49 protein-coding genes, 1 tRNA gene and 1 pseudogene (1 of these 51 cut by a window edge) are annotated in these 56083 nt (G+C 71.7%); 14 read left to right on the forward strand and 37 right to left on the reverse strand.

From position 1 onward, the window contains the following. Positions 1-39 precede the first annotated feature (39 nt). Entirely contained in the window at positions 40-882 is an 843-nt protein-coding gene (locus tag ACWXWW_RS14415) for an alpha/beta fold hydrolase (RefSeq protein WP_282979027.1), read from the reverse strand. Between the two features lie 92 nt (positions 883-974). Between ACWXWW_RS14415 and ACWXWW_RS14420 the strand changes: the two genes are divergently transcribed. Further along, positions 975-1538 (forward strand): TetR/AcrR family transcriptional regulator, encoded by a 564-nt coding sequence (locus ACWXWW_RS14420; RefSeq protein ID WP_271173172.1) that lies wholly within the window; start codon positions 975-977, stop codon positions 1536-1538. A 6-nt stretch (positions 1539-1544) separates the two neighbouring features. On the opposite strand, the gene ACWXWW_RS14425 is transcribed toward ACWXWW_RS14420, so the two are convergent. The 8 genes from ACWXWW_RS14425 to ACWXWW_RS14460 all read right to left on the reverse strand — a co-directional run bounded on the left by ACWXWW_RS14425 (position 1545) and on the right by ACWXWW_RS14460 (position 10228). Then, a complete protein-coding gene (locus tag ACWXWW_RS14425; RefSeq protein ID WP_271173173.1) occupies positions 1545-2690 on the reverse strand; it encodes an AI-2E family transporter in 1146 nt (381 codons plus the stop codon). Between the two features lie 82 nt (positions 2691-2772). Beyond that, positions 2773-3867, reverse strand: a complete 1095-nt coding sequence (locus tag ACWXWW_RS14430) for a Gfo/Idh/MocA family protein (RefSeq protein WP_455970513.1) — start codon at positions 3865-3867, stop codon at positions 2773-2775. Further along, positions 3846-4541, reverse strand: coding sequence for a ThuA domain-containing protein (locus tag ACWXWW_RS14435; RefSeq protein ID WP_455970515.1), 696 nt, complete (start codon positions 4539-4541; stop codon positions 3846-3848). Before ACWXWW_RS14435 ends, ACWXWW_RS14430 begins: the two co-directional genes overlap by 22 nt. Further along, positions 4538-5716, reverse strand: a complete 1179-nt coding sequence (locus ACWXWW_RS14440) for a Gfo/Idh/MocA family protein (protein WP_455970517.1) — start codon at positions 5714-5716, stop codon at positions 4538-4540. The genes ACWXWW_RS14435 and ACWXWW_RS14440 overlap by 4 nt, the downstream gene beginning before the upstream one ends. A gap of 47 nt (positions 5717-5763) precedes the next feature. Next, on the reverse strand, positions 5764-6897 hold the full coding sequence (locus ACWXWW_RS14445; protein WP_455970519.1) for a Gfo/Idh/MocA family protein: 1134 nt from the start codon (positions 6895-6897) through the stop codon (positions 5764-5766). Next, the gene (locus ACWXWW_RS14450) at positions 6894-7706 is read right to left on the reverse strand and encodes a DUF6807 domain-containing protein (RefSeq protein WP_455970521.1); all 813 of its coding nucleotides are present in this window, start codon (positions 7704-7706) and stop codon (positions 6894-6896) included. The genes ACWXWW_RS14445 and ACWXWW_RS14450 overlap by 4 nt, the downstream gene beginning before the upstream one ends. Continuing rightward, positions 7703-8719, reverse strand: a complete 1017-nt coding sequence (locus tag ACWXWW_RS14455; RefSeq protein ID WP_455970523.1) for a LacI family DNA-binding transcriptional regulator — start codon at positions 8717-8719, stop codon at positions 7703-7705. The genes ACWXWW_RS14450 and ACWXWW_RS14455 overlap by 4 nt, the downstream gene beginning before the upstream one ends. Before the next feature lie 3 nt (positions 8720-8722). Then, positions 8723-10228: a family 43 glycosylhydrolase gene (locus tag ACWXWW_RS14460; protein WP_455970525.1), complete on the reverse strand. Its 1506-nt coding sequence runs from the start codon at positions 10226-10228 to the stop codon at positions 8723-8725. A 73-nt stretch (positions 10229-10301) separates the two neighbouring features. Between ACWXWW_RS14460 and ACWXWW_RS14465 the strand changes: the two genes are divergently transcribed. Both ACWXWW_RS14465 and ACWXWW_RS14470 read left to right on the forward strand, forming a co-directional pair. Further along, complete coding sequence (locus ACWXWW_RS14465) at positions 10302-11423, forward strand: alpha/beta hydrolase family protein (RefSeq protein ID WP_455970527.1); 1122 nt, start codon at positions 10302-10304, stop codon at positions 11421-11423. 76 nt (positions 11424-11499) lie between these two features. Further along, positions 11500-12969: an alanine/glycine:cation symporter family protein gene (locus tag ACWXWW_RS14470; RefSeq protein ID WP_455970529.1), complete on the forward strand. Its 1470-nt coding sequence runs from the start codon at positions 11500-11502 to the stop codon at positions 12967-12969. Between the two features lie 14 nt (positions 12970-12983). On the opposite strand, the gene ACWXWW_RS14475 is transcribed toward ACWXWW_RS14470, so the two are convergent. The 5 genes from ACWXWW_RS14475 to ACWXWW_RS14495 form a co-directional block, all read right to left on the reverse strand. Then, entirely contained in the window at positions 12984-13772 is a 789-nt protein-coding gene (locus tag ACWXWW_RS14475) for an ABC transporter ATP-binding protein (RefSeq protein WP_455970530.1), read from the reverse strand. Beyond that, positions 13769-14845, reverse strand: a complete 1077-nt coding sequence (locus tag ACWXWW_RS14480) for a FecCD family ABC transporter permease (protein WP_455970532.1) — start codon at positions 14843-14845, stop codon at positions 13769-13771. The genes ACWXWW_RS14475 and ACWXWW_RS14480 overlap by 4 nt, the downstream gene beginning before the upstream one ends. After that, positions 14842-15888: an ABC transporter substrate-binding protein gene (locus ACWXWW_RS14485; protein ID WP_455970534.1), complete on the reverse strand. Its 1047-nt coding sequence runs from the start codon at positions 15886-15888 to the stop codon at positions 14842-14844. The genes ACWXWW_RS14480 and ACWXWW_RS14485 overlap by 4 nt, the downstream gene beginning before the upstream one ends. A 120-nt stretch (positions 15889-16008) precedes the next feature. Beyond that, a complete protein-coding gene (locus ACWXWW_RS14490; protein ID WP_455970536.1) occupies positions 16009-17139 on the reverse strand; it encodes a serine hydrolase domain-containing protein in 1131 nt (376 codons plus the stop codon). Beyond that, positions 17136-18563: a purine-cytosine permease family protein gene (locus ACWXWW_RS14495; protein WP_455970538.1), complete on the reverse strand. Its 1428-nt coding sequence runs from the start codon at positions 18561-18563 to the stop codon at positions 17136-17138. Before ACWXWW_RS14495 ends, ACWXWW_RS14490 begins: the two co-directional genes overlap by 4 nt. An 80-nt stretch (positions 18564-18643) precedes the next feature. Here ACWXWW_RS14495 and ACWXWW_RS14500 point away from each other — a divergent pair, with 80 nt between their 5' ends. Continuing rightward, a complete protein-coding gene (locus ACWXWW_RS14500) occupies positions 18644-19306 on the forward strand; it encodes a TetR family transcriptional regulator (protein WP_455970540.1) in 663 nt (220 codons plus the stop codon). Here the strand turns inward: ACWXWW_RS14500 and ACWXWW_RS14505 are convergent. From ACWXWW_RS14505 to ACWXWW_RS14540, 8 genes are all read right to left on the reverse strand, one after another. After that, positions 19269-20069 (reverse strand): NAD-dependent epimerase/dehydratase family protein, encoded by an 801-nt coding sequence (locus tag ACWXWW_RS14505; protein ID WP_455970542.1) that lies wholly within the window; start codon positions 20067-20069, stop codon positions 19269-19271. The two genes, ACWXWW_RS14500 and ACWXWW_RS14505, sit on opposite strands and share 38 nt — an antisense overlap. A 105-nt stretch (positions 20070-20174) precedes the next feature. After that, positions 20175-20250 (reverse strand) — tRNA-Arg (locus ACWXWW_RS14510). An 86-nt stretch (positions 20251-20336) separates the two neighbouring features. Beyond that, entirely contained in the window at positions 20337-20906 is a 570-nt protein-coding gene (locus tag ACWXWW_RS14515; protein WP_271173185.1) for an asparagine synthase, read from the reverse strand. 51 nt (positions 20907-20957) lie between these two features. After that, positions 20958-21353 (reverse strand): tautomerase family protein, encoded by a 396-nt coding sequence (locus ACWXWW_RS14520; RefSeq protein ID WP_271173186.1) that lies wholly within the window; start codon positions 21351-21353, stop codon positions 20958-20960. A gap of 84 nt (positions 21354-21437) precedes the next feature. Then, positions 21438-23618 carry an alpha-galactosidase gene (locus tag ACWXWW_RS14525; protein WP_455970544.1) on the reverse strand — a complete coding sequence of 727 codons (2181 nt, stop codon included), beginning with the start codon at positions 23616-23618 and terminating at the stop codon, positions 21438-21440. 79 nt (positions 23619-23697) lie between these two features. After that, positions 23698-25026, reverse strand: coding sequence for an ABC transporter substrate-binding protein (locus ACWXWW_RS14530; protein ID WP_455970546.1), 1329 nt, complete (start codon positions 25024-25026; stop codon positions 23698-23700). A gap of 29 nt (positions 25027-25055) precedes the next feature. Then, positions 25056-25976 carry a carbohydrate ABC transporter permease gene (locus tag ACWXWW_RS14535; RefSeq protein WP_271173189.1) on the reverse strand — a complete coding sequence of 307 codons (921 nt, stop codon included), beginning with the start codon at positions 25974-25976 and terminating at the stop codon, positions 25056-25058. Positions 25977-25986: 10 nt separating this feature from the next. After that, the gene (locus tag ACWXWW_RS14540; protein ID WP_271173231.1) at positions 25987-26862 is read right to left on the reverse strand and encodes a carbohydrate ABC transporter permease; all 876 of its coding nucleotides are present in this window, start codon (positions 26860-26862) and stop codon (positions 25987-25989) included. A gap of 212 nt (positions 26863-27074) precedes the next feature. On the opposite strand from ACWXWW_RS14540, the gene ACWXWW_RS14545 reads away from it, so the two are divergent. Together ACWXWW_RS14545 and ACWXWW_RS14550 are read left to right on the forward strand one after the other, a co-directional pair. After that, positions 27075-28316, forward strand: coding sequence for a Gfo/Idh/MocA family protein (locus ACWXWW_RS14545; protein ID WP_324012560.1), 1242 nt, complete (start codon positions 27075-27077; stop codon positions 28314-28316). A gap of 1 nt (position 28317) precedes the next feature. Next, positions 28318-29331, forward strand: a complete 1014-nt coding sequence (locus tag ACWXWW_RS14550; RefSeq protein WP_282979049.1) for a LacI family DNA-binding transcriptional regulator — start codon at positions 28318-28320, stop codon at positions 29329-29331. A gap of 60 nt (positions 29332-29391) precedes the next feature. On the opposite strand, the gene ACWXWW_RS14555 is transcribed toward ACWXWW_RS14550, so the two are convergent. Continuing rightward, positions 29392-30849 (reverse strand): sugar porter family MFS transporter, encoded by a 1458-nt coding sequence (locus tag ACWXWW_RS14555; RefSeq protein WP_455970548.1) that lies wholly within the window; start codon positions 30847-30849, stop codon positions 29392-29394. A gap of 310 nt (positions 30850-31159) precedes the next feature. On the opposite strand from ACWXWW_RS14555, the gene ACWXWW_RS14560 reads away from it, so the two are divergent. Genes ACWXWW_RS14560 through ACWXWW_RS14570 form a run of 3 tightly spaced genes read left to right on the forward strand, consistent with a single transcriptional unit; the run spans position 31160 to position 34119 of the window. After that, positions 31160-32152, forward strand: coding sequence for a substrate-binding domain-containing protein (locus tag ACWXWW_RS14560; RefSeq protein WP_455970550.1), 993 nt, complete (start codon positions 31160-31162; stop codon positions 32150-32152). A 54-nt stretch (positions 32153-32206) separates the two neighbouring features. After that, complete coding sequence (locus ACWXWW_RS14565) at positions 32207-33262, forward strand: ABC transporter permease (protein WP_282979051.1); 1056 nt, start codon at positions 32207-32209, stop codon at positions 33260-33262. Between the two features lie 5 nt (positions 33263-33267). Beyond that, positions 33268-34119, forward strand: coding sequence for an ATP-binding cassette domain-containing protein (locus ACWXWW_RS14570; protein ID WP_324012566.1), 852 nt, complete (start codon positions 33268-33270; stop codon positions 34117-34119). A 64-nt stretch (positions 34120-34183) separates the two neighbouring features. On the opposite strand, the gene ACWXWW_RS14575 is transcribed toward ACWXWW_RS14570, so the two are convergent. The 10 genes from ACWXWW_RS14575 to iolC form a co-directional block, all read right to left on the reverse strand. Next, positions 34184-35185 (reverse strand): Gfo/Idh/MocA family protein, encoded by a 1002-nt coding sequence (locus ACWXWW_RS14575; protein WP_455970552.1) that lies wholly within the window; start codon positions 35183-35185, stop codon positions 34184-34186. Positions 35186-35196: 11 nt separating this feature from the next. Continuing rightward, positions 35197-36081 (reverse strand): sugar phosphate isomerase/epimerase family protein, encoded by an 885-nt coding sequence (locus ACWXWW_RS14580; protein WP_455970554.1) that lies wholly within the window; start codon positions 36079-36081, stop codon positions 35197-35199. Between the two features lie 3 nt (positions 36082-36084). Further along, positions 36085-36954, reverse strand: a complete 870-nt coding sequence (locus tag ACWXWW_RS14585) for a sugar phosphate isomerase/epimerase family protein (RefSeq protein ID WP_455970555.1) — start codon at positions 36952-36954, stop codon at positions 36085-36087. 18 nt (positions 36955-36972) lie between these two features. After that, the gene (locus ACWXWW_RS14590; RefSeq protein WP_455970557.1) at positions 36973-37986 is read right to left on the reverse strand and encodes a Gfo/Idh/MocA family protein; all 1014 of its coding nucleotides are present in this window, start codon (positions 37984-37986) and stop codon (positions 36973-36975) included. Positions 37987-38007: 21 nt separating this feature from the next. Further along, complete coding sequence (locus tag ACWXWW_RS14595) at positions 38008-38958, reverse strand: sugar phosphate isomerase/epimerase family protein (RefSeq protein WP_271173200.1); 951 nt, start codon at positions 38956-38958, stop codon at positions 38008-38010. 26 nt (positions 38959-38984) lie between these two features. Next, positions 38985-40898 carry a 3D-(3,5/4)-trihydroxycyclohexane-1,2-dione acylhydrolase (decyclizing) gene (gene iolD, locus ACWXWW_RS14600; RefSeq protein ID WP_282979059.1) on the reverse strand — a complete coding sequence of 638 codons (1914 nt, stop codon included), beginning with the start codon at positions 40896-40898 and terminating at the stop codon, positions 38985-38987. 4 nt (positions 40899-40902) lie between these two features. Continuing rightward, on the reverse strand, positions 40903-41793 hold the full coding sequence (gene iolB / locus ACWXWW_RS14605) for a 5-deoxy-glucuronate isomerase (protein WP_282979061.1): 891 nt from the start codon (positions 41791-41793) through the stop codon (positions 40903-40905). A 102-nt stretch (positions 41794-41895) separates the two neighbouring features. Beyond that, positions 41896-43419, reverse strand: a complete 1524-nt coding sequence (locus ACWXWW_RS14610; protein WP_455970560.1) for a CoA-acylating methylmalonate-semialdehyde dehydrogenase — start codon at positions 43417-43419, stop codon at positions 41896-41898. 24 nt (positions 43420-43443) lie between these two features. Next, entirely contained in the window at positions 43444-44349 is a 906-nt protein-coding gene (locus ACWXWW_RS14615; protein WP_271173204.1) for a class I fructose-bisphosphate aldolase, read from the reverse strand. A gap of 1 nt (position 44350) precedes the next feature. Then, on the reverse strand, positions 44351-45295 hold the full coding sequence (gene iolC, locus ACWXWW_RS14620) for a 5-dehydro-2-deoxygluconokinase (protein ID WP_455970562.1): 945 nt from the start codon (positions 45293-45295) through the stop codon (positions 44351-44353). Between the two features lie 166 nt (positions 45296-45461). Here iolC and ACWXWW_RS14625 point away from each other — a divergent pair, with 166 nt between their 5' ends. Continuing rightward, on the forward strand, positions 45462-46223 hold the full coding sequence (locus tag ACWXWW_RS14625; protein WP_271173206.1) for a GntR family transcriptional regulator: 762 nt from the start codon (positions 45462-45464) through the stop codon (positions 46221-46223). A gap of 24 nt (positions 46224-46247) precedes the next feature. On the opposite strand, the gene ACWXWW_RS14630 is transcribed toward ACWXWW_RS14625, so the two are convergent. Further along, entirely contained in the window at positions 46248-47750 is a 1503-nt protein-coding gene (locus ACWXWW_RS14630; RefSeq protein WP_455970564.1) for a glyceraldehyde-3-phosphate dehydrogenase, read from the reverse strand. 62 nt (positions 47751-47812) lie between these two features. Continuing rightward, positions 47813-48943, reverse strand: a pseudogene (locus tag ACWXWW_RS14635) (Bcr/CflA family efflux MFS transporter); the annotation flags it as partial. A 54-nt stretch (positions 48944-48997) separates the two neighbouring features. On the opposite strand from ACWXWW_RS14635, the gene ACWXWW_RS14640 reads away from it, so the two are divergent. Together ACWXWW_RS14640 and ACWXWW_RS14645 are read left to right on the forward strand one after the other, a co-directional pair. After that, on the forward strand, positions 48998-49456 hold the full coding sequence (locus ACWXWW_RS14640) for a MarR family transcriptional regulator (protein ID WP_455970566.1): 459 nt from the start codon (positions 48998-49000) through the stop codon (positions 49454-49456). A gap of 112 nt (positions 49457-49568) precedes the next feature. Next, entirely contained in the window at positions 49569-51005 is a 1437-nt protein-coding gene (locus ACWXWW_RS14645) for a MinD/ParA family ATP-binding protein (protein ID WP_455970568.1), read from the forward strand. A 7-nt stretch (positions 51006-51012) separates the two neighbouring features. Here ACWXWW_RS14645 and ACWXWW_RS14650 read toward each other — a convergent pair whose 3' ends face one another. Beyond that, the gene (locus ACWXWW_RS14650; RefSeq protein ID WP_455970570.1) at positions 51013-53517 is read right to left on the reverse strand and encodes a DEAD/DEAH box helicase; all 2505 of its coding nucleotides are present in this window, start codon (positions 53515-53517) and stop codon (positions 51013-51015) included. Positions 53518-53593: 76 nt separating this feature from the next. On the opposite strand from ACWXWW_RS14650, the gene ACWXWW_RS14655 reads away from it, so the two are divergent. Both ACWXWW_RS14655 and ACWXWW_RS14660 read left to right on the forward strand, forming a co-directional pair. After that, positions 53594-54145, forward strand: coding sequence for a TetR/AcrR family transcriptional regulator (locus ACWXWW_RS14655; protein ID WP_455970572.1), 552 nt, complete (start codon positions 53594-53596; stop codon positions 54143-54145). 65 nt (positions 54146-54210) lie between these two features. Then, positions 54211-55065, forward strand: a complete 855-nt coding sequence (locus tag ACWXWW_RS14660) for an NmrA family NAD(P)-binding protein (RefSeq protein ID WP_455970574.1) — start codon at positions 54211-54213, stop codon at positions 55063-55065. 16 nt (positions 55066-55081) lie between these two features. Here the strand turns inward: ACWXWW_RS14660 and ACWXWW_RS14665 are convergent, their stop codons facing one another. Then, positions 55082-56083, reverse strand: the 3' portion of a protein-coding gene (locus ACWXWW_RS14665) for a threonine aldolase family protein (RefSeq protein WP_282979070.1). The gene runs 66 nt beyond the window's last position; only the last 1002 of its 1068 coding nucleotides appear in the window; the start codon falls outside the window, past its right edge — the gene reads right to left on this strand; its stop codon occupies positions 55082-55084.

Consider the following 56083-nt stretch of genomic DNA (forward strand, 5'->3'; position numbering starts at 1 on the left):
GGCCCGCCCCGATCGGGGCGGGCCGTCGTCGCGTGCGGGCTACTTCGCGAGGAAGTCCTTGAGCGCCGCGTTGACCTCGTCTGCGTGCGTCCAGAGCAGGCCGTGCGGAGCGCCCTCGACCTCGACGTAGTCCGCCTCGGGGACGGCCTCGTGGAACCGGCGGGCGGTCGCGTCGATCGGGAGGATCTGATCCTTCGTGCCGTGCAGGATGAGCGTCGGCTTGCCCGCGGCGCGGACGGCCTCGACGTCGCCGCGGAAGTCCTCGATCCACGCGGGCACGACCGCGTACGCCGCGACCGGAGCGCTGCCGATCGCGACGTTCCAGCTGGCGGTCACGGCCTCCTGGCTGATCCGGGATCCGAGGTTCTCGTCGAGGTTGTAGAAGTCGCGGTAGAACTGCGTGAACCACGCGAAGCGGTCGCCCTTCGCGGCGGCCGCGATCCCGTCGAACACGTCCTGCGGAACGCCCTCGGGGTTGTCGTCGCGGGCGACGAGGAACGGCTCGAGCGACGCGAGGAACGCGAGCTTCGCGACGCGCTCGTGCCCGTAGCGGGCCACGTAGCGCGCGAGCTCGCCCGTGCCCATCGAGAAGCCCACGAGCACGACGTCGCGCAGGTCGAGCGTCTCGAGCACCGTGTTCAGGTCGGCAGCGAAGGTGTCGTAGTCGTAGCCCGCCCCGACCTTCGACGACTGGCCGAACCCTCGGCGGTCGTAGGTGATGACGCGATAGCCCTGCGCGAGCAGCTCGCGCGTCTGGCGCTCCCAGCTGTGCCCGTTCAGGGGATAGCCGTGGATGAGCACGACCGGCTGCCCGGACCCGTGGTCCTCGTAGTACAGCTCGACCGGGGTGCTGTTCTCGTCGCCGACGGTGATGTAGCCCATGATCTCTTCCTCTCGATCCCCGAGAACGGTCGTTCTCGCTGGTGAGATCCACGCTAGAGAACGATCGTTCTCGTGTCAAGTAGACTGGGCACATGACCGAGGAAGAAGCACGCGAGCGCATCCTCGCCGCGGCCGAGGAGCTCTACTACCGCAAGGGATACGCGGCTGTCGGCATGGACGAGCTGCGCTCGGCGGCCGGCGTGTCGCTGCGGCGCCTGTACGCGCTCTTCCCCGCCAAGAACGACATCGTCGCGGCCGTGCTCGACCGTCGGCATCGCCAGTGGGAGTCGGCGCTCGACGGGGCGATCGCCGCCGCCGGCGACGATCCGCGCGAGCGCCTGCTCGCGGTCTACCGCTATCTCGAGGACTGGTTCTGCACGGGGGACTTCCGGGGCTGCGCGTTCATCAACGCCTTCGGCGAGCTCGGCGGAACGCATCCCGAGGTCGCCCGCATCGTCCGCGAGCACAAGGCGTCGTTCCAGGAGCACATGGCGGCGCTCGTGGCGGCGTCGGGCGCCCCCGCGGCCCTCGCGGCGCAGCTCTCGATCCTCGCGGAGGGCGCGCAGAGCACGGCCGCCATCTCGGGCGACCCGCAAGTCGCGGCTCAGGCGCGCGCTGCGGCCGAGGTGCTCATCGACGCCGCGACGGCGCGCTGAGCGCGCTCACGCCCGCGCGCCGACCGTCCGGTCCTTCCGCCGCGCCCAGCGCGCGGGCGTGGCCGGTCCGTCCCAGACCTGCACGATGCCCCACACGACCGCGGCGAACGGCGCGGCGAGGATCGCACCGAGGATGCCGCCCAGCACGGTTCCGATGGCCAGCGCGATCAGGACGACGAGCGAGTGCAGCTTGAGCGCCCGCCCCATGAGGATGGGCTGCAGCAGGTTGCCCTCGAGCTGGTTCACGACCACGACGATCGCGATGACGATGATCGCGACGATCGGGCCGTTCGCCACGAGCGCCACGAGCGAGGCGAGGATGCCCGCGACCGTCGCGCCGACGATGGGGATGAACGCGAGGAGGAACACGAGGATCGTCAGCGGGAAGGCGAGCGGCACGCCGAGCACGAAGAGCCCGATGCCGATGCCGATCGCGTCCACCGCGGCGACGGCCGCCGTTCCGCGCACGTAGGCGCCGAACGTGTCCACCGACTTGGCTCCCGCGCGCTGCACGCGCGCGTACCACTCGCCCTCGAACGGCCGCGTGAGGAAGGACCAGATCTGCGGGCCGTCCTTGAGGAAGAAGAACAGCACGACGACCATGAGCACGAAGCCCGTCACGAAGTTCGCGACGGCGCCGACCCCGGCGACCGCGCCAGAGCCGAACTGCGCGCTCGTGAAGAAGTCGGTCACCGACGCGATCCACTCGTCGATCTGCGCCTGGTCGGGCGCGAACGGCAGCGTGTTGACCCACGCGACCACCTGGAGGAAGCCCTCCTGCGCCTGCGCGTACAGCTCGCTCCACTGGCTGCGCACGGCCGAGACCATCGCCCATCCGAGTCCGCCGATGATGAGCACGATCGCGAGGAGCACGATCGCCGTCGAGAACGACGGCCCGAGCCGCGGCCGCAGCCACCCCATGAGGGGCTCGAACGCGCACGCGAAGATCAGCGCGAGGAGCACGGGGATGACGACGACCGACAGCGTCTGCGACGCGTAGACGAGCCCCGCGGCGAGGATGACCACCGCGATGATCTGCACCGCGCGCGTCGCGAGCGTGCCGAACCCGTCGGACCACAGCCGGCGCGGCGTGCGGCCATCGGTCACGACCGGCGCGGGCGCCGGCGCCTGAGGCGTGCGTCGTCTGAACATCGTGCTCCCCCTGTCGTCGCGAACGCGTCGTCACCATCCTGCCGGACGCCGCGCGCGAGTCCCGGGAGCTTGACCCTGCGGATCAGCTGTGCCAGTCCTCCCGCGCGGTGAAGGGAACGGCGTCGGGGCGCGCGGTGGTCGTGGTGAGCTCGATGCGCCCGCCCTGCTCGGCCGCGCGCAGGATGCCGGTCATGATGTCGAGCACGTGGAGCGCCATCGCGCCGCCCGCGCGCGGCTCGACCCCGGGCGCGGTCCGCACGAAGTCGACGAGGCCGACGCCGCGTCCTGCCCCGTCGTAGCCGCCCGAGACGGCGAGCGTCTCGGGCTCGGCGCCCGGCCGGTGCAGCACGACGTCGCCGTCGAACCGGTTGGGGTCGGGCACGAGGAGCGTGCCGTCGGTGCCGTGCACCTCGATCGGCGACGCGGTCGTCGTCGTGCCGTCGAAGCTCGTCACGATCGTCGAGATCGCGCCGTTCGCGTGCTCGAGGATGCCCGTCACGTGCGTGTCGACGTCGACCGGGATGGTCTCGCCCGCGCGCGGACCGGATCCGATCACGCGCTCGGAGCGGAGGCGCGATGCCGCACCGCTCACCGCGACGACCGGCCCCAGCAGCGTCACGAGCGCCGAGACGTAGTAGGGGCCCATGTCGAGCATCGGGCCGCCGCCCGGCTGGTAGTAGAAGTCGGGGTTCGGATGCCAGCGCTCGTGGCCGGCCGTGATCATCGTCGCCGACGCCGCGACGGGTCGCCCGATGAGGCCGTCGTCGACCGCGCGGCGGGCCGTCTGCACGCCCGTGCCGAGCACCGTGTCTGGTGCGGAGCCGACCGCGACGCCGGAGCGCGCGCCGGCCTCGACGATCCCCCGCCCCTCGTCGACCGAGACCGCGAGCGGCTTCTCGCCGTACACGGCCCGGCCGGCCTCGATCGCGGCGTGCGCGATCTCGGCGTGCGCGGCCGGGATCGTCAGGTTGAGCACCGTCTGCACCGCGGGGTGCCGCACGAGCTCGGCGGCCGGAACCGCCTCCGCGCCGGTCTCCGCGGCGACCGCGGCCGCGCGCTCCTCCGACAGGTCGGCGACGGCGACGATGCGGATCTCGGGATGACCCGCGAGCGCGTCGAGGTATTGCCGCGAGATGTTACCGAGTCCGACGATGCCTACGCCGTGCGCGTCGCCCACACCAGGCCCCTCTCGATGATCGTGCGGACGTTCTCGTCCTGCAGGACGTCCGGGCTGTGGCCGGGCGTGGCGACGAAGATCCGCCCCTCGCCCCACTGCCGCGTCCAGACCGCGGGCGACGTGATCGGCCGGTGCCACGGATGCCACGGGCGCACGGGGTGCGTCGTGGTCGCGAGCACGTCGTTCAGCTCGTCGTGCAGCACCCAGTACTGCTCGGTCTCGAGCGCGAAGTCGTCGATGCCGGCGGTGATCGGGTGCGTGCGGCCGAGCTCGGTGATCTCGACCGTGTACGGCAGGTAGTTGTCGCTCGCGTCGCCGACGAGCTCGCCGGGCTCCTTGCTCGGGTGGGTCGCGAACTGGCCGCCGACGAGCTGCAGGTAGTCCGAGCTGTTCCGGAACGAGTCCGCGATCCCGCCGTGCCATCCGGCGAGGCCCGTGCCCGCGCGCACCGCGGCGATGAGCCCCTTGAGCTCCTCGGGCTCGATCGTCGACATCGTGACGCTCTGCAGGATGAGGTCGGTCTGCGCCATCGCGTCGGCATCGGCGTAGACCGCGGTCGACTCCTCGACGCGGACGTCGTAGCCGCGCTCCTCGAGGAAGGGGAGGAAGAGGTCCGTCGACTCGACGGGCTTGTGCCCGTCCCATCCGCCGCGGACGACGAGTGCCCGGGTCACGCGCCTCCCCCGACCTGCGTGAGGACGGCGTCGGACGCTGCGCTGCGCTCGACCGCATCGAGGACGCGCTGCACGCTGAGCGCCTCGTCGAAGCTCGGCGACGGGTCGCGCTCCTCGGCGATGGCGGTGACGAGGTCGACGACCTGGTGCGTGAAGAGGTGCTCGTAGCCGAGGCCGTGGCCGGCGGGCCACCACGCGTCGACATACGGATGGGTCGGCTCGGTCACGAGGATGCGGCGGAAGCCCTGCTCGCCGTCGGCGTCGGCCGCGTCGTAGAACTCGAGCTCGTTCATCCGCTCGAAGTCGAAGGCGATCGATCCGCGGTCGCCGTTGATCTCGATGCGGTTCGCGTTGCGGTGCCCGAGCGCGAAGCGCGTGGCCTCGAACACGCCGAGGGCTCCGCTCGCGAACGACGCGGTGAACGCGACGGCGTCGTCGACCGTGACGGGGCCGCGCTCGGCGTCGGCCGCCGCGCGTCCGCCGAGACCGCGCTGCTCCGAGAGCACCGGGCGCTCGGCGACGAACGTGCGCAGCTGCGCGGAGACCGCCTCGAGCGGCTCGTCGAGGAGCCACTGCGCGGTGTCGATGATGTGCGCTCCGATGTCGCCCAGCGTTCCGGACCCGGCGATCTCCTTGTCGAGGCGCCACGTGAGGGGCGCGTCGGCGTCGGTCAGCCAGTCCTGGAGGTACTGCGCGCGCACGTGGCGGATGGTGCCGAGGCGGCCGTCCGCGACGAGGCGCTTCGCGTAGGCGAGCGCGGGCGTGCGGCGGTAGCTGAAGCCGCACATCGCGCGCGTGCCCGCGGGCGCGCTGCGCGCGGCCTCGGCCATCCGCTCGGCCTCCGGCAGCGTGCGGGCGAGCGGCTTCTCGCACAGCACGTGCTTGCCCGCGGCGAGCGCCGCGATCGACACCTCGGCGTGCACGTCGCCCGGCGCGCAGACGTCGACGATGTCGATGTCATCGCGCGCGATGACGGCGCGCCAGTCGTCCGACCACTCCGCGGCTCCGAGCTCGTGCGCGGCGCTCTCCGCGCGCTCGGCTGAGCGGCCGACGACGACGGCCAGCTCGGGTCGGGCCGGGAGGTCGAAGAACCGCGGTGCGGTCCTCCAGGCGTGAGCGTGTGCACGGCCCATGAAGGCGTGTCCGATGAGTGCCACCCGCAGCGTCGAGGTCATGGCGTCTCCTCTCCATTCAGGAGCCATCGTGCCATATAGCGGGGCTGTCAACAAATGAAGGGCGCGCCGAGCTCGGTGAACGTCCGCTGCGTGCGCAGGGCGTCGTGCAGCGCGGCCTCCACGCCCCGGACGACGCGGTGACGGCCGGCGTCGTCGACGGCCTCGGTCCAGTGCTCGGCGGGGATCGCGCGCGGCTCGGGAGCGGCCATCACGGCGTCGACGAGGCGCATGAACGCGCCGGTCTCCGCGAGGGGCACGGCGAGCGGCGCGCGGCCCGCGCGGGCGTCGAGCAGGTTCTCGAGGAGCGGCGCGCGGCCGAACGCGCGCGTGACGGGCGGATGCCCGTCGCCGCGCACAAGCTGCACGACGTCGAGCGTGTAGTACAGGCGCACCGTGCCCTGCGCTCCCACGACCTCCACCCAGGGCTCCTCGCGCTGCGCGGCGCACAGCGTGACGGCCGTCGTGAGCGTCCGCCCGTCGCGCAGGGCGAACCGCGCGACCGAGGTGTCGTCGGCCTCGATGTCGTTCGCGTGGAAGAGGTCGAGCGCGATGCCGTCGACGTCGTCGGCGCGCTGCATCCCGGCGAGCGCGAGCGCCGTCGCCGACGCGTGCGCGAGCGGGTTGGTGAGCGCTCCGTCGGCGACGACCACGCCGCCCATGCGGCGTCGCCCCGCCCACGCCGCCCGCGCGTAGTAGCGGTCGTCGCGCACCCACGCGCCGGTCGCGCCGTAGCGCAGCACCTCGCCGATCGCGCCGTCGGCGACCAGGCCGCGGACGTACGGCACGGCCTCCGACCCGAGGCTCTGGAACCCGACCTGCACCCGCGCGCCCCGCGCCGCGGCGTGGGCCTCGAGCGCGCGGAACTCGTCGAGGGTCGCGGTCGGCGGCTTCTCGAGCAGCACGTCGCACCCGGCATCGAGCGCGGCCGCCGCGATCGCGGCGTGGGTGTGGATGGGCGTCGAGATGATCGCGACGTCGACGATGCCCCGTGCGAGCATGCCCTCCGCCCCGTCGTCGTGGACCACGTGCGCGGGCAGCGCGCCCGGCGCGGGCGGCGTCGGGTCGGCGACCGCGACGAGGCGCGCGACGCCGCGCTCCTCGAGCGCGAGCGCGCGGCGGACGTGCGATGCCCCGTGGCCGTGGATTCCCACGATCCCGATGCGCGGCGTCTCGACGGTCATGCCCTCACCCCCGTGCGGATCCGCTCCGCGATGCGCGCCGCGTCCTCGGCGGCGACCGGCCCGTCGAGCACGACCGCGGAGAGGTCGAGCTCGAGCGTCTCGGATGGCGCGAGCACGCGCCGTCGCACGGTCGCGACGGCCGGCCCGAATCCGACGTACCCGCCGGTGCGGACGAACCACGGCAGCCCGCTGTCCGTCGCGGCGACGACGGTCGCGCGCTCGCCGACGATCGCGAGCCACGGCGAACGGGAGCCGTGTGCGATGTCCGTGCCCTCGCCGTCGGCGCACACGGCGAGCGCGCGGGCGAAGGGCGTGCGCCAGAAGATCCCGCCGTAGAACGCGCCGTCGCGTCCGTTCGTGTGCGGGCTGCCGAACTCGGCTCCGCCGGCGCCCGCGGTCAGGGTCGAGCGCCACGACATCCGCCATCCGTCGCGGTCGGGGGCGACGCGCAGCGCGCGCCGCTCGGAGAGCAGCACCGCGCCATCCGGGCCCGCCCACGCGAGCTCCTCCTCGACGCCGTCGCCGTCGGCGTCCCGCGCGAGCACGCGCTGGACGCCGTGGTTGTCGAGCATCGTCGAGCCCCGCCCGGCGACGAACGTGCGACCGCCCCAGAACGAGGCGCGCGAGACGTCGGGGATCGCGAGGCTCACCCCCAGGTGGTGGAGGTGATCGGCCGGCCCGACCGCGGTCACGGCCTCGCCGCCGAGCGTGACGGCCTCGAGATACGGGCGCGGCGACAGGCGCGGAGCGACGTCGAGCCCCTCCCGGTACCGCGCGACCGCCGCGTCGCCCGCGTGCAGGGCGATCATGGCCGGGGCCCCGTGCTCGCGCGCACGGTCAGAGCCGGCGTGAACACGACGGGGTCGCGGCGCAGGCCTCCGCCGATCTCGTCGTGCAGCTCGCGCCACACGGCCGCCCCCACCCCGGGCAGGTCGACCGTCATCGTCGTGAGCGGCGGCGCGGAGTACCGCGAGAAGGGGATGTCGTCGAAGCCCGTCACGGAGAGGTCGTCCGGCACGCGCACGCCCTCCTCGTCGAGACGGCCGAGGAGACCGAGGGCGACGATGTCGTTGAAGGCGAGCACGGCGGTCGCGCCGCTGCCGCGCACGTCGTCCCACGCGCGGTAGCCGTCCTCGAAGCCCGACCCGCACGCGAGCTCCCGGATCTCGATGTCGGGGTGCGCCTCGCGGAAGGCGATGAGCCCGCGCAGGCGCTCGTGGTTCGATCGCGACGCCTCGGGGCCGGAGAGGAACGCGATCCGCTCGTGCCCGAGGTCGACGAGGTGCTGCGCGAGGGTCTGGATCCCGGTCGCGTAGTCCACCTGCGCGACCGCCGCGTTGCGCCCCGTCGTGCGGTTGACGACCGCAACCGGCTGCACGCGCGGGAGCAGGTCGAGCAGCTCGGGTCGTGTCATGCGCGGCGCGATGAGGACGACGGCGTCGGTGCGGTTGCGGATGTCGATGGCCGATGCGGCCTCGCCGGCCTCGTCCTCGAGGGTGTCGGCGACGAGCACGCGGTACCCGTCGGCCGCGGCTGCCCGGTGCACCCCGTGGAGGACCTGGTGGAACATGGGGTTCGACAGGTCGGGCACGAGCACGCCGATCGTGCGGCTGACCCCGAGGGAGAGCGACCGCGCGGTCTGGCTGGGCGTGTATCCGAGCTCGTCGATCGCCGCGCGGACGCGCTCGGCGATGTCCTCGGCGACCGTGGGGACGCCGTTCATCACGCGGGACACGGTGGCCTTGGAGACTCCCGCGAGCTCCGCGATGTCGGAGATCGTCGTCTGCCGGACGGGGTGCCGTCGGGTGCGCTTCGTCGCCATGGCTCATCTTCTCCCGTCTCGCACGTCGATCTCGACGTCTGCGAAGCGCGCCGTGGCCTGCTGGGCCGCCCCGGTCGCCGCGAACAGCAGGTACTCGGCGCCGATCCACTGCCCCTCCGCCGCGCGGAAGCGCACGGGGAGCGCGCGGTCGCCGCCGGGCTCGCGCACCGCGACCGCGATCTCGCCGTCGGCGTCGCACGACAGCGCGAGCCGCACAGAGCCCGCGGGCGCCGCCTCGTCATGCCGCACGGTCTCCCCCGGCTCGTCGCGATGCCGCGTCGCGACGACGAGCCGATCGCCCTCGGCCGTGCGGCGGAGCCCGGCCCAGAGGTAGTCGAGGCCGAGCACGCCGGCGCCCGCGCGCGTGCCGGCCGGACCGTCGAGCGAGAGGGAGACCGCCATCGTGGACGGGATGCCCGGCAGTGGCTGCCCGATCACGCGCGGCAGCGTGCGCAGATTCCCCGCGTCGACCCCCGCGACGATCCGCAGGCATCCCGGTTCCGGGAGCAGCCATCCGTCGTCGGGATTCGCCTGCCACGCCCACTGCGCGCCAGGGAGCCCGTCGGGGAAGCCGTCGCCGCGCGCGAGCGTGCGCGGGCCCTGCGGCGCTCCGTGGGGCGACGCGTGCTCGAGGACCGGGCGGCCCTGGTCGCCGAGCGCGGGCCATCCGTCGTCGCCCCAGTGCATCGGCTGGAGATGCAGGACGCGGCCGAAGACCCCGCGGTCCTGGAAGTGGAGGAACCAGTGCGCGCCGTCGGCCGACGCGACCCACGCGCCCTGATGCGGCCCGTTCACGGGGGTGTCGCCCTGCGCGAGCACGACGCGCTCCTCGTAGGGCCCGTACGGGTCGCGCGCGCGGAAGGCGTACTGCCATCCGGTCGCGACGCCGCCCGCGGGGGCGAGGATCCAGTACCACCCGTCGCGCTTGTAGAGCTTCGGACCCTCAAGCGTGACGCATCCGTCGATCGCGTCGCCGTCGACGACGTCGCGCGACGGCCCGACGACGGCCGTGAGGGCCGCGTCGACCGGCACGATGCTGAGGACGTTCTTGCGGCCCGCGCGGCTGCGCGCCCACCCGTGCACGAGGTACGTCGCGCCGTCGTCGTCCCACAGGGGGCACGGGTCGATCACGCCGAGCCCGGGCAGGAGCAGCCGCGGCGCGCTCCAGGGCCCGCGCGCGTCGGCGGCGCTCACCACGAAGACGCCCTGATCCGGATCCGGGTAGACGATGTGGAAGAGGCCGTCGTGATGGCGGATGGATGGCGCCCAGACGCCCGCGCCGTGCCGCGGCTGCGCGAACCACGCCTGCGGGGTGTTCCCGGCGACCGCGTGCGAGATGATCTCCCAGTTGACGAGGTCGGTCGAGGCGAGCACGGGCAGCCCGGGCGCGCGGTTGAAGCTCGAGGCGACGAGGTAGTAGACGTCGCCGACGCGGATCGCATCGGGGTCAGGGACGTCGGCGTCGATGATCGGGTTGCGGTACCGCGCGGCGCTGGTCGGCTCTGTCATGGGATCCCGTCTGAGAAACCGGTTACTCTCAATCCATCGTAGGGTGCTGCACGACACCAGGGGAAGGACGAACATGACCCGCCGCGATCTCCGGGGGCTCGAGGGGCTCGATGCGCTCCTCGGCCGGCCCTTCACCGCGCGGCCCGAGGAGGTGGATCTCGGCGCCGTCCCCGCCCGCCTCGCGGCGGCGCTCGGCGTGCCGCCCGTGCCCGACACGACCCCCGTCGTCGAGGAGGGCACCTGGACGCGCGACGGCGTCGACGGCCTGGCCCTGCGCTGGAGCACGAGGTTCGGACCCGACACCCGCGCCTGGCTCCTGCGCCCGGCCGGCGAGCGCGCGCCGCTCCCGGGCATCGTGGCGCTGCACTGCCACGGCGGGATGAAGTTCCACGGGAAGGAGAAGATCGCCGACGGCCCCGTGGACGAGCCGCGGGTGGCGGCGTTCCGCGCCGAGGCGTACGACGGCGTCGCCGTGGCCAACGCGTTCGCCCGCGCCGGCTTCGCCGTGCTCGCGCACGACGCGTTCGGCTGGGGCAGCCGCCGGATGCGCCGGGAGGACATGCCCGAGCGCACCCTGCGGGCGGCCGCCGACGCGATCGCCGCACGGGGCGGCGCGCTCGACGATGCGGCGCGCTACGACCTGCACGCCGGCCCGAACGAGGACGCCGTCGCCAAGACGCTGGGCGTCCTCGGGACGTCGTGGGGCGGCCTCGTCGCGCGCGACGACCTCATCGCCGCGCGCGTGCTCGCGGCCCGGGCGGACGTGCGCCCCGGCGGCGTCGTCCTCGTGGGACTGTCGGGCGGCGGCGCCCGTGCGGCCCTGGCCGGCGCGCTCGACGAACGGGTCGTGCGCGCGACGGCGGTCGTCGCGATGATGTCGACCTTCGATGCGATGCTCGACGGGTACATCCAGCGCCACACGTGGATGCTCATGAACCCGGGGATGGCCCGGGTCGGGGAATGGCCCGACATCGCGGCCGCACGCGCACCGCGCCCGCTGTTCGTCGGCTTCGCCCGCCGCGACGCGCTCTTCCCCCTGCGCGGCATGCTCGACGCCGAGGCGCGTCTGCGCGCGCACTACCGCCGAGCGGGCGCCGAGCACACCCTGCACACGGCGTGGGCCGATCGCCCGCACTCCTTCGGCGCCGACACGCAGCAGGCGTTCCTCGCCTGGGCGGGAGCGCTCTCCTCCTAGAATCACGCGAAGGAGCGCCACCCGCGCCTCCGACGGAGAGCGCGCAACGAGGCGCGCATGGCAGGAAGGCACACGAATGCTCGACACGATCCAGGCGTTCCTCGATCAGCTCAGCGGCATCATCTGGGGCCCGTGGCTGCTCATCCCGCTCCTCCTCGGGACGGGGCTCTACCTCACCATCCGGCTCGGCGGCATCCAGTTCCTCCGCCTCGGCCCCGCGCTCCGCCTGGGACTGCTGCGCCGCAGGGACGCCGGTGCGGAGGGCGACATCTCGCAGTTCCAGGCGCTGACGACCGCGCTCGCCGCCACGGTCGGCACGGGCAACATCGTCGGCGTCGCGACGGCCATCGCGATCGGCGGCCCCGGCGCCCTGTTCTGGATGTGGATCACGGGCCTGCTGGGCATGGCGTCGAAGTACACCGAGGCGTTCCTCGGCGTGCGCTTCCGCACGACGGATGCGGCCGGCGAGCGCAACGGCGGCCCGCAGCAGTATCTCGAGCGCGGCATCCGCGGACCGTTCGGAAAGGTCCTCGCGCTCGCCTTCACGATCTTCACGATCTTCGCGTGCTTCGGCATCGGCAACATGACCCAGGGCAACTCGGTCGCGGCGAACCTCGAGAGCAGCTTCTCGATCCCCACGTGGGCGACGGGCCTCGTCCTCACGATCATCGCCTTCGCGGTGCTCGTGGGCGGCATCAAGTCGATCGGCCGCGTGACCGCGGGCTTCGTGCCGATCATGATCGTGTTCTACGTGCTCGGCGCGATCTACATCCTCATCGCCAACATCGGCGACGTGCCCGCCGCGTTCGCGACGATCTTCCGCGACGCGTTCACGGGCAGCGCGGCGGCAGGCGGATTCGCGGGGTCGGTCATCATCATCGCCATCCAGTTCGGCGTCGCTCGCGGCATCTTCTCGAACGAGTCCGGCATGGGGTCGGCCGCGATCGCCGCGGCCGCCGCCCAGACGAGCCACCCCGTGCGACAGGGCCTCGTGTCGATGACGCAGACGTTCATCGACACGATCATCGTGGTCACGATGACGGGCCTCGTGATCGTCACGACCGGGGCCTACACCTTCACCGACGACACCGGAGCGCAGATCTCCGCGTCGGTCATGACCGGCGAGGCGTTCACCCACGGCCTCCCCGGCGAGTGGGGGCACTGGGTCGTCACGCTCGCGCTCGTCATGTTCGCGTTCTCGACGGTGCTCGGCTGGTCGTACTACGGCGAGCGCTGCATCGAGAAGCTGCTCGGCCGACGTGCCGTGCTGCCGTTCCGCATCGTCTTCTCGCTCGTCGTCTTCGTCGGCTGCACGACCGAGCTCAGCGTCGTCTGGTCGTTCTCCGACGTGATGAACGGCCTCATGGCGCTGCCGAACCTCATCGGCCTGCTCGTGCTCTCGGGCCTCGTCGCCCGCGAGACGCGCGCGTACCTGAAGCACGACCCGAAGCTCGAGGCCTCCCAGGACGAGATCGAGCGCTTCATGGCCGGCGACGCCGGCTGGGAGGAGTGGCGCGCCGCCGAGGCGGTCCGCGAGACGCGCTGACGAGCCGGGAGCGCTCAGCCGACCGGCGCGGGCGCGGGCGCTCCCGGCCGGAACAGCACCGTCGCGCGGCCCGTCTCCGGGTCGCGCGACACGTCGGCGCGCACGCCGTAGACGTCGGCGATGAGCTCGGGCGTGAGCACCTCGGCAGGATCGCCCGCCGCCACGACGCGCCCCTCGCGCAGCACGAGCACGGCGTCGCAGAACATCGCGGCGAGGTTGAGGTCGTGCAGCGCGACGATCGCGGTGACCGGGAGCGCCGCGACGAGCGCGAGCAGCTCGAGCTGGTGGCGGATGTCGAGGTGGTTCGTCGGCTCGTCGAGCAGCAGCTCGCGGGGCTCCTGGGCGAGCGCCCGCGCGATGTGCGCACGCTGACGCTCGCCGCCCGAGAGCGCGTGCCACAGCCGATCGGCCTTGTCGGCGAGGCCCACCCGCTCGAGCGCGTCGGCGATCGCCCGCTCGTCGTGCGCGGTCTCGCCGCCGAGCAGCGGGCGGTGCGGCGTGCGGCCGAGCCGCACGACGTCGCGCACGACGATGTCGGCATCGGTCTCGGCGTGCTGCGTCACGGTCGCGATCGCGCGGGCGACCTCCCGGCGCCGCAGCTGCGAGAGGTCGGCGCCGTCGAGGGTGACGCGCCCCGCGTCGGGTCGGGAGAGCCCCTGCAGCAGACGCAGGAGCGACGACTTGCCCGAGCCGTTCGGGCCGAGCAGGCCGATCGTCTGACCGGGCTCCGGCCGCAGGCTGACGCCGTCGACGACGAGCGCGCCGCCGCGCCGCCAGGAGACCCGCTCCGCCTCGAGCGTCATGCGCGCCCCCTCCGTCGCAGCAGCAGGAGCACGAACACCGGGACGCCCACGATCGCCGTGCCGACGCCCACCGGCAGCGGGGTCGGCGCGAACGCGACGCGCGAGCCGGCGTCGACCCACACCATGAAGACCGCGCCGAGGATGGCTGTGGCCGGGATCACGCGCGAATGCCGCTGCCCGAACAGCAGGCGCGCCGCGTGCGGCAGCACGAGGCCCACGAATCCGATCGCGCCCGCGACGCTCACGAGGGTCGCGGTGAGCAGCGCGGTCATGACGAGCAGCAGCCCCCGCGTGCGGGCGACGTGCACGCCGAGCGAGGCGGCGACATCCTCGCCGAACGCGAACGCATCGAGGGCGCGCGCCGAGCCGAGGCAGATGACGAGCCCGACGAGCACCGCCGCGGCGCACAGGGCGACGTCGTCCCAGCGCATGCCCTCGAGCGACCCGAGGAGCCAGAACATGACCCCGCGCGTCTCATCGGAGTCCGCGAACGCGAAGACGATGAGGGAGGTGAGCGCCGAGAAGAGCTGGGTGCTCGCGACGCCCGCGAGGATCACGCCCGAGGTGCCGCCGCTCGAGAAGCGCGCGAGGAGCAGCACGAGGCCGAAGGCGAGGAGCGCGCCCGCGAACGCACCGCCCGACAGGCCGAGGGCCCCGCCGCCGACGCCGAGCACGCCGATCGCGACCGCCCCCGTCGACGCCCCCGACGAGACGCCGAGCACGAACGGGTCGGCCAGCGGATTGCGCAGGAGGGACTGGAGGATCGCGCCGCTCAGCCCGAGCCCCACGCCGCACGCGGCCGCGACGAGGGCGCGCGGCAGGCGCTCCTCCCACACGATGGCGTCCTCCGACGCGCGCACGGGGATCTCGGCGAGACCGAGATGGTTGAGGATGATGTCGCGCACGTTCACGAGCGAGACGTCGGCGGGGCCGAGCGTCACCGCGACGCCCACCGAGAGCGCGACGAGCCCGAGCCCCGCGAGCGCGAGAGCCGCGACGACGAGCCCGCGCGACCAGGTCCCGCGCGCGGGGCGCACGACGGTCGGCGCGTCGGCCGTCGCGGCCGCCGTCATCGGGCGTCCTGGTTCGCGGCCCACCACGCCCGGATCTTCTCGAGCCCGTCGACGAAGCGGATGGAAGGGTTCATCTCCGCGCCGTGCAGCGCGATGAACCGCTCGTCCTGGACGGCGCCGAGCGTCTGCGTGAGGGGGTCTCCCGTGAGGAAGGCGACCTTGTCGTCCAGGCGGTCGCCGGGGAAGCGGTCGCGCTGCAGGTCGCCGAGCACGAACAGGTCGGGGTCGGCGTCGACGACCGACTCCCAGCCGACCGCCGGCCAGTCGTCGACCTCGTCGGCGAACGCGTTCTCCATGCCGGTGAGGTCGGCCAGCATCGACGCGGAGCCGAGCCCGCCCGCGATGTAGGGCGTCTTCGTGTCGGCGAACCAGAACACGACGGTCTGGCCCTCGAAGTCGACGCCCTCGACCGCGGCCGCAGCCCGCTCCTGCAGGTCGGCCACGAGCGCCTCCCCGCGCTCGGCGACGTCGAAGATCTCGGCGAGCTCGCGGATCTCCTGGTACAGCGCGTCGACGGTGAGGGGCTGCGTGCGCGCTCCGCCGCCGTTCACGCTCTCACCCTCATCGCAGTCGGTGGGCGACAGGTACGAGGCGACGCCGGTCTCGTCGAGGCGGTCGCGGGTCACGACGCCGCCCTCGGTGTAGTGGCGTCCGAACGACGCGGTCACGAAGTCGGGGTCGGCGCCCAGGAGCACCTCGTAGGTGGGCGCGTTGTCGGCGAGCCGCGGCACGGTCTCGTTCGCGGCGGCGAGCGACTCCAGGACCGGATCCGTCCACGACGCCGTGCCGACCATGCGGTCCTCGAGGCCGAGCGAGAGGAGGATCTCGGTCGAGTTCTGGTCGAGCGACACGACGCGCTGCGGGGGCGCATCGATCTCGACCTCGTGGCCGCAGTTCTCGATGACGAGCGGGTAGGCGGTGCGGCCCTCGCCGGCCGCAGCGTTCTCCTCGGGCTCGACGGCCTCCGACGCGCCGCATCCGGCGAGCGCGAGCGCGGACACGAGGAGCGCGCCGGCGAGCGCGCGCGAACGGGTGACGACCATGAGGGGTCTCCTCCTGCTTCGAGGCCCCCGTGGTCACGGGGAAGGGTCCTCAGGCGCCGAGCGCCCAGGTAAGGATAGCCTGACCTGAGCGACATCCCTGAGGAGAACCCGAGCGCCCGGTCACGCGAGATCGTCGAGTGCCGCGCTCACGTCGACGAGGAGCCGGCTCTGCTCCTCATGTCGCGCCGCGCTGTCGGGCTCGGGCCACGACGAGAGCTTCACGATCACCGAGTCCGTCGTCGGATCGAGCCAGAGGCTCTGCCCGTGGATGCCGATGCCGCTGACGTTCCCGCGCGCGTTCCCCGTGCACCACCACTGCCAGGTGTACGAGCCGCCGGAGAACATCCGCGCGAACCCCTCCCCTGCCATCGCCTGTGGGTCGCCGCCCGCGAGGACGCGCCTCACCCACTCCTCCGACACGACACGGCCGCGCGGTGCACGACCGCCGTCGAGCAGCACGCGGCCCACGCGCGCGAGGTCGCGCGCAGTGCACGAGACGCCGCCGTTGGCGAATCCGAAGCCCGTGGGGTCGACCGTGATCGCGGCGTCCTGATCGGCGTCGAGCAGCGACCACAGCAGCTCGGAGAGCGCAGCGGGGTAGCGCAGCCCGGACACCCGCTCGACGAGCCATGCCAGCACGTCGGTGTTCGCCGAGCAGTACTGGAAGCGCCTCGCGCGTCCGCTGCCGCGCAGGCCCACGAGGAAGGCGCGGGTGTCGGCGGGGTCGCCGGCTCGGCGGGGCCGCCAGCCCGCCGCTCGGTCGTGCCGCTGCACCTGCGAGCGCGGGTCGGTGTAGTCCTCGTCGTACTCGACGTGCACCCGCATGTCGAGCACGTCCTGCACCGAGGCGCCGTCGTACGCCGACCCCGTCAGCTCGGGCAGGTACGAGGCGATCGGGCGGGCGGGATCGACGTCGCCGCGATCCGCGAGCGCACCCACGACCATCCCGCACAGCGATTTCGAGACGCTCATGAGCAGATGCCTGTCGTCTGCCGAGTGGCCCGCTCGGCGGTACTCCGCGACGACCTCGTCGCTGCGGAGGACGAGGAAGGCATCCGTGAACGTCTCCTCGAGCCTCGACCGGAGGTCGGGCAGACGCGCCATGAGCGCGTCGAGGCGCACGTCGGGCGCGCGCTCGACCGGTCGGTGCCGGGAGATCTCCGCGCTCGGGATGAGCTCGCCGAGGTGGGTGAACGCCCAGCGGTGATGCGGCGGATCCTGCCAGCTGTCGAGCGTCGGCCGACCGCTCACGCGCGCCCGCCCCGCGCGGCGCGCGACAGGCCGCCGTAGACGAGGGCGGCGACGAGCATCCCGGCGGGCACCGAGAGATCGATCCCGCCGAGCGCCGCCGAGACCGGGCCCATCCACACGTCGGTCGAGAGGCAGGCGGCCGTCGCCCCTCCCCCGAGCGCGAGCGCCGTGAGGCCGGGCACGCTCCATCCGCCCGTGTACCAGAACGGCGCGCCGCGCTCCTCGTCGAAGAGGTCTGCGCCGTCGTAGCGGTTGCGCCGCAGGACGATGTCGGCGACGAAGATCGCCATCGCCGGGCCCGTGACGATGACGAGGAACTGCAGCATGAGGTTGACGGCGCCGAGCAGGCTCGTCGACATGACGAGGTAGATCGTGAGCGCGGTGCCGATGGCGCCGACGATGATCGCGGCCGGGATCCGGCGGATGGGCACGCCCACCGCCTGCAGGGCCATGCTCGAGGTGTAGGTGGTCATGCCGTTGAGGGCGATCGTGTTGACGACGACGCCGATCACGAGGAGCGGCCCGAGCCACGCGGGGAGCAGGTCCATGAGCGCCGACTCGATGCCCGCGGCCATCGCGGCGTCGCTCACGCCGGTCGCGAGCAGCGCGCCGACCACGGTGAAGAGGATGCAGGGCAGCGCGCCGCCGAGCGCGGTCGCCGCGACGATGTGCGACGGCCGGGTGCTCCGCGGCAGGTACCGCGCCATGTCGGGGCTGTTCGCGTACGACAGGGGCGTCGAAGCGAGGATCGTGAAGCCGACCGTGATCGACGCCCACAGCGGCACGCCCTCGAGGGGCACGGCAGCCCGGTACCCCCAGTCCGCGTGGGGCAGGATGAAGCCCGAGACGACGAGGAAGATCGCCAGCAGCACGGCGGTCACCGCCGGGTATGTCCTCAGGATGAGGCCGTGCCCGTACACCGCGACGAGCACCGTGATCGCCGACACGACGAGCGTGACGGCCACCGGGCCGAGCACGGGATCGTCGACGCCCCACGCGCGCAGCAGATCGGCGCCCATGAACGAGGACGCGAGCCAGTTCAGCGCGAGGAACACCGCGGAGATGAGCCATCCTGTGAAGGCCACGACCACCTTGTTGCCCACGACCCCGTAGAGCGCGCGCGTTATGACAGACCCGGACGTCCCGGCAGCGGGTCCGGCGATCGCGATGATCCCGGGGAAGATCCACGGGAGGCTCCCCGCGACGATCACGAGGACGGCCTGCCACAGCTCGAGACCGAGCAGGATCATCGTCGCGCCGATCGTGAAGTTCAGGACGCTGACGTTCGGCGCGGCCCAGACGGCGAAGAGGTCGCGCGCGCGGCCGTGTCGCTCGGACGGGCGGATGAGCTCGATCCCCCGCGTCTCGGGGGTGGTGAGCGCGTCGACCGGCTCAGGCACGGTCGCCGGAAGGGGTGCGGACACGGGTGTTCCTCTCCGTCGAGGTGCGCTATTGGCCATGTGGCCAATGGCTTATTGGTCACACATCCAATAGCATGGCGCTCATGGTGTCAAGCGAGCGGCCGGTGCGCACGCGCAAGCGGCCGGAGGAGCGCCGCGAGGAGATCGTCCGCGAGGCGGCGCGGATCGCGCTCGAGGCCGGCCTCGAGCGCATCACCCTCCGGGCGGTCGCGGAGCGCCTCGGCGTGCGCCCGGGCCTGATCACCCACTACTTCCCCGCGGCGGACGAGCTCGTCGTCGCGGCCTTCGCGCGTGCGGTCTCAGACGAGCGCGAGGACCTCGTGCCCGTCGACGGGCGACCGCTCGAGCGCCTCGCGCACATGATGGCCTACACCGAGAGCGAGCAGGCGCGCGCCGTCGCGCGCCTGTGGCTCAACGCGCGCCATCTGTCCCGCTTCGACAGCGCACTCGAGGCCGCGCTCGAGGAGCAGGAGGCCCTCGACCGCGCGCGCCTCATCGCGCTCATCGAGGAGGGCGTCTCGTCGGGCGATCTGCCGGACGTCGACCCGCTGACGGCATGCATCCGGATCTTCGTCGCGGTGGACGGCCGCTGGGCGTACGCGAACAACGCCGGATCGTTCCCCCACGAGGCCTTCGCGCACTACGTGACGGATGTCGCCGAGTGGGCCCTCGGACTGCCCGCAGGCGCCCTGCGCGCGGGCGCGGCGATCACCATCGCGTCCCGATCGGGTGGTCGGGGCGCGTGAAGGGCCCTCCGATCGGATCGGTCGGATCGGGATCGGGAACCGACACGCCAAGCCGGTGCAGCTCAGCCATGGCGTCGTCCTGCGGGCGGTAGCCGATCTCGTCGCCCGCCCCGAGCGGGAACCATCCCGGCGCGTTGCGCGAGACTCCCCACACGATGTGATGCCGGCCATCCGCAAGCGCGATCGCGGCCTCGAAGAGGCGGGCGGCGTCACCCGGCGAGAGCCACGAGGCCGCGGCCCTGCCCGGGTCGGGCGTCTCGAGGAAGGTGCAGATGCGCGCGCTGACGATCGACATCCCGAAGCGGTCGCTGAAGAGGCTCCCGAGCGCCTCCATCGCCGCCTTCGTGACCCCGTAGTAGGTGTCGGGTCGCGGCAGGAGGGGCTCCGCCTCGCCGACGCGATCCGGAACGTGGAACCCGGCCGCATGCACGGAGCTCGCGAGGAGCACGGCGCCGACGCCTGCGTCTCGCGCGGCTTCGAGCAGGACGCGCGTGCCGTCGACGTTGACGCGGAGGAGGTCGCCCCAGGGCGCCTCCGACGCGATGCCGGCGAGGTGGATGACCGCTCGCGCACCCGACAGCGCGTCCCGCAGCCCGGTCGCGTCGTCGATCGAGAGGTCGCGCCACTCCCCGGGCTCGGCGGCCGACGGCTCGGCCGTGTCGACGAGACGGAGCTCGCGCCCCTCCCGACGCAGAAGCGGCACGACGGCCGACCCGATCCGCCCGGAGGCCCCGGTCACCACGACGATCTCGCGCTCGCGCATGCCTCCTGCCTAGCGCATGCGCGGCGAGCGCCGCGATCCCCTTGACGCACGGTCATCCCACCCGAACGCAGAACGGCCCCCGCCGAAGCGGGGGCCGTTCTCGTGTGGTGCGCCCCGAGGGACTCGAACCCCCAACCTTCTGATCCGTAGTCAGATGCTCTATCCATTGAGCTAGGGGCGCATTCACCGCTGCCGAAGCAACCGTATGAGCATACAACGCGTTCGCCGCACCGGACAAATCGGGGCGCGCCACCCGGGCGCGTCGCGTCAGTCGACCGCCGCGGAGGCGCCCTCCGACCGGCGCTCCTTGGTCTCGACAGCGAGCTTCTGCAGGTCGACGAGGCGCAGCGCCTGCATGCGCGCCTCGCGCATCGAGGCGTAGTCCGGGTCCTCGTCGGGGCGCATCGCCTCGACGCGCAGACGGTTGTCGAGCGTCGACGCGATGTCGCCCCATGCCGCCTCGCGGGACTGCTCGACGAGCGCGAGCAGCTGCGCCTCGTCTTCGAGCTCCGTGCGGAGAGCCTTCGCGACGCCGACGTACTGCTTGGCGCGGCGGCGGAGGTTGCGCACGTCGCGGTCGCGGTAGTCGTGCGTGCCGCGCGACTGCGAGTGCCGCCCCCACGCGGCCTTCCGCGCCTTCGAGATCTCCTGCGCCGCCTGCTCGGACTCGTCGGCGAGCGCCGCGATCGTCTCGCGGGCGACCGGCAGGAAATGGGACGCGTCGAACGCCTCGTCGAGCGAGATCGTGCTCACGAGGATCCTGTTCTTCACCGCAAGCCGCGCGGCGGCATGCGCGATCGCGAGACCCTCGGCGATCGCATCGGCGTTCCGTCCCACCGCACCTCCTCGTACCAGATTAGCCGCGAGGACCGGGCGGCGGGCGCGGGGTCACGCCTGCGGGACGGCGAGCTCTCCCGTGAGGTACTGGGCGCGGCCGAAGCCGAAGCTCCAGTCCTCCGGCCCGTTCTCGACGTACCCGATGAAGACGTCGGACGAGGCGACGCCGACCGGCTCGAGCGCCGCGGCGATCGCGGCGTACAGGCGCTGCTTCTGATCGACGGAGCGACCCCGCTGCGTGAAGATCTGGATGACGACGGGGTCGGTGCGCTCGAAGCCGAGCCCGGCATCCTCCGCGACGATTGTCGACGCGGGGCGCGAGGTGATCACCTGGAACCGGTCGCGCTCGGGGATCCCGTAGACGGAGACGATGGCGTCGTGGACGGCGCCGGCGATCTCGGCGGGATTCGTGCGGGCGTCGCTGTGGTCGATGCGGACGAGGGGCATGCGGACTCCTGAGAGAGGTCGAGGACTTTGTCCTGACATTCTCTCATATTCGCCTCCGGGAGGACAACCCCTCGTCCGCCCACCTCACTCCGCGGCGGCGTGCAGGAGCAGCGCCTGCTCGGGGCGCAGGATCGGCAGCGTCACGCCCACGGCGTCGAGGAAGCGCCCCGTCGCCGTGAGCCCCTCGTCGAACCATCCCGGTCCCCGGTGCTGCACGAAGGGGCTCGCGCTGTCGCCCTCGGTCGTGCGCGGGAAGTCCTCCGCCGTGGGCAGGAGCGGCACGACGCGGTAGACCCGGTCGGGGTCGAGCCCCGGAAGTCGCACCCGGCCGGGCATCTCGGCGACGGGGGTCCGGTGCATGACCGCCGTGAAGAGCGCCTCCCCCCGGTCCTGCGCGACGATGCCGTGGAGCGCGAGCGCCGGCTCGACGAGGTCGGCGTTGACGCGGACCCCCGAGTGGATCAGGCCGCGGAAGCGCTTGTACAGCTCGATGCCCTTCCGCAGGACCGCTCGCTCGTGCTCGGAGGCAGCGCGGATGTCCCACTCGATCCCGAAGTGCCCGAAGAGGGCCGTGAGCACGCGGAACCCGATGTCGTGGACGCGGCCTGTCGTGTGGGAGTGGGTGGGTCCGACGTGGGCGCCGACGAGCTCGGGCGGGAGCACCGCCTGGGTCCACCGCTGGATCGTCTGGCGCTCGAGCGCGTCGTTGCAGTCCGACGCCCAGACGCGGTCGGTGTGCGCGAGGACGCCCAGATCGATGCGCGCGCCGCCCGACGAGCACGACTCGATCTCGACACGGGGGTGGGCCTCCTTGAGCGCCGCGAACAGGCGGTAGACCGCGAGGGTCTGCGCGTGCACGGACGGGCGCCCATCGTGCCCGTGCTCGCGCAGGTCGCGATTCTGATCCCACTTGAGGTACGCGATCTCGTTCTCGCGGAGGAGGGCGTCGATGCGGTCGTAGACGTACTGCCACGCGTCGGGGTTCACGAGATCGATGACCTGCTGATGCCGCCATTCGACGGGCAGGCGCCCGCCCTCGTCGTGCGAGCGCGCGTCGGGTCCGACGATCCAGTCGGGATGCTCCCGCGCGACGTCGGAGTCGAGGTTCACCATCTCGGGCTCGACCCACAGCCCGAATTCCATGCCCCGCGACGTGACGGCCTCGATGAGCGGCGTGAGGCCATCCGGCCACAGCCCCTCGTCGACGTGCCAGTCGCCGAGCCCCGCACGGTCGTCGCGGCGCCCGCGGAACCATCCGTCGTCGAGCACGAAGCGCTCGACGCCGAGCTCGGCGGCCGCCGCGGCGAGCTCGACGAGCGGCTCGATGCGGTGGTCGAAGTAGACCGCCTCCCAGGTGTTGAGCACGACCGGCCGGGGGCGACCGCCGTCGACCTCGACGTGCTGCGGACGCGCACGGAACCACCGGTGGAACCGCTCCGTCACGCCGTCGAGGCCGCGATCCGACCATGCGGCGTACAGCGCGGGCGTCTCGTAGGCCTCTCCCGGCGCGAGCACGACCTCGCCCGATCCGAGCAGCTCCGCGGCGCCGATCATCTGGCGCCCGTCGGCGAGCGCGTCGAGGAACTGCTCGTGGTCGCCCGACCAGGCGAAGTGCGCTGCCCACACGGCGCCCGTGCGGTTGCCGAAGCCCGGCGTGCCCGCCGCGACGAGCAGCGAGGAGTCGTGCCCGGTGCGGCCGTGCCGCCCTGTGCGGACCCACGTGCCGCGGCGGATGGCCTGCCGCTGCGGGTGGTTCTCCCGGCACCAGCGCCCGGTGAGGTCGAGCAGCTCGCCCGCTTCGGCGGGCACCGGGAGCTGGATGGCGAGCTCATCGACCTGGTAGGGGGTCGCGCCGGTGTTCGTCACCGAGGACGCCGCCTCGAGCAGCCCGGACGGGTGCAGGCGGAGCCGCGTCGCGACCTCCAGCCCTGCGCTCGCATCTCGCTGCACGATCCGCGCGGTCCCGCCATCCGCGTCCGCCGCGACGACGCGCAGAGCCGGCGAGAAGTCCCGCCCCGGTCGCCCGTCCTCGTCGATGCGGCTCCCGCGCAGGCCCGGCCGTCCGAGCCATCCCGACGACGGCTGCGGCACGACGCCCGCGATCACGGGCACGTCGAGCGCCGAATGCGGCACGGGGTCGGTGAGCAGCTCGAGATCCGGCACGTGCGCGCCGAGGTCGGCGCCCCAGTGGACGATCTCGGCCTCGCCCGAGCGGAAGGAGAGCAGCACGCTGACGCCGTCGGCGCGCAGATGGATGGGGTTCATTCGATTCGCTTTCGTGTGTCTCGGGGTGCCGACGACGCGCGGGGCGCGGCCGTGCCGCGCCCCGCGGGTCATCGGGGGGCTACTGGAACAGGGCGTTGACCTGCTCGTTCGCGTCGGTGAACGAGCTCGCCGGCGCGTCTCCCGTGAGCACCGCGTCCGAGGCCGGCTTCATGATGCCGACGATCTTCGCGGCGTTCTCGCCGATCGGGAACAGGAACGTCGTGCCCTCCTCGACGTGGACGGTGAACGAGGAGACGTCGACACCCTTCGCCTCGAACGCCTCGGAGGCCTTGTCGCTCGACGTCGTGATCGCGGGGAAGACGACCGCGTGCTCGGCGACGACGTCCTGGCACGCGGCCGAGGCGAGGTACTCGACCCACTTCTTCGCGCCCTCCGGGTTCTCCGTGCCCGCCCAGATCGAGTCGGCGAGGCCGTTGAACATCGACGCGCGTTCGCCGCTCGGGCCGATCGGCGTCGGCGCGATGCCGACCTCGATGCCCTCGTAGCCCGTGTACTGTCCGATCATCCACGAGCCGTTCGAGTTGATCGCCGTCTTGCTCGCGCCGAAGTTGTCGGGCATGGACGCGCCGACCGTGGTCTCGAGCGGCGGCATGTAGCCCTTCTCGACCAGAGACGCCCACCAGGCGAAGGTGTCCTGGAACTCCGGTGCGTCGTAGTTGTACGACGTGCCCCACGGGTTCTCATCCGTGTGGGTCCATCCGAGCGTGGCCGTGAGGAAGGACCACTCCGTCTGCCCCATCCCCTCGCCCGAGCTGTTGAGCCCCAGCCCGTACACCTCGACGTTGTCCTTGTCGAAGCCGGGCTCGTCGCCGCGCACGCCGTTCTTGTCGATCGTCAGCTTCGCGATGACGTCCTCGTACGTGCCGCCGTCCTCCGGGTTCCACTCGAGGCTCGCCATCTCCTCCTCGCTGATGCCGGCCTCCTCGATCATGGCCTTGTTGTAGAACAGGGCGACCGTGTCCCAGTCCTTCGGGAAGCCGTAGCGCTTGTCGTCCTGACTGACCCAGAGGTCGGCGAGGCCCTCGATGTAGACCGAGGTGTCGACGTCGAGGTCGTCCAGCGGGAGCAGCTGGTCGGTCTTCACGAAGTCGGGGTACTTGCTGAGGTGATCCGTGAAGACGTCGGGCGCGGTGCCGGCGGCCATCCCGTTCGTGATCTTGCTCCAGTAGTCGTCCCAGCCGGTCTGGGTGACCTTCACCTGGACGTCGTCGTTCGCCGCGTTGAAGTCCTCCGCGCACTGCTGGTAGGCCGGCAGCTGATTCGCGTCCCACAGCCAGTAGTCGATGGTGCCGTCGCCGCCGCCTCCCCCCGCGCCACCGCCGCAACCTGTCAGGGCGAGGGTCGTGGTGCCCGCGAGCGCCATCGCTCCGAGTGCCTTCTTCTTCATCTTGTTCTCCTTACTCCGGGTGTGAAGGGTCATTTGGTGCCGTTGAAGCCGATGGAGTTCACGATCCGCTTGCCGAAGATCGCGAACAGGATGAGCACCGGCAGGGCCGAGATGAGGGTCGCGGCCATGAGGCCGGACCAGTCGGGCGCGCCCTGCGGGGACTGCGATTTGAAGACGCCGAGGCCGACGGTCAGGACGCGCGTGCTGTCGTCGGAGGCCACGAGGAGCGGCCAGAAGTACTCGTTCCACTGGGTCATGAAGGTCAGCAGTGCGAGGGTCGCCAGCGGAGCCGCTGCGTTGGGCAGGACGATCTGGAAGAAGATCCGCCAGTGCTTCGCGCCGTCGAGCATGGCGGCCTCCTCGACCTCACGCGACATGTTGAGGAAGAACTGCCGCATGAAGAAGATCGCGAACGGCGTCATGAAGAGGTACGGCAGCACGAGGCCCAGCATCGTGTTCAGCAGGCCCAGGTTGCGCACGAGAAGGAAGTTCGGCAGCGCCGTGAAGATCGGCGGCACGAGCACCGTGGCGAGGAACAGGCCGAACACCTTGTCGCGCCCCTTCCAGCGCAGTCGGGCGAAGGCGTACGCCGCCATCGCGCTGAAGAACACCGCGCACGCCGTCGTGACCGTCGCGAAGACGGCGGAGTTCATGAGGTAGGTCCAGAAGCTGATCGAGGCGCCCGATCCGCCCTGCGCGATGGCCTCGGCCGAGGATTGCAGGCCGAACACGCGGGCAAAGGCGCCGAGGTTGAAGCCGGCCGGAAGCAGGCTCGCCGACTGCGAGGCGAGCATGCTGTTCGTCGACAGCGCCGTGCGGAGCACCCAGTAGAAGGGCAGGACACTCACGGCGATCGCGAGCACGACGAAGAACCAGGGGACGACGGTGCGCCAGGTGATCCGCGGCGCACGCCGCCGCTGCACAGTGAGGAGAGCTCGGGTTTCAGACATCGCAGGCTCCTTAGGCCAGATCCGACTCGTTGCCGCGCAGCACCTTCATCTGGATGAAGGCGACGATGGCGAGGATGAGGAAGAGCACCACGGCGATGGCGGAGCCGTACCCGAACTCCTGTTCGCTGAACGCCTTCTGCCAGATGTAGAACTGCAGCACGCGGCTCGCGTTGACCGGACCGCCCTGCGTGGTCACCGCGACGGTGTCGAACACCTGGAACGAGCCGGTGACGGTGAGGATCAGGACGAGCGCGATCACAGGCCGCAGCAGAGGAAGCGTGATGCGGAAGAACTGCTGGAAGGGGTTCGCGCCGTCGAGGTTCGCGGCCTCGTAGACGGTCTCCGGGATGGCCTGCAGACCCGCGAAGATGAGCAGCGCGACGTAGCCCATGTGCCGCCAGGTGTTGATGAGGGCCTGGGTCGGGATCGCCCACTCCTGCGCGCCGAAGAACGCCACTCGCGGGAGTCCGAGCCACTCGATCATCTGGTTGACGATGCCGATGTTGTAGTCGAGCATCCAGAACCACAGCAGGGCCGCGATCACGTTCGCCATGAGGTAGGGCATCAGCAGCATCCCTCGCACGAGCGTCGATCGCGCGACGCGGTGCATGAGCAGAGCGAGCCCGAGGGCGACCGCAGTCTGCAGCACGATGTTGATGAGGACGTACTGGATGGTCACGACGAGCGCGTTCCAGAAGAGCGGATCGGCGAGGAGGCGCTCGTAGTTCGCGGTGCCGACCCAGTCCGGGTCGCCGAGGATGCTGTATTCCGTGAAGCTGAGGTACAGACCGCGCACGGTCGGCACGAGATAGAACGCGATCAGCCCGAACAGCGCCGGCGCGACGAAGACGAGCGCAATCTTCAGGTCGCTGCGCCCTTGCCGCATCCTGACGCCGCCGTCGCGCTGAGCGCGCCGCCGCCCGAGGACGATGGTCGTCGTGGTCATCTTCATACTCCGTTGTGATGAGGGATGTTGCCGGCGAGGTTACACGAGTCACCAAGATTGCCGCAAGCGCTGCAAGCGTCACGGAATTGCAACGACTGTGCCGAGCTAAGTGGCTGTTGACTCGTGTCACACGCCGTGGCAGACTCGCCCGCATGACCTCTCAGGCTTTCTCCCTCGGCATCGTCGGCGCAGGGCAGTTCTCCGGGCACTTCGCGAAGCTGTTCCAGGCGCACCCGCTCATCTCCGAGGTGTGGGTGACCGACACCATCCCCGAGCGCGCGGAGGCGCTCGTCGCGCGCGAGCACCTCGCCGGCACGCTCGTCGACTTCGACGCGATGCTCGCGAGCGACCTCGACGCGGTCGCGATCTTCACGCAGCGCTGGACGCACGGGCCGCTCGTCGTGCAGGCGCTGCGCGCGGGCAAGCACGTGTACTCCGCCGTGCCGATGGCGATCAGCGAGGACGAGATCGCCGCGATCATCGACGCCGTGCGCGAGACCGGGCTCACCTACATGATGGGCGAGACGAGCTACTACAACCCCGCGACCGTCTACGCCCGCAAGCGCGCGGCGGAGGGCGCCTTCGGCCGCATCTTCTACGCGGAGGGCGACTACGTCCACGACATGGACCTCGGCTTCTACGCCGCCTACCAGTTCAGCGGCGGCGCGGAATGGAAGCGCACCGCGAGTTACCCGCCCATGCTCTACCCGACGCACTCGGTCGGCGGCGTGCTCGGCGCGATCGGCGGCCGCGCCGTCAGCGTGAGCTGCATCGGCGTGCGCGACGACCGAGGGGACGGCGTCTTCGACCGCGAGGTCAGCATGTTCGACAACGACTTCTCGAACGCCACGGCGCTGTTCGAGCTCGCCGGCGGCGGCAGCATGCGCATCAACGAGTTCCGGCGGGTCGGGTACCCGTCGCACCTGCGCGAGTCGCGCTTCCGCTACTTCGGCACGGAGGCGAGCTTCGAGCAGCTCGTCGAGACGGCCGTGTGGCAGGACAAGCAGGGCTTCTCCGACGTCACGGAGCTCCTCGAGACGAAGCCCAGCATGTCGCCCGACGACCCGTCGCTCGCCGACGTGGATCCCGCCCTCCGGGACGCCTTCATCTCGGGGCTCGCGCGCGTCCACGATGCCGAGCGGCTTCCGGTCGAGCTGCGCGGCCAGCCGACCGGGCACGAGGGCAGCCACCACTTCCTCGTCGACGACTTCGCCGTCGCCGTCGCGAACCGCACACTGCCGCCGGTCAACGCATGGGAGGCCGCGCGGTACACGCTGCCCGGCATCGTCGCGCACCAGTCCGCGCTCCGCGGCGGGGAGCGCCTGGCCATCCGCGACTTCGGCGATGCCCCGGTCGCGGCCGACGCCCCGGATGGCCAGGTGCTCGCTCGTTAGGATGGCTGACGTGCCGCGCTCGACGTCCGCTTCTGCGAGCCGGGCGACGCGCAACGACGTCGCCCGGCTCGCGGGAGTGAGCCCCGCGGTCGTCAGCTACGTGGTGAACGGCACCAAGAAGGTGTCCCCCGACACCGAGGCGCGCGTGCGCGACGCGATCGAGAAGCTCGGCTACCGGCCCAACCCCTCGGCGCGTGCGCTCCGGCTCGGATCGACCGAGATGCTCGGGATGGTCGTGCCCACGTCGATCAATCCGTACTTCGCGCAGCTCGCGCACGAGGTCGAGCTCGCGGCGGCGCGGCGCGGCTACCTGCTTCTCACGTCGAGCTCCGACGGATCCATCGAGTCGGAGCGACGGCACCTCGAGCACCTCACGACGCGGCTCGTCGACGGCATCTTCCTGTGCAGCAACGTCTTCGAGCCCGACCTGCGCGGACTCGAGCACTCGAACATCCCCGTCGTCCTCCTCAACCACAGCGCTGGCGTGCCCGCCCGCAACTCGATCGGCGTGGACCTCGTGCAGGGCGCGCGCCTCGCGGTCGAGCACCTGGCGGGGCATGGCTACGAGGAGATCGGACTCGCGATCGGGCGCACGTCGGGCGACGAGGAGGACGGCCGCGAGATCGGCTGGCGCGAGACGCTCGAAGAGCTCGGGCTCGAGCCGGGCCCCATCGCGCGCGGCGCCTTCTCGCCCGACGGCGGGTACGAGGCGATGCGCCGCCTGCTGCAGCGCGGGCGCGTGCCGCGCGCGCTCTTCGTGAGCTCCGACCAGATGGGCCGCGGCGTGCTCAAGGCCGCGCACGAGGCGGGCGTGCGCGTGCCCGAGGATCTCGCGATCGTGTCGTTCGACGGGTCCGTCGACGCCGCCTACAGCTGGCCGACGCTCACCTCCGTCGCGCAGCCGCTCACGGAGATGGCCGCCGCCGCCGTCGAGGCCCTGCTCGACCACACCGGCGAGCCCGTGCATCGCATCATGCCTCCGCACCTCGTCGTCGGCGCCTCCTGCGGCTGCTGACACCGCGAACGCCGCAGGCCCGGCCCCGTTCGCGGGAACCGGGCCTGCGGGCGCGCGGAGTCAGCGGCGGCGTGCGGCCGACTTCGAGACGGTGTAGATGGCGCCGGTCGTGACGTCCTCCTCGAGCGCCTCGAGCGTGCGGCCTCGCGTCTCGGGCACCTGGGTGAGGACGAAGAGGAGTGCGAGCGCCCCGACCGCGGCGAAGAGGAAGAACGTGCCGGTGATGCCGACCGCCTCGACGAGCGAGAGGAAGTACAGCGACAGGAAGCCGTTCACGACCCACAGCATGAAGACAGAGATGCCCATGCCGACGCCGCGCATGTGCAGCGGGAAGATCTCGGACAGGTACACCCACACCGCGATGTTGAGGAACGTCTGCATCGAGCCGACGAAGGCGACAACGAGGAAGAGGATGACCCACGGGCGCAGGGGGTTGCCGACCTCGAGCACGGTCGACGCGACGCCGATGAGCAGGTGGCACGACGTCGTGAGGGTGAGGCCGATCGCGAACGTCTTCCGACGGTCGAGCCGGTCCATCATGGCGAGGGCGATGACGCCGCCGACCACCGCGATGACGCCCGGGGCGATGTTGGCGATGAGCGCCGCGCTCTCGTCGAAGCCCGACTCGATGAGCACCGTCTGGCCGAAGTACATGATCGAGTTGATGCCGGTCAGCTGCTGGGCGACGCCGAGGCCGATGCCCACGAGGAGGATGCGCGTGAGGTTGCGGTTGCCGAGGATCGCGCGCCATCCGAGCTGGCTCTCCTGCTTCTCCTCGTCGGCGACCTTCTCGAGCTCGGCGAGCTCTGCCAGGGCGCGGTCCTCCGAGCGGACGCTCTTGAGCACCGCGAGCGCGCCCGCACGGTCGCCCTTCTCGATGAGCCAGCGGGGCGACTCTGGCATCCGCAGCATGCCGAAGAACAGCGCGATCGCCGGCAGGGCGCAGATCGCGAACATGATGCGCCACACGCCGTCGAGGTGCCCGAGGGTGTTGCCGATGATCGCGTTGACCACGAAGGCGGCCAGCTGCCCGGTCACGATCATGAGCTCGTTGCGGCCCGCGAGCGATCCGCGGATCTCGTACGGGGCGAGCTCGGCGAGGAAGACCGGCACGACCGTCGAGGCGCCGCCCACGGCGAGCCCGAGGATGATGCGGCCGATGACGAGCACGGGCAGGTTGGGCGTGAAGACGACGAACAGCGTACCCGCGAAGAAGAGCACCGCGAGCAGGATGATCGTCTTGCGACGCCCCCAGCCGTCCGAGAGCCGCCCGCAGAACATCGCGCCGATCGCGGCGGCGAAGATGAGCGAGCTGGTCGCGACGCCCTCGGTGAACGCGTTCAGGCCGAGCTCCTCGGCCATGGGGCGCAGTGCGCCGTTGATCACGCCGGTGTCGTAGCCGAAGAGCAGCCCGCCGAAGGTCGCGATGAGCGCGACCAGGCCGAGCCGCTTCCGGTGCGGTCCTCCGACGAGCGGGGGAAGGGTCGTACTCGAGCCCTCCGCGTGTGCATGTGCCATGGTGACTCCTTCGTCCGGCGAGCGACGCCTTTGTCCTTACATAATAGCGCGTCACTTTGTCCTGTCAAACGGACAAGCGGCGTCACTGCCTTCCATAACGAAAATGACACTATGTCTTGACAATCTGTTGACAAGCGCGCGATCACGGGCCACAGTGATCGCAGTGCCGACGAGGACGCCGGCCACGCACCGCGGATGGGCAGAGCGGCCCGCCCGCGCACGGCATCCTCTGCCCGCCCGCGGACCGTCCGCGGGCATCCGCGCGCCGCCCTGGGCGCGCACGGGGTCGGCCCTCCCGAAAGGACCACTCATGGCGACGATCACTCCTCGGAAGCTCCTGGGGGCGGGAGCCCTCGCGACCGTCCTCGCACTGACCGCCTGCAGCGGCGGCGGCGCGCCGCAGCAGAACACGGCCGATGACGGGTCCGGAGGAGGCGGCGGCGACTCCGGCTACGTCATCTCGATGGTCACGCACGAGACCCCGGGAGACACGTTCTGGGACAAGATCCGCGCCGGCGCCGAGCAGGCCGCGAAGGACGTCGGAGCGACGCTGCAGTACTCGAACGACCCGGCGGCCGACAAGCAGGCCCAGCTCATCCAGACCGCCATCGACTCGGACGTCGACGGCATCGCGACCACGCTCGCGACCCCCGACGCGCTTGCGGCGTCAGTGCAGGCGGCGGCCGATGCGGGCATCCCGCTCGTCGGCTTCAACTCCGGCATCGACCAGTACCAGGAGGTGGGCGCGCTCATGTACTTCGGCTCGGACGAGACGCTCGCCGGGCAGACGGCGGGAGAGCGCATCGCCGAGGCCGGCGGCGCGCATCCGCTGTGCGTCATCCAGGCCGCCGGCTCGGTGGCCCTCGAGGCGCGCTGCGCGGGCGTGAAGAGCGCCGTGCCGGGCACGGAGAACATCCAGGTGAACGGCGCCGACGACTCCGCCGTGGTGGCGAGCCTGCAGGCGAAGCTCCAGCAGGACCCGTCGATCGACTACATCGTGACGCTCGGCGCTCCCATCGCGCTGGACGCGCTGAAGGCGATGGAGCAGTCCGGCAGCGAGGCGAAGCTCATCACGTTCGACCTCAACGCCGACGCCGCGCAGGCGATCAAGGACGGCCAGATCGAGTTCTCGATCGACCAGCAGCCGTACGTGCAGGGGTACATGGCCGTCACGTCGCTCTACCTCTACCTGAAGAACGGCAACGACATCGGCGGCGGGAAGCCCGTCCTGACGGGCCCGTCGTTCGTCGACGAGTCGAACATCGACACGATCCTCCCGTTCGCCGAGAACAACACCCGCTGACCACCGCGGAGGGCGGGCCGCAGGGCCCGCCCTCCCCCACCACCAGGAGTACCCATGTCACAGGGTTTCGCTTCCTCCGCTCCGTCGGAGGCGTCGAACCGGGTGAAGCTCGGCTGGTCGCACCGCCTGCTCGCCCGTCCGGAGGTCGGCGCGGCGGTCGCCGCGGCGCTCATCTTCGTGTTCTTCCTCGCCGTCGCGCCCGCGTTCCGCTCGGCCGACGCGCTCTTCACCGTGCTCTACCAGGCCTCCACGATCGGCATCGTCGCCGTCGCCGTCGGCCTGCTCATGATCGGCGGAGAGTTCGACCTCTCCGCCGGCGTCATCGTCACGAGTGCGGGGCTCTTCAACGCGCTCTTCTCGTACTACCTCGGCATCAACCTCATCGTCGGGGCCGTCCTCTCGCTCGTGTTCTGCCTCGGCGTCGGCTTCGTCAACGGCTACCTCGTGATGCGCACGGGCATCCCGAGCTTCCTCATCACGCTCGGCTCGTTCTTCATCCTCCAGGGTGCGAACCTCGGCATCACCAAGCTCGTCACCGGCGCCGTGGCGAGCCCGAACATCTCGCGGATGGACGGCTACGACATCCTCCGGACGATCTTCGCCGGGTCGTTCCAGATCGGCGGGATCACGATCTGGAACAGCGTCCTCTACTGGATCGCGTTCGTCGCCCTCGCCGCGTGGATCCTCCAGCGCACGCGCGTCGGCAACTGGATCTACGCGGTCGGCGGGAACGCGGCCTCCGCCCGCGCCGTGGGCGTGCCCGTGGTCGCCGTCAAGATCGGCCTGTTCATGACGGTGTCGTTCCTCGGCTGGTTCGTCGGCATGCACACGCTGTTCCGGTTCAACACGCTCCAGGCGGGCAACGGCGTCGGCAACGAGTTCCTCTACATCATCGCCGCGGTGGTCGGCGGGACGCTCCTCACGGGCGGCTTCGGCAACGCCATCGGCGTGGCCATCGGCGCCTTCATCTTCGGGATGACCTCGCTCGGCATCGTGTACGCCGGATGGGACCCGAACTGGTTCCGCTCCTTCCTCGGGGCGATGCTCGTCATCGCCGTCCTCGTGAACCTCTATGTCAAGAAGCTCTCCACCGCACGGAAGGTCGGGTGACGACGATGACCGAGAGCCCCCGCGGCGGCGCGCCGCTCATCCAGATGACCGAGGTCGGCAAGAGCTACGGCGCCATCCGAGCGCTCAAGGGCATCAACCTCACCGTCAACGCCGGGGAGGTCGCGTGCGTGCTCGGCGACAACGGCGCGGGCAAGTCCACGCTCATCAAGATCATGGCCGGACTCCACCCGCACACCGAGGGCACCCTCCTCGTCGAGGGCGCCGAGCGCCGCTACGACTCCCCCCGCCAGGCGCTCGAGGACGGCATCGCGACGGTCTACCAGGACCTCGCCGTCGTGGGCCTCATGGAGGTGTGGCGCAACTTCTTCCTCGGCTCCGAGCTCGTCCGCTCGCGCTTCCCGCTCGCGAGCATGAGCATCCGCGACATGAAGGCGATCGCCGATGCCGAGCTGCGCAAGATGGGGATCGTCGTGAAGGACCTCGACCAGCCCATCAGCGAGCTCTCCGGAGGCCAGCGCCAGTGCGTCGCGATCGCCCGCGCCGTCTACTTCGGGGCCAAGGTGCTCATCCTCGACGAGCCCACCGCAGCCCTCGGCGTCAAGCAGTCCGGCGTCGTGCTCAAGTACGTCGCCGCGGCCCGCGACGCGGGCCTCGGCGTCGTCTTCATCACGCACAACCCGCACCACGCGTACCTCGTGGGCGACCACTTCGTCATCCTCAAGCTCGGCCAGGCCGTCCTCGACCGCAAGCGCGACGAGGTCACCCTCGACGAGCTCACGCGTCAGATGGCCGGCGGCGACGAGCTCGCCGAGCTCAGCCACGAGCTCAAGGAGCTCGGCGGCCGCACCGAGGCCATCCGCACCGTCGAGGAGGACACACGGCGTCGCCGACGCTGACGCGGTGCACGAAGAAGGGGCCCGATCCGCAGGCGACGCGGATCGGGCCCCTTTCGTCGCGCCGTCAGACGAGGGCGTCGACGGGCTCGCTGCGCCCCGACGCGAGCGAGCGCGTCGCCGCCTCGGCGATCGCCTGCGCGCGGAGCCCGTCGCGCAGGCCGACGGGCACGGGAGCGCCCGTTTCGAGCGCCGACACGAACGCGCCGAGCGCGGCGGCGTAGGTCGGCTGCACGCGCTCGAACCATCCGGCGTGGAGGCCGTCGGACACCGCCTCCGTGCCGCGGAAGCGGGTGACCCCGCCGGCGCGCATGCGACCGGACTCGGCCATCCCCGTCGAGCCCAGCACCTCGATGCGCTCGTCGTAGCCGTAGCCCGTGTGCCGCACGCTGTCGATCTGGACGAGCGCGCCTCCGGCGAGCTTCAGCGTCGCCGCCGAGGTGTCGACGTCGCCGATCTCGGCCACGCGCGGGTCGGCGAGCGCCGACCCCGCGACGTGCACCTCGACGGGCTCGAGGCCCGTGATCCACCGCGCGAGGTCGAAGAAGTGCACCGTCTGGTCCCGCATCTGGCCGCCGGACACCCGCAGGTAGTCGAGCGGCGGCAGCGCCGGCCCGCGCGAGGTGAGCTGCACGAGCGCGACCTCGCCCACGGCGCCCTCGTCGACGAGCCGCTTGAGCTCGGCGTGGTCGCGGTCGAACCGGCGGTTGAAGTCGACCATGGCGGGGACGCCCGCTCGCTCGACGTGCGCGACGGTCTCGGCGGCCTGCACGAGATCGAGGTCGATGGGCTTCTCGACGAGCACCGCGAGACCGGCGTCGGCGGCGCGTCGCAGGTTCTCGGCGTGCGTGTCGGTCGACGAGGCGATGAAGACGGCGTCGACGAGCTCGGGATCGAAGGCCTCGGCGAGCGAGCGCGCCGCGCGGGCGCCGTGCGCCGTGGCGAGCGCTTCGGCACGGGCGCTGTCGACGTCGAAGACGAGGCGGAAGTCGACGCCGGGATGGGCCGCGAGGCTCTGGGCGTGGACGGAGCCGATGAAGCCGGCTCCGATGAGGGCGAATCGCTGCATGGTCTGCTTTCTCAGGAAACGAGGATGTGGAGGAGCCCGCGGATGGTCGTGGCCACCTCGAGGAAGTCGTGCTCGTTGGCCTTGTCGGAGAACATCTCCGACACCCACCAGCCGTCGTACCCCGTCGACTTGATCGCATCGACCCATTCCTGCAGCGGGATGGCGCCGCCGCCGATGACGACGTTGCGGTGCACGCTCTGATCCGGCACGTCGTGCTCCCGGTCGAGGTCGAGGCCGTCGGAGATGTGCGCGGCCTTGATGAGCTCCTTCGGCGTCGCGGCGACCTCCTCGAGGGTGTCGCCCGTCGTCCAGTAGTGCCACGTGTCGAGCGCGATGCCGACGTTGTCGCGGCCGGCACGCTCGATGATCTCGAGCGAGTGCCGGTGCCGGTTGAGGTTCGACCAGGCGAGCGGCTCGAGGTAGAGGTCGAGGCCGCGGTCGGCTGCGATGTCGGCCGCCTCGCGCACGTTCGCCGCGGCCACGTCGAGCGCATCGCTCTCGGGGAGCCCGAGCGTGCCGCGATAGCGCACGTCGTCGGCCGACAGGCGTCCGGCCCGGAAGTCCTTCACGACCTCCCAGTCGACGGGCCCGGTGCACATCTGCAGGATGGGGGCGCCGACGACGACGGCGATGTCGGCCATCCGCTCGACCTCGGCGAGGAGCGCCTCGCGGCCGGCGCCGCGCCGCTCGAGATCCAGGACGGCGCCGATGCCCGACACCTCGATCCCCTCGAGGAGGGGAGGCAGGGACTCGACGGCGTAGCCCGCGTCGAGGTAGCGGTAGAGCTTGGGGCTCTGCAGCTCGATCCCGGCGTAGCCGGCAGCCTTCGCGACAGCGATGTCGTTGACGACGTTGCCGTAGAAGGTCGTCGTGACGTTCATGGACAGCTTGGTCATGGGTCAGGCTCCGATCAGCTCGCGCAGCTTCTCGAGCTGGTAGCGCGACACCTCGTCGCGGTTCTCGTCCTCGGCGAACACGTTCGACACGATGAGCGCGTCGTCGCGGTCGAGGTAGCCGATCTCGCGGAGCGTCGTGAAGAGCTCGTCCCAGTTCACGTCGCCGTCGCCGATCTTCAGGTGCTGGTGCACGCGCACCGCGTTGCCCGGCGGGTTCGTGATGTAGCGGAGCCCGTGGGAGCGCGTGTGGTCGAACGTGTCGGCCGTGTACACGGCGCCGATGCGGTCGCCGATCTCGGGCAGGAGCGTCGTCGCGCGGTCGCCGTAGTGGAACGTGTGCGAGGCGACGTACACGAAGCCGACCGCGGAGGAGTTCAGCCCCCGCAGCACGCGCCATCCCTCGAGGCCGTCCTCGACGAAGTCGTCGGGGTGCGGATCGACGTTGAGGCGGAGGCCCTCGCGCTCGATGATCGGCAGGAGCTCCTCCATCGAGGTGTAGAACGCCGCCTCGGAGTCCTCCTGACGCTCGGGGCGGCCCGAGAACTCGGTGTTGATGACGGGCACCTCGAGCTCGACGGCGAGCTGGATGATCCGGCGGAAGTTCCGCACGGCCGCCTGGCGCTGCGGCTCGTCGGGCCACGAGATGCGCTGAACCGGGAGGATGGCCGGGATCGACACGCCCGCATCCCTCGCGGCCTTCTTCAGCTTCGCCACGAGGCCGTCGTCGGCCTTCGGGTACCGGAAGAAGGGCGAGAAGTCGGCGTGAGGCGTGAGCTGGAGGTGCGTGTAGCCCAGCCGTGCGGCGATGTCGGGGAACTCGAGCAGCGCGTGCCCGTCGTGGAACGGCGTCGGATCGAGGGCGATGCGGACCATCGTCGTGCTCCTTCGGTGTCAGGCGTAGAAGGCGGGGCGGGCGGGTGCGTCGACCGGCTGCACGCCGCCGTCGAGCGCGCGCACGCCGGCCTCGCACGCGAGCGCGACGAGGTAGCCGTCCCACGCGTTCGGGCCGTCGACGAGGCGTCCGTCGCGCACGGCGTCGACCCAGCGCTGGATCTCGTTGTCGTACGCGGTCGCGAACCGCGTCGTGAAGCTCACGTGCTCGGCGGTCGAGACGCGTCCCGCCTGCCACAGCTGCAGCCCGGACGGCTGGCCGATGCGGGCGATCCCCTGCTGGAAGACGGCCTCGGTCGCCACCTGGTAGCCGAACTGCACGCTGACGTTCATCTCGACGTCGACGAGCACGCCGTTCTCGAGCTCGATGAGCACGAGGATGGGCTCGCGCAGGCGCTCGGGCGAGAGGTCGTTGCGACGCGGGTACTTCACCTCGACGCTGACGATCGGCGAGCCGGCGAGCCACGGCACGACGTCGAACTCGTGCACGACCGAGTCGGTGATGAGCATCGTCTGGCTGTAGCTGTCGGGCACGCTCGGGTTGCGGTGCACGGCGCGCACCATGAGCAGCTCCCCTGCCTCGCCCGAGGCGACGAGCTCGCGCAGCCGGGCGTACTCGGGGTCGAAGCGGCGCATGAAGCCGACCTGGATGTGCGGCCGATCGAGTCGCTGCTCGAGCTCGAGCACCTGGCGCGACGTCTCGGAGTCGGGTGTGAGCGGCTTCTCGCAGAGGATCGGCAGGCCCGCGGCGAGCGCCGGCTCGAGCACGGGCAGGTGGAACTGACCCGGCGTCGCGATGAGCACGGCGTCGACGGCGTCGGCCGCGATCGCGTCCTCGATGCGGGTGAAGGTCTGCGCCCCCGGCGCGTTCCCCGCTGCGGACGCGGCGCGCCCTGCGTCGGGCTCGATGATCGCCGCGACGCGGGCGCCGCTGATGCGCTGCGTGATGCGGCCGATGTGGTCGGCGCCCATGGCGCCTGCGCCCACGACGCCGATGCGGAGGTCCTGGCTCATGTCGTCTTCTCCTGGGGGGGCTCAGTGCTGGCGCGCGAAGTGCGTGCAGCTGAAGATGTGCTGGCGGGTGCGGCTCGCGATGGGGAACGGGGTGTCGACGTCGCAGCCGTACATGTCCTGCTCCACGATCGCGAAGATGTCGGGGTCGATCGCCGCGACGGCCTCGATGATCGGGCCGAGGTCGGGCACGCCGTGCGGCGGCTCGATCATGATGCCCTGGCTGACCGCCTCGGCGAACGGCACGTCGTTCTTGAGCACGTCGAAGAGCAGCGACGTGTCGACCTGCTTGAGGTGCAGGTACCCGATGCGGTCCGGCCGCTCCTCGATGAGCTTGAGGTTGTCGCCGCCGTAGTACGCGAAGTGCCCGGTATCGAGGCACAGGTTCGTGTAGCGCGGGTCGGTCTCGTCGAGGAAGCGGAGCACCTCGCGGGTCGTGCCGACGTGGCTGTCGGCGTGCGAGTGGAACTGCTGGCGGACGCCGTACTCCTCGAGGAGCGCCTTGCCGAGCCGGTCGTGCCCCGCGGCGAGCTTCGCCCACTGCTCGTCGGAGAGCGTGCGCGCCTCGAGCACCTCGCTCGTGGCGTCGCTGCGCCAGAGGTCGGGGATGACGACGATGTGCTCGGCGCCGAGCTGCGAAGCGAGACCGGCGACCTTCACGGCCTGGTCCCACGCGCGCTGCCACTCGTCGTCGCTCTTGTGGAATCCCGTGAAGACCGTGCCGCCCGAGAGCCGGAGCCCTCGGCTGCCCAGCTCGTCCTCGAGCTGGTGCGGGTCGGTCGGCAGATAGCCGTAGGGGCCCAGCTCGATCCACGTGTAGCCGGCCTCGACGACCTCGTCGAGGAACCGCTGCCAGGGCACCTGCTTCGGGTCGTCGGGGAACCACACGCCCCACGAGTCCGGCGCGGTGCCGATGCGCAGGCCGGCGTCGGAGCGGACGACGATGTCTGCGTCGTCGGGGATGCTGTCGGTCATGCTGTGTCTCCTGTCGATGCCCGCGCTCAGCCGATGAGCGGCTTCTGCGCCTGGACCTGCTGCTCGTACTCCGCCCTGGCCGCCTGGGTCGATGCGAGCGTCGACACCTGCGCGACCGGGACGTCCCACCATCCCGCGCCGTCGGGCGCGTAGATGTGCGGGTCGCTGTTGATGTGGATGAAGGTCGACCGGTCGGACGCCTTGGCGCGCGCGATCGCGTCGCGGAGGTCGTCGACCGCGGAGGGCGTCGGCTCGATCTCGATGACGTCCATGCCGTAGCTGCGCGCGTTCATCGCGAGGTCGACGGGGAGGACGTCCTCGCCCTGGAAGTCGCGGGCCTGCGGGTCGTAGGCCCGGTACTTCGTGCCGAAGCGCTCCGACCCGACCGTCTCGGACAGGTGGCCGATCGAGGCGTACCCGTGGTTCTGGATGAGCACGACGATGATCTTGATGCCCTCGGCGACGGCCGTCACCAGCTCGGTGTTGAGCATGAGGTACGACCCGTCGCCCACCATGACGATCACGTCGCGGTCCGAGCCGTCGGCCACGGCGCCGCGCTTGACGCCGATGCCGCCGGCGATCTCGTAGCCCATGCACGAGAAGGCGTACTCGACGTGGTACCCGAGCGGGTCGCGCACGCGCCACAGCTTGTGGAGGTCTCCCGGCAGCGACCCCGCGGCCTGGACGACGACGTCCTCGGGGGCGCTCGCCTGCTGCACGGCCCCGATGATCTCGGGCTGGCCCGGCAGCGCGAGTCCCGAGCGGGCGAACGCCTCGTCGACCGTGGCGTCCCACGCGGCCTTCTCGCGCGCGATGCGCTCCGCGTACTCGCCGGTCACACGGAGCCCCTCGAGCTCGGCGAGGAGCTCGACGAGGGCCTCGCGCGCGTCCGCGACGACCGGCAGCTGCGTGCCGTGCTTGTAGGCGTCGAACGACGCGACGTTGATGTTCACGAACGCGACGTCGGGGTTCTGGAACGCCGTGCGCGACGCCGTCGTGAAGTCGCTGTAGCGGGTGCCGATGCCGATGACGACGTCCGCCTCGGCCGCGAGGCGGTTCGCGGCGAGCGTGCCCGTGGCGCCGACGCCGCCGAGGTACTGCGGGTGGTCCCAGTTCAGCACGCCGCCGCCGGCCTGCGACGTGCCCACGGGGATGCCCGTGGCCTCGACGAGCGCGCGCAGCTGCTCCTCGGCGTCGGAGTAGAGCACGCCGCCGCCGGCGACGATGAAGGGGCGCTGCGCGCCGCGGATGGCCCGCACGGCGAGCGCGAGCGCGTCGCGATCCGGACGCGGACGGCGCACGCGCCACTCGCGGTCCTGGAGGAACGCGAGCGGCACGTCGATCGCCTCGGCCTGGACGTCCTCGGGGAGCGCGATCGTGACGGCCCCGGTCTCGGCGGGGTCGGTGAGCACGCGCATCGCGGCGAGCGCGATCGAGTACAGCTGCTCGGGGCGCTGCACGCGGTCGAAGAAGCGCGACACGGGGCGGAAGGCGTCGGTCACCTGGATGCCGATGTCGTGGGGGTGCTCGAGCTGCTGCAGCACGGGGTCGGCGACGCGCGTCGCGAACGTGTCACTGGGCAGGAGCAGAGCCGGCAGGCGGTTGGAGGTCGCGAGCGCCGCGCCGGTGAGCATGTTCGCCGCTCCCGGCCCGACCGAAGCGGCCGACGCGAAGGTCGCACGGCGACGGTGCATGCGCGCGTAGCCGACGGCCTGGTGCACCATGGCCTGCTCGTTCCGGGCCTGGTAGTACGGCATGAGGCCCGGCTGCTCCTCGTGGACCTGCTTGAGCGCCTGCCCCACGCCTGCGACGTTGCCGTGGCCGAAGATGCCGAACACGCCGGGGATCGTGCGCTCGCGGCGGTCGCCGTCGACCGTCCACTGGTGCGCCAGGAACTCGACGAGAGCCTGGCTCACGGTCATCCGCTTGGTGCTGCCCATGGGATCAGCCTTCCTTGTTCTCGTAGGGGAGGCGGGAGTCGAGCTCCTGGCCCTCCCAGGTCTCGCGCACCCAGGCGTGCCCGGGGTCGTCGCTGATGAGCCAGACCCTCTCGGCGTCGGGCCCGGCCATCACGTTGAGGTAGTAGAGGTCGTAGCCCGGCGCGGCGACGGCGGGGCCGTGGTAGCCGTACGGCACGAGCGCGACGTCGCCCGTGCGCACCTGCGCGTTGATGTCGATCTCGCCCGCGGGCGAGGAGTAGGTGCTGAACATGCCGAAGGAGGCCTCCGGCGTGCCCTTCGCGCCTCCGACCCGGGCGGGAGCCGTCTCGAAGTAGTAGATCTCCTCGAGGCGCGACTCGTGGCCCGGCACGTGCTCGTCGTGCTTGTGCGGGGGGTACGACGACCAGTTCTCGGCAGGGGTGATGACCTCGCACACGATGAACCGCGCCGCGTCGAGCGCCTGGGGCGTGCCGAAGTTGTGGACCTGACGGCTCGAGGCCCCCGCGCCGCGCAGCTCGACCGGCGTGTCGGCGGCGGGGATGAGGCGCGTGGCGAAGACCCTCTCGGTCGGCGATGTCGCGACCGCCACGCGCCCCTCCCCCGACAGCACGCCCTGCTCCGCGGTCGACAGGTAGAGCACGTCCGTCGGCCCGTCGAACACGGAGCGCCGGCCCGCGAGCGCGTAGGCGGCATCCCCCGTGCGCACCTCGAACGCACCCGCGAGCGGCACCACGAGCTTCTCGGTGCCCGGCTCGAGCGCGAGCTCGTCGCCGGCGGCGAGCTGCGCGACCCGCAGGCCCGTGTGCTCCCAGCCCTCGATCGAGCCGTCGACGACGGTCTCCCAGCCGTCGCGCGCGAGCGCGCCGCGGCGGTGGAACCAGCGCTGGTCCGTCATGTCCATCTCTCTTCTCGTCGTTCTCGGGGTCGTCTCGCGGCGTTTCGACTCGCTGGCGCTCGCTCAACGACCGGGAGCGGCTCGCTCCGCTCGCCTCATCATCTAGTCGTTCTGGGGGAAGCCGAGGTTGATGCCGCCGTGGGTCGCGGGGTCGAGCCAGCGGCTCGTGACCGCCTTCTCGCGCGTGAAGAAGTCGAAGCCGTGCACGCCGTACGCCTTCGCGTCGCCGAACAGCGACTGCTTCCATCCGCCGAACGAGTGGTACGCGACCGGCACGGGGATCGGCACGTTGATGCCGATCATGCCGACCTGGATCTCGTTCTGGAAGCGGCGTGCCGCGCCGCCGTCGTTCGTGAAGATCGCGGTTCCGTTGCCGAACTGCCCGGAGTTGATGAGGTCGACGCCCTCCTGGAAGCTCTGCACGCGGACGACCTCGAGCACGGGCCCGAAGATCTCCTCCTGGTACGCGCGAGAGGTGGTCGGCACCTTGTCGATGAGCGTCGGGCCGAAGAAGAAGCCGTCCTCGTGCCCCTCGACGCGGAAGTCTCGCCCGTCGACGACGATCGTGGCGCCATCCTGCTCGGCGATGTCGACGTAGCCGGCGACCTTCTCGCGGTGCTGCGCGGTGATCAGCGGGCCCATGTCGGGCTCGACGCCGTCGACGCCGGCGCCGTTGCCGATGCGGAGCTTCGCGATCCGCTCCGAGATCTTCGCGATGAGCTCGTCGGCGACCGGCTCGACCGCGAGCACGACCGAGATCGCCATGCACCGCTCCCCCGCCGCGCCGTAGCCGGCGTTGATCGCCTGGTCGGCGACGAGGTCGAGGTCGGCGTCGGGCAGCACGAGCATGTGGTTCTTCGCGCCGCCGAGCGCCTGCACGCGCTTGCCGTGCTTCGACGCGGTCTCGTAGATGTACTGCGCGATCGGCGTCGAGCCGACGAACGACACCGACTGCACGCGCGGGTCGGTGAGGAGGCCATAGACGGCGAGCTTGTCGCCCTGAAGGACCGTGAACACGCCGTCCGGCAGCCCGGCCTCCTTCCACAGCTGCGCGAGCCACAGCGCCGCCGAGGGGTCCTTCTCGCTCGGCTTGAGCACGACCGCGTTGCCGGCCGCGATCGCGATGGGGAAGAACCACATCGGCACCATGGCCGGGAAATTGAACGGGCTGATCACGCCCACCACGCCGAGAGGCTGCTTGATCGAGTACACGTCGATGCCCGTCGAGGCGTTCTCGCTGAACGCGCCCTTGATGAGGTGCGGGAACCCGGTGGCGAGCTCGACGACCTCCTGGCCGCGCAGGATCTCGCCCATGGCGTCGGAGAGGACCTTGCCGTGCTCGGCCGTGATGATCGCGGCGAGCTCGCCCTTGCGCGCGTTGAGCAGCTCGCGGAACGCGAACAGCACGGTCTGCCGCTTCGCGACCGAGAACCGGCTCCACGTCTCGAAGCCGCGCTGCGCCGACGCGATCGCGGCGTCGATCTCGCTCTCGTCGGCGAGCGCCACCTCGGCGCTCACGGCACCGGTCGCGGGGTTGTAGACGGGTGCGGTGCGCCCGCTCTGCGACGCTCGCGGTGCGCCGTCGATCCAGTGGCCGATGACCGTCGTGTCGGTGATGGTGCTCATGGGGTGTCCTTCGGATGGTCGGGGTCAGACGGACGCGGGGATGTCGCGGTGCACGAGGCGCGCGGCCGTGTCGACGGCCGCCGCGACATCGCCGTCGGGCGGGTAGAGGAGCGTGCGGCCCACGGTGAGGCCGCGCACGCCGGGTAGGGCGAGCGCGCCCTCCCAGGCGGCGAACGTCTCATCGGGGTCGGCGCCGGAGTCGCCGCCCAGCAGCAGGGTCGGCATGGTCGTGGCAGCCATGACGCGCTCCATGTCGTCGACGACGGGCAGCTTCATCCACGTGTAGGCGCTGTCGGCGCCCAGCCCCGCCGCGATCGCGACGGAGAGGATGACCGCGTCGGTCGACAGGTCGTTGACGATGCGGCCGTCGCGCCACTCGCTCATGAACGGCTCGAGCATGATCGGCAGCCGCGCGGCCGCCGCCTCGTTCACGGCGCGGGCCGTGGCCTCGAGCGTCGGCGCCGTGGCGGGATCGCCGAGGTTCACGCGGATGAGGGTCTTGGCGAAGTCGATGCCCTTCGCCGCCATCGTGGCGACGTCGTACGCGCCGTAGCGGTCGTCCATCTCGAACGCCGCACCGCGCAGGCCGCCGCGGTTCATCGACCCGACGACGACCTTGTCGTCGAGCAGCCCGAGCGCGGCGAGGTCGTCGATGATGTCCGGCGTGCCGAGCACGCCGTCGACGCCGGGCCGGCCGAGCGCGATCGCGAGACGCTCGAGGAGCTCGTAGCGGTCGGCCATGGCCGTCTGGTCGGAGCCGACCGCGAGCGCGCCGCGCGCGGGGTGGTCGGCGGCCACGATGAAGAGCCGGCCGTCTCCGCGCAGCACGTCGCGGCGACGGCGGGCGGCGAACGCGGCGCCGATCTCGTCGGGCCGGTGGGCGCGGACGTCACGGAGCCGCTCGAAGTCGGCTGCGGAGAGTGCGGTCATGTCATGCTCCCTGGAGGGTGTTCTCGACCTCGTCGGCCGTCGGCATGGCGGTCGAGCACTCGCGGCGCGACGCGACGATCGCGCCCGCGACGTTCGCGAAGCGCAGCGTGCGCTCGATGCTCCAGCCCTCGAGAAGTCCGTGGCAGAGGGCGCCGCCGAACGCGTCGCCCGCGCCGAGGCCGTTGATGACGTCGACCGCATGGACGGGGACCTCGACGACCTCGTCGCGCGTCTTCGCGAGCACCCCGCGGGGCCCCTGCTTCACGATCGCGAGCTCGACCCCGCGCTCGAGGAGGGCGTCGGCCGCCCGCTGCGGCTCGGTCTCGCCGACCGCGACCTGGCACTCCTCGCGGTTGCCGACGGCGACGGTGACCTCGCCGAGCACCTGGCCGATCTGCTCGGTCGCGAGCGCCGGGTCCTCCCAGAACATCGGGCGGTAGTCGAGGTCGAGGATGGTGTGGGTCCGGCGCTCGCGCGCGGCGAGGGCCGCGTGGTGCGCCTCGCGGCTCGGCTCCTCGCTCAGCCCCGTCGTCGTGAACCAGAGGATGCGCGCGGCGCGGACGGCGTCGAGGTCGATCTGCGCCGCGTCGACGTTCATGTCGGGCGCCTTGGGCTCGCGGTAGAAGTACAGGGGGAAGTCGTCGGGCGGGAAGATCTCGCAGAAGGTGACGGGCGTGCTCAGCGTCGGGTCGGTCGCGACGTACCGGTTGTCGACGCCGAGGCGGGTGAGCTCGCCGAGGAGATAGCGGCCGAACGGGTCGTCGCCGACGCGCGAGACGAGGGCCGAGTCGTGGCCGTAGCGGGCGACGGCGACCGAGACGTTGGCGGCCGTCCCGCCGAGGTACTTGCCGAACGTCTCGACCTTCTCGAGGCCCACGCCGTCCTGCAGCGGGTAGATGTCGACGCCGAGGCGGCCGATCGCGAGGACGTCGGGTGAGGTGCTCATCGTCATACTCCGTTGTCGTGACTGGGCGGCTGCGCCCGCGGGTCGATCTATGTCCTGACAATATCACAAGAGCGACGGCGTGCAACAGTCAATCCGAGGTGACAAAGGTCGAGGCGGGTAAGGTTGTCGGGACATCACATCCTGACGATCGAGGAGGAGCGCAGCGATGGCAGCCGACGAGGCCGTGTGGCCGGACGAACTCTTCGCGGACCTCGATCGCACGGGGCCCGTGCCGCTCTACTTCCAGGTGTCCAGCCGGCTCGAGCAGGCCATCCGCTCGGGGGACATCCCTCCCGGCGCGCGCCTCGAGAACGAGATCGCCATCGGGCATCGACTCGGGCTCTCGCGCCCGACCGTGCGCCGCGCGATCCAGGAGCTCGTCGACAAGGGCCTGCTCGTGCGCCGGCGCGGCATCGGCACGCAGGTCGTGCAGGGCCAGGTCACGCGGCAGGTCGAGCTCACGAGCCTCTACGAGGACCTCAAGAGCGCGCACCACGACCCGGCGACGCGCGTGCTCACGCGCGAGGTGCGCGCGGTCCCGGCCGACGTGGCCGAGCGTCTCGGCGTCGCGGCCGGCGACGACGTCCTCTACCTGCGGCGACAGCGCAGCACCGACGGCGTTCCGGTCGCCCTCCTCGAGAACTGGCTGCCGGGCGACCTCGCCGACATCTCGCTCGAGCAGCTCGAGCAGCAGGGTCTCTATCAGATCCTGCGATCGCGCGGCGTGACCATCCGGGTCGCGAAGCAGCGCATCGGCGCGCGTCGCGAGCACGGCGACGAGGCGGAGCTGCTCGACGTCGACCGGGGCGGGCCGCTCCTCACGATGGAGCGCGTGGCCTACGACGCGTCAGGGCGCGCGATCGAGTTCGGGCGGCACTGCTACCGGCCCGACATGTACAGCTTCGAGACGACGCTCGTCGCCAAGTAGCGACGAGCGTCGTCCGGGTGCGGCTCAGACCGCCGCGGGCTCCACGGCGTCGACCGCGGCCTCCGCGCCGAGCACGACGGGCTCGCGCACCGGGAGGATCGTCGGATGCACGTCCGCCATCTTCTCGAGCACGCGGACGACCTGGCACGAGTAGCCGAACTCGTTGTCGTACCAGACGTACAGCACGACGCTCTCCTCGCCGGCGACGGTCGCGAGGCCGTCGACGATGCCCGCGCGGTTGCTGCCCACGAAGTCGGTCGAGACGACCTCGGGCGACTCGACGTAGTCGATCTGCTGGCGCAGCGGCGACGTGAGCGACGTCTGCCGCAGGTAGGCGTTGATCTCGTCCTTCGTGGTCGGGCGCTCGAGCTGCAGGTTGAGGATCGCGAGCGACACGTCGGGCGTGGGCACGCGGATCGCGCTGCCGGAGAGCCGGCCGGCGAGCTGCGGCAGCGCCTTCGCGACGGCCTTCGCGGCGCCCGTCTCCGTGATGACCATGTTCAGGGCCGCCGAGCGCCCGCGGCGGTCGCCCTTGTGGAAGTTGTCGATGAGGTTCTGGTCGTTCGTGTACGAGTGGACCGTCTCGACGTGCCCGTGGCGGATGCCGAAGGCCTGATCGACCGCCGCGAGGACCGGCGTGATCGCGTTCGTCGTGCACGACGCCGCCGAGAGGATGCGGTCCTCAGGCGAGATGTCCTCGCTGTTGATGCCCGACACGATGTTCTTGATCGCGCCCTTGCCGGGTGCCGTGAGGAGCACGCGCGAGACGCCCGTCGCGCGGAGGTGCTGGCCGAGCCCTTCCTCGTCGCGCCAGCGGCCCGTGTTGTCGACGACGATCGCGTCGGAGATGCCGTACTGCGTGTAGTCGACGGCCGCAGGGTCGTTCGCGTAGATGACCTGGATGAGCGTGCCGTTCGCGAGGATCGTCTCGTTCTCCTCGTCGATCTCGATCGTCCCCGCGAAGGGGCCGTGGACCGAGTCGCGGCGCAGGAGGCTCGCGCGCTTCTTGAGGTCGTCTGCCGATCCCCTGCGCACGACGATCGCCCGCAGACGCAGGCCCGAGCCGTCGCCCTGGTGGGCGATGAGGATGCGCGCGAGGAGGCGCCCGATGCGCCCGAAGCCGTACAGCACGACGTCGGTGGGCTTCGATTCGCGGGCCGTGAGCACCTCGGCCAGCTCCTCGCGGAGGAAGTCGACGAGCTCGTCGGTCGCGTAGGAGCCCCCGCGCGCGTCGAAGCGCGCGACGAGACGCGCGACGTCGATCGAGGCCGGGCCAGGTCGGAGCGTCTCGAGCGCCTCGAGCACGGCGTAGGTCTTCTCGGGCCGCAGCACCTCGTCGCCGACCTTGCGCGTGTAGCGGTGGGTGCGGAGGATCTCGACGGGCGAGATGTTCAGCAGGCGGCGGCCGTGGATGGATGTGACGATGCCGAGCTCGCGGTACAGGCGGCCGATGAGCGGGATCATCCGCTCGGCCAGCTCCTCTCGGGCGATCCACTCGGCGCGACGTGCTTCGAACTGCTGGCTCACGCTGGCTCTGTCTCCTTCGGTCGGCGGGCCGCTGTGCCCGCGCTGCTCGTGGCGACTCCAGGCTATGCGCAGTGATCGGGGTCTTTGCGGCCAGTCTGTGACGCAAGAACCGCAGTTCTTTCCGAATGCGCAAGCCGGAAGGCGATGAGCGCGATGGCGGCCGACACCGCCATGACGATGCCGCAGGGGACCGCCGTCGTCTCCCCGCCGAGGCCGACGAGGGGCGAGACGAGCGCGGCGAGGCCGAACTGCAGCGCGCCGAGCACGGCCGATGCGAGGCCGGCCGCACCGGGAGCCGCCGCCTGCGCGAGGGCCGTGGCGTTTCCGAGGACGAGCCCGAGCGGCGCGACCGCGACGAACACGGCGACCGCGAGGAGGGGCGCCGGCGCGCCGGAGACCGCGATCGCGAGGAAGAGCACCGCACCCGCGAGCGAGCCGGTCAGGCCCCACCCCAGGAGCCGGCGCGGCGCGACCCGGTCCGCGAGCCGCGCCGAGAGCGCGCTCGTCGCCATGAGAGCGAGTGCGTTGACGCCGAAGAGCAGTCCGTACTGCACCTCGTCGAAGCCCATCATCGTCTGGTAGAGGAACGGCGAGGCCGAGATGTAGGCCATCATGACCGCGAAGGCGAACGCGAACGCGAGCGCGTGGCCGAGATAGCCGCGCGTGCGCAGAGACCGCGCGCCCGTGGCCGCGCCGGGCGCGCGGCGGGCGCGCGCTGACGCCGGATGGGTCTCGCGCACCACGACGAGCACGGCCAGGAGCATCGCGACCGCGATCGCGAGCACGACGGCGAGCACCCCGCGCCAGCCCAGGGGCGCCGAGATGAATCCGCCCACGAGCGGAGCGATCACGGGGGCGACGCCGCCGACGATCATCATGAGGCTGAAGGCGCGTGCCGCGGCGGGTCCGGTCGCGAGGTCGGAGATGACCGCGCGGCCGAGCACCATGCCGGCCGCCCCCGCGAGCCCCTGCACCACACGCGCGGCGATGAGGATCTCGAGGGTCGGGGCGACGACCGCCGCGGCGCTCGCGACCACGAGCGCGATCGCGCCCGCGAGGAGCGGTCCGCGCTGCCCGAACCGGTCGGAGAGCGGGCCGAAGAGGAGCTGCCCTGCCGCCACGCCGACGAGGAAGCCCGTGAGGGTGAGCTGGGCGCCGGTCGCGTCGGCGCCGAGCTCGGCCGCGAGCTGCGGGAACGCTCCAGATAGTTATGCGTGCATAACTATACCGCCCGATAGCCTGAACGCATGCCCGACGACGTCCCGACCCGCGCCGCCCTCGCCGACCTGGCGGACGCCGTCCTCACCCTCGCGCGCGAGCTCGATCTCCGCGTCGGCGAGGATCCTGAGATCATCCCGCTCACCGCGACCGCCCGGATGGTGCTGCGGTTCGTGCATCACCATCCGGGCGTCTCGCCCAGCGGGATCGCCGACCGGCTCGCGCTCAAGCGCCCCAATGTGAGCGAGGCCCTGCGCCAGCTCGAGCGTCTCGGCCTCGTCAGCCGCTCGCGGCCTGCCGGCGACGGCCGCGGCGTCGTCGTCGCGATCACGCCGCTCGCGGAGGCGAACCTCGAGCGGCTGCGGCGGGTCTGGGCACGCGCTCTCTCGTCGGCGGCCGACCTCGACGTGGCCATGCTCACCGACACGATGAGCGCGCTCGCCGACGAGGTCGCGCGCGATCGCCGCGAGGCCGACGACCGCTCGTGACGCGGCGTGGGCAGTTCTGCCCTCTCTCACCGCGGGCAGCGATGTCGACGTCTGTAGGCTGAGAGCGACGTTCGCCGATGACATCGGCCTTTTCCCCAGAGGAGACGACCAGATGCTTGACGACTCGAGCCAGGCCGGGCTCTCTGCTGTGATCCGCCCCGACGGATCCGCCGAGCTCACCGTCGACGAGACGCCGCAGCAGATCACGACGACGCTCGTCGAGGATGCGCGCCGCGAGATCGTGCGCCGGGCCGCCGAGATCGCCGCGATGCTCTCCGGCCCCGTGCACGTGACGGTGCACGAGCCCGACGGCGACTGGCCGCTCCTCGTGCACCCCGACGGCCGCGTCGATTCCGACGAGGGCGCCGCCGAACCTGCCCCCGCGGGCGGCGAGACCGCCGATGACGACCTCCTCGCCGCCGACACGCAGATCGTGACGCGCATCCCCGTGACGTTCGAGCCCTCGCCGCAGCAGGCATCCGCGCCCGCCCCGACTCCCGCCCCCGCCCCGGCTCCCGCGCGCGCGGCGGGGCAGCCCGGGCCCATGCGCACAGGGTCCGCCCCGCAGCCCGCGAGCCCCGCGCCGCAGCCCGCGAGCACGCCGGCCGACGGCGGCGCGCAGCGCCCGTCGTTCCTGGCCCCTGAGCGCATCGAGGAGCCCGCGACCCGCGGATGGCGGGGCGCGCTCGTGCGCGCGGGCATGCGGGTTCCGCCGGGGTCGGCCGAGCGCGCCGAGCGCGAGGACCAGACCGCGGTCTCCCAGCACTGGGCGGGGCCCCGCACGATCGCCGTCGTCAACGGCAAGGGCGGCTCGGGCAAGACGCCCACGACGATCCTCACGGCGGCCGTCTTCGCGCGCTTCGGCGGCGCCGGCGTGCTCGCGTGGGACAACAACCAGACGCGCGGCACGCTCGGATGGCGCACCGAGCAGGGGCCGCACGAGTCGACGCTGCACGAGCTGCTGCCCGAGACCGATCACCTGCTCTCGTCGAGCGCGCAGTCGGCCGATCTCGCCCGCTTCGTGCACCACCAGACCCGCGACCGCTTCGATGTGCTCCGCTCGCAGCCGATGGCCCTCGCCGAGCAGCAGCGCATCGACGCGGCAGACGTCGACCGCATCCACGCCGTCGCGGCGAAGTACTACCGCCTCATCGTCATGGACTCGGGCAACGACGAGTCCGACCCCGTGTGGCTGCAGATGATCGACCACACCGACCAGCTCGTCGTCGCGACGACGTCGCGCGCGGAGCACGCCGAGGCCGGCGCCCTGCTGCTCGAGGCGCTCGCGATGCGCGACGAGCGCTCGGCGCGCCTTGCGCGGAACGCCGTCGCGGTCGTGAGCCAGGCCGACCCGAACGCGCCGTCGAGCGAGCACCGCAAGGTGGTCGACGGATACCGGGCCCTCGCGCGCGACGTCGTGAGCATCCCCTACGACCCGGCGATGATCGGCGGCCTGCTGCACTACGGCGCCCTGAAGCCCGCGACGCAGCGCGCGTGGCTCTCGGCCGGTGCGGCGATCGCGCGCGGCTTCGACGCGACGTCCGCATAGGCCCCGTCTAGAGCCGCACGACCTCGGTCACGCGGACGATCGCGGTGCCGGCCTCGGCCGACGCCTCGAGGTCGACCTCGGCGCGGATGCGCCAGTCGTGGTCGCCCTCGGGGTCGTCGATCGTCTGCTCGACCCGCCAGAACGCCCCCGCTTCCTCGATCCGACACAGCGCGGGCGACCGGGAGGCGCCGCCCGTGCCGATCGACTCGTGGTCGGCGTAGTAGCGGTCCAGGGCGTGCGGCCATCCGACGTCCGGGTCGAGCGCCTCGAGCTCCTCGTCCTTCTCGAGCGCCGCGAGCTGCACGCGCCGGAACATCTCGTTCCGCACGAGCACGGTGAACGCGCGCCGGTTCACCGTGACGGATGGCGGCGCCGGCGGCACGACGGAGGTCGCGTCGTCGCCGTCCGCGCCCGAGGCGAGCGCCTCCCACTCGTCGACGAGGCTCGAGTCGACCTGGCGGACGAGCTCGCCGAGCCACTCGATGATGTCGCGCAGCTCCTCGGTGCGCGCCTCGGCGGGCACGGTCTGGCGGATGGCGCGGTACGCGTCGCTGAGGTAGCGGAGCACGAGGCCCTCGCTGCGACCGAGCTGGTACGCGTTCACGAACTCCGCGAACGACATCGCCTGCTCGAACATGTCGCGCACGACCGACTTGGGGCGCAGCTCGAAGTCGCGCACCCACGGCTGGCTCGTCGCGAACACCTCGAACGACTGCTGGAGGAGGTCGGCGAGGGGCTTGGCGTAGGTGATCTCCTCGAGCGCGCTCATGCGCTCCTCGTACTCGAGGCCCTCGCGCTTCATGGCGGCGACGGCCTCGCCGCGCGCCTTGAACTCCTGCTGGGACAGGATCGCCCGCGGGTCGTCGAGGGTCGCCTCGATGACGCTCACGACATCGAGAGCGTACGAGCCGGTGCCCACGCCGTCGGCGCCGCCCTCGGGGTCGAGCAGCTCGATCGCCGCGAGCGCGAACGGCGACAGCGGCTGATTGAGCGCGAAGTTCGGCTGCAGCTCGACGACGAGGTGGATGCGCCCGTCGGCGTCGACCTCGACGATCCCGGCCTCGCGCAGCGTGCGGAAGATCGCGAGCGCCCGACGTGCGAGCGCGTACTTCCGGTTCCGCGGCTCGTGGTTGTCGAACACGAGTGCGCGCACATTCGCGAAGACGTCTCCACCGCGGCCGATCACGTTGATGAGCATCGCGCTCGTGATCTGCAGCTGCGGCTGGAGCGCCTCCGGCTCCGCCTCCACGAGCTTGTCGAAGGTCTGCTCGCTCCACGACACGAACCCGGTCGGGGCCTTCTTGCGCTGCACGCGCTTGCGCTTGACGGGGTCGTCTCCGGCCTTGCGGAGGGCCTGCGCGTTCTCGATCTCGTGGTCGGGGGCGAGCACGACGACGTTGCCGTACGGGTCGTACCCCGCGCGGCCGGCGCGGCCCGCGATCTGGTGGAACTCGCGCGCCGACAGCCGCCGCATGCGCGTGCCGTCGTACTTCGACAGCGCCGTGATCATGACGGTGCGGATGGGCACGTTGATGCCGACCCCGAGGGTGTCGGTCCCGCAGATGACGCGGAGGAGCCCGCGCTGCGCGAGCGTCTCGACGAGGCGGCGGTAGCGCGGGAGCATCCCCGCGTGGTGCACGCCGATCCCCGATCGCACGAGGCGCGAGAGCGTCCTGCCGAACGCGGTCGTGAATCGGAATCCGCCGATCGCCTCGGCGATCTCGTCGCGCTGCTCGCGGGTGGTGACCTTGACGCTCGCGAGCGCCTGGGCGCGCTCCATGGCCGCCGCCTGCGAGAAGTGCACGATGTACACGGGCGTCTCGCGCTCCTCGAGGAGCCGCTCGACGGTCTCGTGCGCCGGATGGTCGGAGTAGGAGTGATGCAGGGGCACGGGCCGCTCCGCTCCCGCGACGAGCGTCGTCTGCCGTCCCGTGCGCCGGGTGAGGTCCTCCTGGATGGCCGTCGTGTCGCCGAGCGTGGCCGACATGAGGAGGAACTGCGCGCGCGGCAGGAGCAGCAGCGGAACCTGCCAGGCCCATCCGCGATCCGCGTCGCCGTAGTAGTGGAACTCGTCCATGACGACCTGGTCGACGGGGGCGTCGGCTCCCTGGCGCAGGGCCAGGTTCGCGAGGATCTCGGCGGTGCAGCAGACGATCGCGGCGTCGGGGTTGACCGACGAGTCGCCCGTGACCATCCCGACGCTCTCGGCCCCGAAGATGTCGACGAGCGCGAAGAACTTCTCGCTCACGAGCGCCTTGATGGGGGCCGTGTAGTAGGTGCGGCCGCCGCGGGCGAGCGCGATCGCGTGCGCGGCGATCGCGACGAGCGACTTGCCCGTGCCCGTGGGCGTCGCGAGGACGACGTTGCTGCCCGAGACGAGCTCGATCAGCGCCTCGTCCTGAGCGGGGTAGAGCGTGAGCCCGCGCTCGGTCGTCCACGCGGTGAACGCGTCGTACAGCGCGTCCGCATCGCCGTCGGTCGTTCGGATGCGGTCGAGCAGGGAGGAGGCCATCCCCTCGAGTCTGCCTCATCGCCCTGCAGCGCAGCTGCGCTTGCCGACCGCCAAGAGTGAGTGTACAGTCACTCACATGCCGCGAACCCTCCTCACCGCCGACGCCCGACGCCCTGACCTCGTCGACGCCGCCGTGCGCCGGTTCGCGCGCGGCGGCTACGCGGGCACGAGCGTCGCCTCTGTCGCGGCCGAGGCCGGGATCTCCGCCGCGTACGCGTTCAAGCTCTTCCCGCGCAAGGAGCAGCTCTTCGCCGCGGCCGTGGAGCGGTGCTTCGACCTCGTCGTGGATGCGCTCGAACGAGGCGCCGACACGGCACAGGGAGAGGATGCCGACTCGGTGCTCGACGCCATGGGCGGCGCCTACGCCGCACTCATCGCCGACCGCGACCTCCTTCTGCTCCAGGTGCACGCGCAGTCCGTTGCCGAGATCGCCGAGGTCGGCGCCGCGCTCCGCCACGGGCTCGGCCGCGTCGCCGAGCTCGCCGCCGAGCGCTCGGGCGGCACTCCCCCGCAGGTGCAGCGGTTCGTCGCCTATGGCCAGCTGTGCCACCTCGTCGTGACCGCGGGCCTCGACGATGTCGACGCCGACTGGGCTCACGCGCTGACGGCGGGCATCCGACACCCCTGACCGCACCCTTCCTTCCAACCGCCACCTATCAGTGAGTGATTGATCACTCTGCAAAAGGAGAATCCATGCACACCACACCCTCTGTCCTCGTCACGGGCGTCACCGGCGCGACCGGGTCGGCCACGGCCCGCGCCCTCGCCGCTCGCGGCATCGCCTACCGCGGCTTCACCCGCCGAGACGATGCCCCTCTCCCCGGCGACGGCTCCGTCGTCCGCGGCGACTTCGACGACCGCGACGCGGTCGCGCGGGCGCTCGAGGGGGTCGGCGCGGCCTATCTCGTGACGCCCTCGACCGAGCGCGCGCAGGACCAGCAGCTCGCGTTCCTCGAGGCCGCACGTGAGGCGGGCGTCGCGCACATCGTCCTGCTGTCGCAGTTCGCGGCGGCGGAGGACTCCCCCGTGCGCTTCCTGCGCTATCACGCCGTGGTCGAGGCCGCGCTGCGCGCGTCGGGGATGGCCTCGACCGCCCTGCGGCCGAACCTCTTCATGCAGGGCCTGCTCGTGTACCGCGACCTCATCCGCGCGCAGGGGATCGTGCCCGCGCCGATCGGCGACGCCCGCGTGAGCGCCGTGCACGTCGACGACATCGGAACGGTCGCCGCGCACGCCCTCGTGTCCGAGACGGGCCTGGGCGTGCTCGACCTCACCGGGCCCGCCGCGCTCACGCACGCCGAGATGGCGAGCGCGCTCGCGCGTGCGGCCGAGCGCGACATCCGCTTCGTCGACGTCCCCGCGCCGGCGTTCGCCCGGTCGCTCGAGGGACTCCTCCCCGCGTGGCAGGTGGAGGGCCTCCTCGAGGACTACGCGCACTACGCAGCGGGCGAGGCCGAGCGTGTCTCACCCGACGTCGAACGCGTCACGGGTCGCGCCGCGCGCCCGTTCGCGGCCTTCGCGGCGGAGGCGGCGCCGCTGCTGCGGTGACGCCGCCCCGCGGCGGTCAGCGCGACGTCTCGCGCGCGATCGCGGCGACGAACGCGTCGACGTCGTCCTCGGTGGTGTCGAAGCTGCACATCCAGCGCACCTCGCCGACCGACTCGTCCCAGTCGTAGAAGCGGACGCTCTCGCGCAGGCGATCGGCGACGCCGTCCGGGAGGATGGCGAACACGCCGTTCGCCTGCGTCTCGCGCGTGAACCGCACGCCGCGGATCGAGCCGTCCGCGAGGCCCGCCTCGACGCCCGCGCGCAGTCGCCGCGCCATGGCGTTGGCGTGGCGGGCGTTGCGCAGATACAGGTCGCCGTCGAAGAGCGCCACGAGCTGCGCCGATACGAAGCGCATCTTCGACGCGAGCTGCATGTTCATCTTGCGGAGGAAGGTGAGGCCGTCCGACGCCGCGGGGTCGAGCACGACGATCGCCTCGGCGAGCATCGCGCCGTTCTTCGTGCCGCCGAGCGAGAGCACATCCACGCCCGCGTCGCGCGTGAAGGCGCGCAGCGGGAGGTCGAGCGCGGCCGCGGCGTTCGCGAGGCGCGCGCCGTCCAGGTGCACGCGCATGCCGAGGCCGTGCGCGTGGTCGGCGATCGCGCGGATCTCGTCGGGGGTGTAGACGGTGCCGAGCTCGGTCGCCTGCGTGATCGAGACGACGAGCGGCTGCGCGCGGTGCTCGTCGCCCCAGCCCCACGCCTCGCGGTCGATGAGGTCGGGCGTGAGCTTGCCGTCCTCGGTGGGCACCGTGAGGAGCTTCATGCCGCCGATGCGCTCGGGCGCCCCCTGCTCGTCGACGTTGATGTGCGCGGTCGAGGCCGCGATCACGGCGCCCCAGCGGGGCAGCATCGACTGCAGCGCCGTGACGTTCGCGCCCGTGCCGTTGAACACGGGGAACGCGGCCACGGGGCCGCCGAAGTGCTCGGCGAGCACCTCGTGCAGGCGGGCGGTGTAGACGTCCTCTCCGTAGGCGATCTGGTGTCCGGCGTTCGCGTCGGCGATCGCCGCGAGCACCTC

The organism is Microbacterium sp. KNMS, from assembly GCF_053851835.1.

Excerpts from the sequence above, each read along its gene's own strand:
- ACWXWW_RS14475 (WP_455970530.1), bottom strand. The coding sequence starts at position 13,772 with ATGACGCTCGAGGCGGAGCGGGTCTCCTGGCGGCGCGGCGGCGCGCTC.
- ACWXWW_RS14460 (WP_455970525.1), bottom strand. The coding sequence starts at position 10,228 with ATGACAGAGCCGACCAGCGCCGCGCGGTACCGCAACCCGATCATCGAC.
- ACWXWW_RS14425 (WP_271173173.1), bottom strand. The coding sequence starts at position 2,690 with ATGTTCAGACGACGCACGCCTCAGGCGCCGGCGCCCGCGCCGGTCGTG.
- ACWXWW_RS14660 (WP_455970574.1), top strand. The coding sequence starts at position 54,211 with ATGCACACCACACCCTCTGTCCTCGTCACGGGCGTCACCGGCGCGACC.
- ACWXWW_RS14505 (WP_455970542.1), bottom strand. The coding sequence starts at position 20,069 with ATGCGCGAGCGCGAGATCGTCGTGGTGACCGGGGCCTCCGGGCGGATC.
- ACWXWW_RS14640 (WP_455970566.1), top strand. The coding sequence starts at position 48,998 with ATGCCCGACGACGTCCCGACCCGCGCCGCCCTCGCCGACCTGGCGGAC.
- ACWXWW_RS14465 (WP_455970527.1), top strand. The coding sequence starts at position 10,302 with ATGACCCGCCGCGATCTCCGGGGGCTCGAGGGGCTCGATGCGCTCCTC.
- ACWXWW_RS14545 (WP_324012560.1), top strand. The coding sequence starts at position 27,075 with ATGACCTCTCAGGCTTTCTCCCTCGGCATCGTCGGCGCAGGGCAGTTC.
- iolB (WP_282979061.1), bottom strand. The coding sequence starts at position 41,793 with ATGACGGACCAGCGCTGGTTCCACCGCCGCGGCGCGCTCGCGCGCGAC.
- ACWXWW_RS14585 (WP_455970555.1), bottom strand. The coding sequence starts at position 36,954 with ATGGTCCGCATCGCCCTCGATCCGACGCCGTTCCACGACGGGCACGCG.
- ACWXWW_RS14650 (WP_455970570.1), bottom strand. The coding sequence starts at position 53,517 with ATGGCCTCCTCCCTGCTCGACCGCATCCGAACGACCGACGGCGATGCG.
- iolC (WP_455970562.1), bottom strand. The coding sequence starts at position 45,295 with ATGAGCACCTCACCCGACGTCCTCGCGATCGGCCGCCTCGGCGTCGAC.
- ACWXWW_RS14590 (WP_455970557.1), bottom strand. The coding sequence starts at position 37,986 with ATGAGCCAGGACCTCCGCATCGGCGTCGTGGGCGCAGGCGCCATGGGC.
- ACWXWW_RS14580 (WP_455970554.1), bottom strand. The coding sequence starts at position 36,081 with ATGACCAAGCTGTCCATGAACGTCACGACGACCTTCTACGGCAACGTC.
- ACWXWW_RS14560 (WP_455970550.1), top strand. The coding sequence starts at position 31,160 with ATGGCGACGATCACTCCTCGGAAGCTCCTGGGGGCGGGAGCCCTCGCG.
- ACWXWW_RS14625 (WP_271173206.1), top strand. The coding sequence starts at position 45,462 with ATGGCAGCCGACGAGGCCGTGTGGCCGGACGAACTCTTCGCGGACCTC.
- ACWXWW_RS14520 (WP_271173186.1), bottom strand. The coding sequence starts at position 21,353 with ATGCCCCTCGTCCGCATCGACCACAGCGACGCCCGCACGAATCCCGCC.
- ACWXWW_RS14445 (WP_455970519.1), bottom strand. The coding sequence starts at position 6,897 with ATGACCGTCGAGACGCCGCGCATCGGGATCGTGGGAATCCACGGCCAC.
- ACWXWW_RS14450 (WP_455970521.1), bottom strand. The coding sequence starts at position 7,706 with ATGATCGCCCTGCACGCGGGCGACGCGGCGGTCGCGCGGTACCGGGAG.
- ACWXWW_RS14610 (WP_455970560.1), bottom strand. The coding sequence starts at position 43,419 with ATGAGCACCATCACCGACACGACGGTCATCGGCCACTGGATCGACGGC.
- ACWXWW_RS14570 (WP_324012566.1), top strand. The coding sequence starts at position 33,268 with ATGACCGAGAGCCCCCGCGGCGGCGCGCCGCTCATCCAGATGACCGAG.
- ACWXWW_RS14530 (WP_455970546.1), bottom strand. The coding sequence starts at position 25,026 with ATGAAGAAGAAGGCACTCGGAGCGATGGCGCTCGCGGGCACCACGACC.
- iolD (WP_282979059.1), bottom strand. The coding sequence starts at position 40,898 with ATGGGCAGCACCAAGCGGATGACCGTGAGCCAGGCTCTCGTCGAGTTC.
- ACWXWW_RS14550 (WP_282979049.1), top strand. The coding sequence starts at position 28,318 with ATGGCTGACGTGCCGCGCTCGACGTCCGCTTCTGCGAGCCGGGCGACG.
- ACWXWW_RS14540 (WP_271173231.1), bottom strand. The coding sequence starts at position 26,862 with ATGCGGCAAGGGCGCAGCGACCTGAAGATTGCGCTCGTCTTCGTCGCG.
- ACWXWW_RS14615 (WP_271173204.1), bottom strand. The coding sequence starts at position 44,349 with ATGACCGCACTCTCCGCAGCCGACTTCGAGCGGCTCCGTGACGTCCGC.
- ACWXWW_RS14455 (WP_455970523.1), bottom strand. The coding sequence starts at position 8,719 with ATGGCGACGAAGCGCACCCGACGGCACCCCGTCCGGCAGACGACGATC.
- ACWXWW_RS14655 (WP_455970572.1), top strand. The coding sequence starts at position 53,594 with ATGCCGCGAACCCTCCTCACCGCCGACGCCCGACGCCCTGACCTCGTC.
- ACWXWW_RS14470 (WP_455970529.1), top strand. The coding sequence starts at position 11,500 with ATGCTCGACACGATCCAGGCGTTCCTCGATCAGCTCAGCGGCATCATC.
- ACWXWW_RS14535 (WP_271173189.1), bottom strand. The coding sequence starts at position 25,976 with ATGTCTGAAACCCGAGCTCTCCTCACTGTGCAGCGGCGGCGTGCGCCG.
- ACWXWW_RS14420 (WP_271173172.1), top strand. The coding sequence starts at position 975 with ATGACCGAGGAAGAAGCACGCGAGCGCATCCTCGCCGCGGCCGAGGAG.
- ACWXWW_RS14500 (WP_455970540.1), top strand. The coding sequence starts at position 18,644 with ATGGTGTCAAGCGAGCGGCCGGTGCGCACGCGCAAGCGGCCGGAGGAG.
- ACWXWW_RS14485 (WP_455970534.1), bottom strand. The coding sequence starts at position 15,888 with ATGGTCGTCACCCGTTCGCGCGCGCTCGCCGGCGCGCTCCTCGTGTCC.
- ACWXWW_RS14440 (WP_455970517.1), bottom strand. The coding sequence starts at position 5,716 with ATGACCTCGACGCTGCGGGTGGCACTCATCGGACACGCCTTCATGGGC.
- ACWXWW_RS14565 (WP_282979051.1), top strand. The coding sequence starts at position 32,207 with ATGTCACAGGGTTTCGCTTCCTCCGCTCCGTCGGAGGCGTCGAACCGG.
- ACWXWW_RS14595 (WP_271173200.1), bottom strand. The coding sequence starts at position 38,958 with ATGACCGACAGCATCCCCGACGACGCAGACATCGTCGTCCGCTCCGAC.
- ACWXWW_RS14525 (WP_455970544.1), bottom strand. The coding sequence starts at position 23,618 with ATGAACCCCATCCATCTGCGCGCCGACGGCGTCAGCGTGCTGCTCTCC.
- ACWXWW_RS14480 (WP_455970532.1), bottom strand. The coding sequence starts at position 14,845 with ATGACGGCGGCCGCGACGGCCGACGCGCCGACCGTCGTGCGCCCCGCG.
- ACWXWW_RS14575 (WP_455970552.1), bottom strand. The coding sequence starts at position 35,185 with ATGCAGCGATTCGCCCTCATCGGAGCCGGCTTCATCGGCTCCGTCCAC.
- ACWXWW_RS14555 (WP_455970548.1), bottom strand. The coding sequence starts at position 30,849 with ATGGCACATGCACACGCGGAGGGCTCGAGTACGACCCTTCCCCCGCTC.
- ACWXWW_RS14415 (WP_282979027.1), bottom strand. The coding sequence starts at position 882 with ATGGGCTACATCACCGTCGGCGACGAGAACAGCACCCCGGTCGAGCTG.
- ACWXWW_RS14645 (WP_455970568.1), top strand. The coding sequence starts at position 49,569 with ATGCTTGACGACTCGAGCCAGGCCGGGCTCTCTGCTGTGATCCGCCCC.